Below are 55,652 nucleotides of genomic sequence, written 5' to 3' on the forward strand. Positions count from 1 at the left end.
GGATCGGCCTGTTCCTGTTGATCGGAACCGTCATCCGCGCGAAAGTAAAGTTTTTTCAGACTTTTCTCTTCCCCGCTTCGCTTATCGGCGGCATCCTTGGGTTCTTCGTCCTGAATGCGGGCTGGCTCGGCATCCCCAGTTCCACCGGCTGGAAGACGATCACCCCCGTGGTGTTCAGCACGATCACGTTCCACCTGTTCGCCTTCGGCTTCGTGGGCATCGGGCTTTTGCAGGCCAAGAGCGGCACCAGCGGTAAGGTCGTCGCACGCGGCGCGCTGTGGATCGCGCTCATCTTCGGGCTGCTCTTCTCGGTGCAGGCCATGGCGGGCAAGGCCACGTTCGACGTGTGGAAGATGCTGTTCGGCGGCGACTTCTTCACCGGCAACGGCTATCTGCTCGGCGCCGGCTTTACGCAGGGCCCCGGCCAGACGCAGGCGTACGCCAGCATCTGGGAAACCACCTATCAGATCGCAAACTCCCTGAACGTGGGCTTGGCCTTCGCCGCCGTCGGCTTCCTCGTTGCCGGTATCGTGGGCGTGCCGTTGGCCTTCTACGGCATCAAGAAGGGCTGGATCTCCATCCAAGGCGGCAAGCTCCCCGAATGCTTCCTGCGCGGCCTCATGGATAAGGGCGACAACCCCGCCTGCGCCCATGCCACGACCCACCCCGCCAACATCGACAGCGTCGCTTTCCACCTCGCCATCATGGCCGCCCTGTACGCCCTCGCCTACGCCTTCGGCGTGTGGTGGCTGTGCAGCATGCCCAAGGGCATCAACGGGCTCGGCATCGGCATGATTTTCGCGTGGGGCATGTTCTTCGCCATGATCGCCCGCAAGCTCATGGCTAAGTTCGGCATCATCCACCTCATCGACGGCGAGACGACCCGCCGCCTGACCGGCGCCACCGTGGACTTCATGATCTGCGCCGTATTCATGGGCATCGAAGTCCGCCAGCTTCAGGAAGTGGCCATCCCGTTCGTCATCGCGGTCGTGCTCGGCACCCTCCTTACCCTGTACATCTGCCTGTGGTTCGGCCGCCGTTCCCCCGAATACGGCTTTGAACGCGGCCTGACGCTGTTCGGCTACTGCACCGGCACGGCGGCCTCCGGCCTGCTCCTGCTCCGCATCGTCGACCCCGACTTCGATACGCCGGTTGCCGTTGAAGTGGGCCTCATGAACGTGTTCGCCACCATCCTCTTCAAGCCGATATCATGGTCAATGCCGTTCGTCCCTGTGGAAGGCTTCCCCATGATGTGGATATTCATAGCCGTGACGGTCGTGACCCCCATAGCCATGTACTTCCTTAAGATGATTAAGAAGCCCTCTTTCTAGGGAACTCCGGGTGGCCTGAGGAGGGCCGCCCCTTCCCCGAAGCGGATCGCCTCTCGGCGTTTTCCCATGACGGCGGATAACGGAATTGTCCGGCCTGAACCTCTAACTGGAAGGAAGGAATGTATGAAGCGCATCGTTACCCTGATCCTCGCCGCCGGCTTGATCCTCGGCGTAACCTCCGCTGCACAGGCGGTCGACTTCAAAATATCCGGCTTGATGCAGCACCGTGTGTCGTTCGCCGACCGCAATTTTGAAAAACACAACGGCGACGACAAGCTGCGGGCGGCCAGCCGTGTCCGTACCCAGATCGACGTGATCGCTTCGGAATCCCTCAAGGGCGTGGTATACTTTGAAATCGGCCACCAGAACTGGGGCAAGTCTTCCGATGGCGCATCCCTCGGCACGGACGGCAAGCAGGTCAAGGTTCGCTACAGCTACGTTGACTGGGCGATCCCGCAGACCGACGCCAAGGTGCGCATGGGCCTCCAGAAATATACGCTGCCGAACTTTACCGGCATCGGTTCCCCGATCCTCGACGCCGACGGCGCGGGCATCAACATCACCAACCAGTTCACCGAAAACGTGGCCGCGAGCCTGTTCTGGCTGCGCGCCGAGAACGACAACGACCCTGATATGGCGAAACACGATTCCCACGACGCGATGGACTTCATCGGCATGACCGTGCCGCTGACCTTCGACGGCGTGAAGGTGACCCCGTGGGGCATGGGTGCCTTTATCGGCCATGACAGCTTCAAGGGGGAGAGCCAGTTTGATAGAAGCTTCCCCATGACGCAGGGCATGCTCCCCCTTGCCGGCAAGGGAGCGCTCGCGGACATCGTGGCCTCCAGCGATGAGGATCACGGCAGCGCATGGTACGGCGGCATCGCGGCTGACGTGACGTACTTTGAACCGTTCCATTTCGCGCTTGATGCCGCCTACGGCAGCGTGGATCTGGGGACGAGCAGGCTCGACGGCAGGAACTTCGACGTGAAGCGTTCCGGCTGGTACGCCGCGTTCCTCGCCGAATACAAGCTGGAATCCTGCACCCCCGGCCTGCTGTTCTGGTACTCCTCCGGCGACGACGCCAACCCGTACAACGGTTCCGAGCGCCTGCCCTCCATCGACCCCGACGTGTACGTGACCTCCTACGGCTTCGACGGCACGAACTACGGCGGCGCGGCCCAGACGATGGGCTACGGCATCTCCGGCACATGGGCGGTCATGGCCCGCGTGAAGGACATCTCGTTCATGGAAGACCTCTCCCACGTCCTGCGCGTCGTGTACTATCAGGGCACGAACAATAGGGAAATGGTACGCAGCAAGATGATCTCCAACCCGCAGGACTCCCAGTACAGCATGATCTACCTGACCACGGGCGACAAGGCCGTGGAAGTGAACTTTGATACGGAATACAAGCTGTACGAGAACCTTTCCCTGTTCGTGGAGCTCGGCTACATCCGCCTCGATATGGATGAGGATCTGTGGAGGGGCGTGGGTTACGAGGCGAAGGAAAACAACCTCAAGGGTACCTTCAGCATCATCTACAAGTTCTAGGGAAACGGGGAAGCCCGGTTTTCTGGAAGGGGCCGTACGGACGTCTTGGCAGGCTGACGCCCGGCCCCGCTCCCCAAACGGACATGCCTTGGAGAGGGGCCCCGCCCTGAGGCTGCCCGCTTTCCGGCGGGTTTCCTCCAAAGGCGGTCCGTATAGGGGGAATGCACAGGGGAAGGGGAAACTTTTCTGAAAGGGAGATGGAACGCCCTTATGGAGTTTCCCCTTCCCCCCAAAAAAACTGTCGGCACGGCTTGAGCCGGGTGGAGCTTCCGTTCAGCGTGGATTATTACCCAAAAAGCTGCTGGCACGGCTTGAGCCTCTCCCCTATTCAAAGGTTGCGGCGTTATCGACCCATTCGCAGTTTTTGCGGACAGCAAACGACAAGGGGAAGCGCCTGAAAGGGGCATTCCCCCGCTGCCGGGAGGGTGTTGTCCTAACGCTCTGAACAAGCCCAACGTTGCGGCATTTCCCCTATTGCCGGAGGGCGTCCCGCCCGTGCCGGAAAGCGGCGGAACGGGAACTGCATTTTTTGCTTTCGGCTCTGTCATAATATTGAGAGCCGGAATCGTCCTAAAACGCCGTAAAAAGGCTGTCTGAAACTGTCTGAAACGGCCTTTTGGGGTGGCAGGCCAGCATGGGCCATGCCGGGAAGGTCACGCAGGCAGCCGGATTTTTTGCGTCCAGCGCGTCACGGCGCGGCAGACGTCATCGCCCGAATCGGTATGGCGGATCACATGCAGCAGGCCGTGCGGCGCTTGCGGGAACCCTTCGGGCGCGGTGGCGTCGGTTTCGTCGGGCAGGGGGACGCATTGTGAAGTGAGCGCATCGCCGGGGAAGCATTCGGCGCGGAATGTGACGTCGAGCAGGGACGGGATGAGGCTTTCGCCGGGCGACCACGGCAGGCACTCAAGCAGCCAGCCAAGATATTTTGAGTTGTTGACATGCCCGTTGATGTCGAGGTCGTCGCGCCGCACCAGCACGTCGGCGCTGCCTATCCCCTCGCGCAGCCGTGGGATGGTGCGGGACGGGAAGGGGATGCAGGGGATCGTGTTCACGGGGTAGACGGCGGCGAGCTCTTCGGGCAGGGCTGTCAGGCGGCGGGTGGTGAGATCCAGCACCGTCCACGCGCTCACGGCGGCGACGATCCGTTCGCCGGAAGCGTTGTACACTTCATACCCTCTGTGCCCTAGATGTTCGAGCTTCGCGGGCCACGTGCGGACGTTCACCTTGTCGCCGGGCGAAGGCAGTTCTTTGATGCGGAAGGCCATGCGGGTGAGTATCCACGCCTTCCCTTCCGCGAAAAGCCGCTCATCGCCGAAGCCGAGGGCCGAGGCGTTGTGCCCGGCGGCTTCCTGAAACCAGTTCGCCAGCGCGCCGAGGCGTATTTTGCCGTCGGTTCCCGCTTCGCCGTAGCGGGCCTGAATGCCTAGGGTGTATTCGGGGTAATCCAACATATGCTTCTCCGGGGGAAAATGTACTTCCTGCCTGTAGCACGCCCGCAGCGCTTCCGTCCAGAACACGGCCCGGTGAGGGAGTTAGGTTTTTAATGAATGTTGCATCCCAATTGCATGAAATTCAAAACTCATTTTTGATAAATCATCGAAAAGGCGAATGTCTCGCCCCGGTTTGCCCACAGTTGCGTCCCGGTTATACGGACGCCGGGAACTGTACGGCCGATTCCCCTGTGCCGCGGCCTTTTCCAGCAGGGATTGCCTTCCGTGCCTGCCTGAAATGGATGCCATCCGTTGAGGCGGTTTCTTGCACATACCGCGCGAAAAAATGGTTCCGCATTTGCATACGCAGCATGTGCGGAACCGTTTTTTTATCTTGATGCCGCCCGTACCTTTCCGGCAAGGCAGGCTGCTTTTCTTTGGCGAAGCGATACTATCTCATTATGTTGCCATGTAACGAATATCCTGCATCAAACGGCTTGATGCAGACGGCAAAAAGCGTTTTCCCAATGCCTCAAAAAAGTGAGCATCGGTATGCTGTGTGAATGTGAAACTTTTCCTCTCGGTTCGCGCCGTGATATGCCCCATCAGGCACATCACCGTGAGGGGAATTTTTTTGTTTAGACGGTGTGCTTCACTCGATCCATGACCTCAGCTTGCTTCGCGTCGTTGAAACGCTCCACCGTGCCGACAAGGTACCCGGTGATGCGCCGGATACGCTTGAACTTTACACCCTCGCCTGCCTTCCCGCCTTCAACGCGGAATCCATTCCACATCCTGCCTGAGAAACACCCCACGTGCGTGGGGAAGACTGCGGCCTTCGCATGCCGTATTAAACGGCGTGGGAAACACCCCCACGTGCGTGGGGAAGACACACAAGGAACCGACTTTATCATTTATGCTTCTGAAACACCCCCACGTGCGTGGGGAAGACATACGGCTGCTGATCTGCTTGTAAGAAGCTATAGAAACACCCCCACGTGCGTGGGGAAGACGCCTTTGGGTTGGCATCAGCAGCCGCAATCAAGGAAACACCCCCACGTGCGTGGGGAAGACGAAAAAAAAGTTTCAGAAAAGTTGCGATACCTAGAAACACCCCCACGTGCGTGGGGAAGACCCTTTGTTTAAGGCTTCCACCTCAGTGAAGTTAGAAACACCCCCACGTGCGTGGGGAAGACAAAAAGCGCCTTGGGTCGGATGGAGTTATAGCAGAAACACCCCCACGTGCGTGGGGAAGACCAACGCTGTAAAGAAGACGATCACGAACTGCTTAGAAACACCCCCACGTGCGTGGGGAAGACGGCAAACAAGGACAGGTTTGTCGAAGGTAGGCAGAAACACCCCCACGTGCGTGGGGAAGACGAGTGTGTGATGAGCACGTACAGGGAAGAATCGGAAACACCCCCACGTGCGTGGGGAAGACATCCCAAAGGCTTTGGCATTGCACTGTTTTGTGGAAACACCCCCACGTGCGTGGGGAAGACGGAACCGTCCATTTCCCCTCGTAGCCGTATACAGAAACACCCCCACGTGCGTGGGGAAGACTTGTAGAACCTTGTTCACGGTGTCCTCCCCCTAGAAACACCCCCACGTGCGTGGGGAAGACCGACAGCCGCTGCATGAGTGCCGCAAGAGCCTGGAAACACCCCCACGTGCGTGGGGAAGACGAATGTATAGGCACCGCGGAATGTCGATCCTAGAAACACCCCCACGTGCGTGGGGAAGACAGCACGTCGGCATGAAAAACTACGGCGTCCATGGAAACACCCCCACGTGCGTGGGGAAGACCGCGAACCGCAGAGCGCGGAACTAGGATCGACAGAAACACCCCCACGTGCGTGGGGAAGACTAGGTAAAATTATAGTCAACATAAGGCGCACCTAGAAACACCCCCACGTGCGTGGGGAAGACACTGAGGGATTATTCACTTTTTTTGCTGAGCCGTCAAAACAATATTGAAGTGTCATCTTTTTCAGACACAAGTTGCAGCCCTGACAATTCGATGAGCTGGCGCTTTGGTTCCCCCATGCCGTAGAGCTTGTACCCCGGTGGGTTCGGTAGCCTTTGAAAGATCATGAGGCCACTTTGTTCAGGGCATTTTTCGAGCAAGTAGTTGATCACATGCCGTGCAACGGAATCTTTAATGCCTGAAACGAAGACGTTAGGCCGAGGTTCCACAAACCAGAGTTTCATTCGCCCGCGTACGGCGGGAGGCAAATCATTTGCGATAACGACGAGCACATTTCTCTCCTATCAGGCTCTCAATATCCTCGGCGACTTTTTCCAGCAGCTTCATTTCGATGACACGTTTGCGGAACGCTTCAGATACGGCGTACTTGTTGTAGCGGCCCGCGAGGGAGAGCGTCAGGGAAAAAGCGAGATCAACGCAGAGCTCTCCTTTGTAAAGATCGGCGAGATCATATACAAAGGGCAGGGGGCTTCCGGAGTGGATAAAGCCCAAGTGCGGCGAATAGCCGAGGCTGTGGACACAGGAGCATAAGACGCCATAGAGGGCCGCATTGGTGGACGTCAATATCTGGTTCGTCAGATCGCTCAACTCGAATTTTCCGGGGGTGAAAACACGTCCCTTCCAGCCGACTTTGTATTGCTCGGCTTTTTCGAGGTAGAAATTGCGGACGCGCAACCCTTCCATACCCATCATTTCCTGCAACGTCTTGCCCTCAAGCTCCGCATCGGGAAAGCGTTTGGCGAAGAAAGCCCTGGCGACGGCAAGAGAGGCCCCTTTGTCCGTGGAGAGCCATGCCTGGCGTTGCAGGTTGCGAGTGTTGGAAGTGGGCACGACGCCTGAAGCGTAGAAGAGCAGGCTGTCCTCGCCAACCCAGCAGACGGCGCAGTTGGCGGCGGAGGCTACCTTGATGGCCTCATGGGTTACAGACGTACCGGGGCCAAGAAGCAGGGCGTTGATCGTCGCTACGGGCAACCGTACCCTGTTTCCGTCCGCGTCGATCCATTTGATGCTGCTGTCGTCAATCTCCAGCCGCCCTCTTTCCAGATAGATGAACGGGTACTTGTCCGATACGCGGGGAAGCGTTTCCCGTGTGATCGGGATAAACAAGCGGCGGGGAGCTTTGGGCTCTTCACCTGCAATAGGCTCCTTTTGTTCCGGCATCCTTATCTCCCGTACAAAAGTGCCGCCGGAACTGCTTCCGGCGGCACTTTTTCATTGTTCCAGAATCGTCACTTGCCTGTCTTCATACCGCTTGCGCAGGCCGAAGGCGATGGGGATGTCATTCAGCGTCAGCACATCCCCGCCCTCAACACGCCCGTGGGCCACACGGAAGCGTTCCGCGCGCCTTTTGGCCTGCGCTATTTCCCCGGCGGCTGCCAATGCTTCTTCCTGCGAGCCGAAACGGCCACGGTAAACGATGTCCGTGGGCACGCAGCTTTTGCGCCCAAGGCATATGGGCCATACGGGATTTTGCAGCCCGGCGATGATTTCATCCGCATACGCTTCCGGGACATCCAGGGCGCAGGCGAACGCCATATCCTGAAGGTAATAACGGTAGGTCATTTTCGTTCCCGCACCGACCGGACGTTTCCCGTCCGTTTTCTTGGGGATGAGCAGATCCTGCCACGGATCCGAAGCGTCATAGCCGCTGCCCACCATCTGGAAATCGCGGAGGAGGGGCTGTATGTCCGGTTTGCCGTTTTCGAGCCGTGAATACGCCACTACGGTCTGCGTGTATGCCTTCATCTCGGCAAGCCACGCTTCCTGTTCGCCGCTGCGCCCCGTAGCGCAGCAGACGAGCCCGAGCACGCCGGAGCGGGAAGGAAAGGGAAGCGTATCGCGCCTTCCGAAGCGGGAATCGACCCCCCAAGACTGAAGGGGGGCCTCCAGCCAGAGGAGCAGGGCGGTCATGCCTGCGCCTCATACGGGCGCACGAACGCCGCCACGCCGTTGACGAGATCGTCGATGCTGACGGAGTCGTCCTTGCCGAACGTGAATTCGGCGGCCTTGCCGAACAGCGAGCCGGCCAGCTTCTCCTGCTTGGCGAGTTGGAGTTCAAGGGCCTCAATGCTCGGCTTGAGGAACCCCTGCCCCTTTGCCCTCACCGGCTCGTCAAAGCTGGCCTGCATGCCTTGCCCCCTGCGGATATAGATGCGGGCATAGTCCCACGGGCGCATGCCGGTTTGCGTGGTCTGCCGGGCGGAGGGGACGGCGATGTACAAGGCCTTGATGAAGGCCGACACAGCATCGGCCAATCCCGTATTGCCAAGCGAATCCGCGAGCTGGCCGAGATCGAGGTTGATATAGCGGTAATAGGTGGCCGAGTTGTATTCAAGGCTTCCCATATGGGCGGACCCCGTTTCATCATCGGATTTGAGATCGTCAAGTGCCGTGAAAAATTCGATTTCGTTGTCGACGCGGTGTGTGGAGACGGCGTGGGCAAACGAGGCGGCGGCGTGGACGTTGAGATCGGGGGCCTGCGCCACCATGCGCCCGAACAGGGCGATGTCGAGCCCGTCGACGGCGGGATTGAAATGGGCTTTATGAGCCTTTCTCAACTCCGGGGACAATACGGTCTTTCCCGATTTTTTGACGGCGGCGGACTCAGGTTCAAAGGCCTGTGCCGCGGCGAATTCAGCGATGGCTTCCGCCTCATTTTTCGAGAAGAAATACAGGGTATCTTCAGCCAGCAGAGGGGCGCAGGCCTCACCGAACGCCTTTGCCTGCTCCGGTGTGGCCCCCTTGGTTTCACAGGCTTCCGCGAGCATCCCGGCAACCTGTTTCGTGCGCACGCCGATCTTGACGCCGAGATCCTGAAGGGCCAGCCGCACATGACGCTTCCAGCACTGGGAGCTGACGCGGGCACGGGATACCCCGCCGATCATCGCGCTCTTGGGGGCGCCCACGTCGTCCCGGTTCAGGCAGGAAACAGGAAAAGACTGGAGGATATGGAATTCAACATGGGTTCCTTTGAGTGTATTCATCTTCATTCCTTGAGCTGCTGGTTAAAAGACGATGGGGGCGACCTGAAGCAATCCGCAACCAAAGGCTTTGCCGTGGCCGATGCCCCGGCAGACGCTTTGAGTGAAACGCTCTTTATCAACAACGGTAAGGGTTCCCGTCACCCGCGCTTTTCCCAGGGTGACTTTCTGTTCCCCCTTCCAAAAAACATCAGCATTGATCTCCGCGACCTGAAAAGAGGATTCCTGTACCTCAAAACCCCATGCGGAGGCTTTTTCCAGAAACCAGCGTGCGACCTCTTCGCGGCTGCGCAGGGGCATACGTTTTTTGCTTCGGCTGTCCCGTTTTACGGGATTGATGACGATTTCAAAGCGGTAGGCGGAAAAACCGAAAAAGGCTTCAGGGATTGGCTCGGTTCTGACGAACTCCCCGTATTCGGGCTCACGGGGCTGCCGATCGGACAGGATAAGGAGATGCCTCCCGTATTTGTCCCCGCCCATATCGGCGAACAGGATACCGCTGCCTTTTTCCCGATCGCCCCCGCGCACATCGTCAAAAAGCCCGTAAACGACCCTGTGCAGAGAGTAGGTATCGCTAATCCGCAGGGCTTTGGCGTCATGCGGCGACAGCCTGTAGCGGCTGGCGAACATCATGACGCGTCTCCTTCGGCAGCCTTCGGTTCATTGGGAAGGCTATAGAAATCACGGGCCCAGCGCATTTTGATGCGCTCTTGCCCATTGCTTTCAAAATACAGGAGTTCCTCCAGCAGCGTGGCGAAGCAGAGCGGTTTCGCAGCCTTCGCCGTGATGAGGGAAAGCATCGGGCGCAGGATACGGCATGCCTCCTCGGTCGTTTGGCAGGCGAGGAGGCGGCGCAAACGTATGCTTCCCTGAGCTTCGTCATCGCCGAAGCAACTCCTCAGCGACGCGCCGAGGCCGAATATGCCGTCCTTTTCCGGCTGCCTTCGGCACAAGGCGGCTCCGATAAGGCAGAAAGGCAGGCGCCGCGCGGCGAATTCAATATCTATGTTGAATCCCAGTAAAATGTTCCATACCTGATATTCCAGATCGGGATTGTCGGCCCGTTTCATCCGGGCGACAAACCCCGTATCCTTGATTTTAGGGGCGGCGCTCGCCCGGTCGAGCACAAAGCGGACAAACGCTTTGCTCAGGGAGTTTTCCTTTGTTTCAGCCATAACAGCTCTCTTCACGATGAGGATTGGGTTTTCTGTGAAAACATCCCGAAACCGGGCCGGTGGCGGGCCCATGCTTCAAACTGGCGCGCCGTCCCGTGCGGGCAGGATTCGTCAAAGGCAGTACCGGCGAAAACGGCATACGTCCCCATAAGCTTGGCAAGCCGTTCTTTAAGCTTGGCAAGCCGTTCTTTGCCGTCGCCGTAACAGGCTTGGATCAGTTCTTGGAATGTGGGTTCGACCAGTTGCCAGAACAGGCCGGACGCTTCGGCGGCATGGGCATCGCCCTGTACTTTCAAGTCCGAAAAATACCCCCGTGTGGCCCCATAGACGGCGGTACCCATTCTTTCCAGCTGCCCCATTTGTTTTTTGAAGAGGATAAACCAGTCATCACTGCCGGAGAACAATTGGGCCTCCAGCCATGTTTCGGATTCAATGCAGTCGTCGCCCCCGGATACGTATTGTTCTCCGGCGTTGCTGCTGACTTTGAGCCCGCCGCTCCAGATTCCGAACTGTTTGACATGGCCGTCGCCCAGGCGCTGGATGCCTTGTTTCAGGTTCAGGCACTCAAAACCGCTGTCATGTTCCGATTCCAAAAAAGACAACAGGGCCGTAAGTTGGCGCCAAGGCTTTTTTTCGGGGTTTACCCACAACATTTTGACCTTGGCTTTCGCTTTGTCGGCTGCTGCGGAAGGATCAACCATCCGTTCCTGATAGTCGGGGTGGACGATGCCTTCGGTGTAGTGGAGGCCGTCTTCCCGCAGCAGGCAGAAGCGGGAGAGCGGGACAAGCCGACCCATGAGGCTGGCCTTCAAAGCCCGTGCGGTGGGGCAATCCTCGCCTTCAGGCATTTTTTCCCACGGAGCCGTCCCGATCCCTTCTTCCCATTGCCTAGTGTCGGCTATGATGTCTCGCGTGAGGAGGTTCAGCCAGACGGTTTCAAGAATGGAATCCCCCAGAAGGAACGAATGGAGCAAACCCATATGGCATACGGAAGGGCCGGGCTTTGCGCTCTTGCCTTTCGCGTATCCCTTGCTGAGGACAACGCTGTTGTCCGTCTTCTTCCCGCCGAGGCCAAAACCCATCTGTTCCACGAGCAGCAACGCGCGGGAGGCGTCGGACATGATCGGTTCCAGTTGCAGGTGCGTAAGCAGCGTGGTGTTGCCTGAGGCGACCTGCGGCATGGCTGTCCCGTAGGGCTTGAGTTCGGCCCTGGAGCAGGCGGGCATCTGGAGGAACGGTTTGTCGCCGTACAGCCAGAAGGCATCACGCCATTGTTCGAGATACAGGGTACACCGTTCGCCGAGGCCATCCGGCCCCATTGCGGCCCATTCTTGCGTATCCTGCGGCGTGGCCGCTGCCTGGGCAATGGCGATGAGCAGTTTCAGCACCGCAATCTTTTGCACGGCCGTCCCGCCCAGTGCCCGGCACTCCCTGCCGCCGAACACGCGCAGAAGCCCCGCCTTGCCCATGTCGGCAATGGGAATCCATGCCTCGTCGAGCAGGTTGTATCTGTTTTCCGTCACATTCCCCCCTTTCAGCAAGACGTCGTTTGTTCGTAGCCCCATTCCGGGGTGTAACTCCCGCCGAAATCGTTCCCAACCCCGTCCTCAAGCGTGCCGTCGGCCCTGAGCACGGCGATGTACAGGGAGGGCCGCCCTCCATCCTTGGGCGAAACATACAGGTAGGGCGACAGCCTGTTCAAGAGGTCGGCGGATGGCTTGCGGGCCTTTTCCAACCAGCTTTCAGGCACGCGGACAATGTTTGCCGTCAGCCGGGAAGCAATCCGGGCCCGTTCGCCCCATTCAGGTATCCGTACCGGGAATGCCACTTCCGAGCCGTCGGCAAGCAGGCATTGCCCCCCGCTTATGCCTCGGCTGCGGAGAAGCAGGACGTCGGTTTCGGGCCGCTGCATCGACCGGGTAGCAACCGCCTCTTCCGAAACGGTATTGCCCCATTGCGACGTACTGTCGTAGGCGTGATTCCGCAGCCTCAGTTTGTCTTCCTCCAGCTTCCGCAGTGCAAGCGCCAAAGGGGATCCCGTCTCGTCCCTGTCCGCATAGGTGGCCTCAAGCATTGGCCGGATGTCGTCGGGCAATCGAACGCTGTGGCGTTGCGACCACTGTTCAAGCGTGCGGCACAGGACATATGGACTGTAGACGTATCCCGTGCTGCCGAAGGCCTTCATCGGATTTTGCAGGGCTTTTTCCAGATCGGGAGCGAGTATCCAAGCTTCGCGGCAGGCATCCGCAGGGCGCCGCACCTGGCCCGGCCCCTCGTCATGCCGCCATAAGCGCCCGATGCGCTGGAACAGCATGTCGGTAGGGCAGAGGCGCGTAACCAAAAAATCGGCGTCGATGTCCAGCGACTGTTCCAGCACCTGCGTCCCGACGAGGATACGCCCTTTTTCCCCCCGCGCTTCCGACTTCGCGCCATACAGGGATGTCCACAGCGATTCGTTCCGTTCCCGGTCGGCGGGCGTGAACCGGGAATGCAGCAGGCCGATTTCAACATCCATGCCTGAGGCACGGGCGGCCAGCTCCTTGTATACGGCCTGGGCTTCGGCAACCGTGTTTTCGATCCAGAGAACCTGTTGCCCGCCTTCCGCACGTAAGAGGGATTCTTCTATGGCCTCACCCTGCGCCTTGCCGCAGTGAAGCGTGACGGTTCTTTCTTGTTTCGAGGCATTTTCATTTATGCCGGGAACTTCAGCGAACCGATCCGACTGGGAGTCAACCGCCGTAATCAGAGGGTAATCGGTGCGGACAGGCTGGTGGGTGCCGAGGAATGCGGCCCTGCGGCCCTGCGTCAACGTCGCGCTCAGGATGATGACCGTACAATGCAAGTCCCGGAGCAGGGTGACCAGTTTATCGACGATCGTCCCCGTATAGGTGTCATAGGAATGGATTTCATCAATGATGACGACCTTTCCCGCAAGCCCAAAGGCCCGTACCGCCGAATGCCGGACACGGATCACCGCCATGAGCGCCTGATCGATAGTGCCTACGGCGAAGGGGGCGAGAAGCCCGCGCTTGCCTGATTGGAACCACGGCTTGCCCGGAGCGGCGTCCTCGCCCATTTCTTGTTCGGAGAATGTCTTGAGCCATGCCTTTCCATGCAGGAGGAGGGGCGCTTGGGGGCTGTCCTGAAGGAGAATGCGGGACAGGAACGCGTTGACGCGGTCATGGATTTTGTTGGAGGTCAACTGCGTGGGGAGCGCGAAGTAAATCCCTCCGGCCTTGCCCTGTTCCAACATCCGATAGGCCGCATACAACGCCGCTTCGGTTTTGCCCATCCCCATTGGGGCCTCAAGGATATAGACGCCCGGCCCGGAAACCTGATCAATGAAAGCCTGCTGCACCTCTCTCGGTGAAAAGCCGAAAAGCGCTTCAAAAGAAAGCCCCGTTTGCAGGGAGAGGGGAAGGAAACCCGCGTGGTCTACAGCCTTCCGCACAAGCGGAGCCCAGTCCTTTTGCGGCTCGTCGAACAGTTCCCCGGAGCCAATCCAGTCCGCAACCGTGGTCAGGCCCATCAGGAGCAATGCCTGTGTCTTTGACGATATCTCAGGCCAGCCCCGTTCCCCCGCAATGAGGGCGAGCAGTTCTTCACGCCGCTTTTGCCATGCCTCGCCGCCGTAGTTGGTGCACGAAGCAGGGTAATTTTTTTTAGGGGGCACGCCATGATGCCGGCCCACAATTTGAGGGATAAACGGATCGCCCTGTACTGCTTTGAGTGCGGAGTAACTGATGGCGGCGTGCCCTCCCCAGTCCTGCTCTAATGATGGGTCGGAGTCCTTCAGTTCAGGGAAGGAGCTCAGGGAACCGGCAGCCTGATGGATTTTATGCTGAAACGTGGGGCACACTTTGCCTACATCATGGGCGGAAACGATACGATCCGTCCCTTCTGGATAAAACGGCAATGTGCATTTTGGCAGCTGCTCCAAGAGGAGTGCCGCAACCGCCCCCGTAATAAGGGCATGGTCAAGCACCGTGCGGCCCGCGGCTGTTGCTCCATGTGGATCGCGATACGTTTTGGCAAGGCACTCTGTGAGAGGTAAGGCTGTAAAGTCCTTGGTGGTTGGACGAGAGCGCAGCATCTTTTGTCCTCAATCCTTTGGGATGTCGAAGGATGCCATCAAAAGATTTTCTATAGCAGTTTGATGATAGCTTCTTTTAGATGAATATTCAAGAATGGTTAATATCATGAATTGATTGTGCATATGCCGTAAACAGCCTCTGCCAGTTGGCAGAAAAACGTGTCTGCCCATAAATAGAGAGGGAGGAACACCCCCACGAAGGTGGGGAAAAGAAAACATTGAGCCCTGAGGATATCAAACGGGTCATCGCCGCAGACAGGCGGGGGTACGAAGAAAACCGCCGGACGGAACAGGCCAAAGCCGACCGCATGGCGCTGGTGGAGGCCACGGCAAGGCTCAGGCGGAACGGTACGGTTCCGCACTTCTTCTGTCGACGTTTGCGGCCTGCCTGACGCCGGACATTTCCGGGGAGGATGCCGTGGGCATCATCGGGCAGGTGTATGTGGCGGAAGCCAAGGCCCGCGAAGGGAGCAGGCCCATCCCCACCGTCAAGCCTGCGGAACCGCGCCCCGATCCGTTCATTGAACAGAAGGAGGGCTTTCCCTTCGCCCCGCCCGTGAACGTGGCTTTGTACCCTGATCCTCAGCGTCAAGTACGCGCCGAAGTGGGGATACCGTACAGGAGGGGGCCCTTGCCATGTTCCGCACGACTGGCGTGGCCACAGTTTTCTAGGTTGTGTCGTTGATTAGACGCAATCTGTTGAAATTGTTTAATTATTTTTAAGCCACAAAAGATTGTTTTGAATAATTTAAAACAGTTATATGTAAATGACGACGCAACCTAACCCTCCCGCGCCACTCCCATAGAATATACCCCGGTGCAGTGCCAATCCGACCGCATTACAGCGGATTTTCTTTGGCTCTTTATAGTACGTGGTTGTTTTTTTATCAACGCAATACAGTGAAAATACAGACTATTATCAATTTTTCCCCTCGGCGGACTTCATAGCTGGCCTTTTGTTGGTTATTCCCTTGGAACGTCAAGGAAAAAGGGATCAACCATTTTCTAGGACACAGCCTTTTCTTTTATCCAAGGCTCTGTCACAGTATGCGGTTGTTTCATTTCTAGGCCGTGTCATTATTTTTTACATATAACTATTTGAAATTATGTAAAATAATTTTTGTGGCTTGAAAAAATAGTTAAATAGTTCCAATAGACTATATCTAATTGACGACACGGCCCAACGCGCGGTGAACATACAGCGCTTTTCTCCCGCTTTCCCCTTCGGAATCCATAGCTGGGGCATTTGGCTGGTTATTCCTTTGGAAGTTCAAGGGAAAAAGCATCAGCCATTTTCTATGCTAAAGCCTTATCCAAAGGCAGCCGCATCTGTTACAATGAATTTTTGTAACATATGCGGCATGGTGCAAAAAGAACTGTTAGACAGTATTTTTTTCTTGGCTATAAGATTGTTCAAAAGCGAACGAATGCGGGCGGGAATATCCTGCCGCAAAACGGGGCGCTCCTGCCGGCGGATGCTGTCTCCGTTTTTCAATAACTAAGGATAAATTCCCCTTTTTTCTTCCGTTCGCTGGAGGTATAGCCATGAGTATTGATTTTCGTGTCAGGCCGCCTATCGAGAGTTACCGGACGGCGGAGTTTTACACCAATTTCCAAGATGTTGAGCAGCGTTCGGCCCGCTTTGGGACACAAATATCACAATGTGCCAGAACCTTTTCCCTGGAATCGCTGCTCGAAGAGATGGATGAGGCTGGCGTGGAACAGGCTGTCGTTCCGATCCGTAAAGGTTGCGGCGGAGACAACGAGGATCTCGTCCACCTGCTGGAACGCCATCCTGAGCGGTTCGTTGGATTGGCGGGCATCGCCCCTTTGATGGGGGTTGAGGCCGCGCTGGAGGAAATCGGCAGGTACGTTGCCGACGGGCCCTGTCGTGGCATCGCGCTGGAACCCGCATTCGATCCTGAGCGCTGGCATGTGGATGATGAAAGGGTCTTCCCGATTTACGAACGGTGCAGCCGGGAAGGGATTCCCGTAGCCATGACCTTTGGCGGCATCTTCACGCCGGGGCTTGGCTATTACGCCCCGCTTGAACTTGATCGCGTAGCCGCCGCCTTCCCGGATATGAACATTGCCCTGTGCCACGGCGGTTGGCCCTACGTCACCGAGATCTGCCAGATCGCCTTCAACAGGCGAAACGTCTATCTGGCCCCGGATATGTACATGATAAACGCTCCGGGAAGCGGGGATTTCATCGCGGCGGCGAACGGCATTCTCTATGACCGGATTCTCTTTGCCTCCGCCGCTCCGATCATTTCCATCCGGGATGCCGCACGGCATTACAGGAACTGCGGCATCGATCCGCGCTTCCTGCCCTATATTATGGAAGAGAACGCAAAGCGGTTTCTCGGACTGTAGCGCCTCAACGGTAACCCATCATGTGGAAAAAACGGCCATGCGAATCGAACAACTGATCTGCCTGCTCGAAATATCGCAACAGAAGTCCCTGAATACGGCCAGTAAGCGCTTGCATATGACACAGCAGGCACTCAGCTCCACCATCAAGACAATGGAAAAGGAACTGGATACACGGCTGTTGAACCGGACCAGGCAGGGCTGCACGCTCACGCCGGACGGGGAAAGGGTATTGGCCTACGCTGCGGAAATAGTCCCGAAATACCATGCGCTGTTGCGCGATTTGCGTGGAGGGGGGACGGCCCCGGAACTGATGGGGACGCTGCAAATCTATGTGAACTCGATCTTCTACATCTCGCTGCTGCCGGGCGTCATCAAACGGCTCTGCGAGAAGTGCCCGCAGATCAAGGTCGTGATTCTGGAGCAATCCCCAACGGGCATTTGTGCCCGCCTGAGGGAGCCGCAGGAGAAGGGCGTCCACCGCATCGGCCTGATCAATGTGCCGTATGCGGATGAAGACGGAGGCTCGCTGTGCCCCGGCTTCATCCCCGCCTCCGGGGTTTCGTTCCATCCTCTGGCCGAGGGCAGCTATCACGCTTGCGTAAGCAGGAAATCCCCGCTCGCCGCGAGCCGGGAGCTCTCGCTCAAGACCTTGCTGCAATACCCCATCGTGCTGGGAGCCTCGGACGAAGGGAACGCCACCCCCCTGCATTATCTGTTGAACCGTTATGGAACGCCGGACATCGTGCTTTCCGCGGGCTCGGTGAGCCTCTGGAACCACGCCATCGCCAACGGCATGGGCGTCGGGTTCCTCCATGACATCTTCCTTGAAGGGGAAGGCCCCCGCCAGAGCTATCTGGACGGCCTTTCACTCATCAAGGTCAAGGAACGCATCGTGGCGGTCACGGGCTATCTGCTCGCTGGGGAGCCGAGCGGCATCGTCCGGGAACTGATCCGGCTCCTGCCATCCTCGGCATCCTAACGTGAGCACAGGGCCGCTTCGTCCTGCATTTCCAATGCGAACCATTCGGCATTCACGCCTATAAGGAGATTCTCGTGGAAACTGTCGACAGCCGTAAACGCGCCGTCTACTGGATACATACGTTCGTCTACTTTCTGCTCACCTTCTGTTTCGGATACCTGCCGTTCCACGCACTGACCCCGTTCGGCATGACCATTGTGGGCATTTTCATTGGCCTGCTCTACGGCTGGACCTTTATCGGCTTCGTGTGGCCCAGCATGATGAGCATCTTTGCCCTTGGCTTGTGCGGCTACTTTAAGACCCCGCAGGCCGCCTTCGCCAGCGCCTTCAGCAACCATCTGGTCATCTTCATGCTGCTGGTGCTCGTGTTCACCGCATATTGCGAGAAGAGCGGCATCAACAAGAAATTGTCCTGCTGGTTTCTAAGCCGGAAAGGGCTGGCGGGGAAGCCGTGGTGCTTCACCTTTATGGTTCTGCTGGGAACCTTCGTGGTGAGCTTCCTCGTGGACGGAAACGCGGTCGTGTTTCTCGTATGGAACCTGATGTACAGTGTGTTCGATGAAATCGGCTATAAGAAGGGGGATCGCTATCCGGCCTACCTGCTGGCGGGGGTCGCCATATCGGCCATCCTCTCGTTCGGCTGCAAGCCTTGGGGGAACGTGTGCATTCTGGCCATCGGAGCGTTGGAGGCTTCGTCCGGCGGACAGCACACCGTGGACTATCTGACGTTCATGGCGACCACTATCCCGCTGTGTATCCTTTTTATTGTGGCCTACTTCCTTGTCATGAAGTATGTGTTCAAGCCGGATGTGGGCAAGCTCCGCAATCTGTCCGAAGCCTATCTGGAATCCATGCGCAGCGATCTGAAGCTGAATCCCGCCCAGAAGATCGCCGGGGCCGCGCTGATCGTGTTCATGGGGCTGATGCTCCTCCCCAACCTGATGATGGGCGGCCCCAACGTCCTTGGCATCCTCGGACAGTTCAACTTCCTCGCCGCGATTGCCGTTGTGCTCATCGCCCTTTGCGTAATGCGGCTGGAAGGCAGGCCGCTCCTTGATTTCGATGAGTGCGCCCGCGACGGCATCCACTGGCATGTGTTCTGGATCACCGCGGCGGCCCTGCCGGTTTCGGCGGCGGTGAGCAGCGACGCGGCGGGCATCACCGCGTGGCTCGGCGAAGTCATGAACACCTACTTCAAAGACGCCAACGTCATCGTTTTCCTTGTGTTGTTCTCCATCGTCATCAACCTGCTCACCCAGTTCACCCATAACGTGAGCTTGGTTCTCATCGCCGTGCCTATCGCATGGCAGGTCAGCCAGTCCCTCGGCCTGAACCCAGTGGCGCTCACCGTGCTCGTGATCATCGCCGCGGCCTGCGCCTATGCGACCCCGGCAGCATCCACCGTGGCGGCGGTCCTGTTTTCAAACGTGGACTGGATCGGTGTGCGTACTTCGTTCAAGGCGGGCTTCAGCGCGGTGCTTGCCGGGCTGATCGTTCTGTTCCTGTTTGGGTTCCCCATAATCGCAATGGTCTACGGTTTCCGCCTCTAGGTTGTGGCGTCAATTTGATATGATATATTGAAATTATTTAACCACTTAAGTTATAAAAAGGTTATTTTGAATAATTTCAATTTGTTATATGTAAAATGACGGCACGCCTAGCATATGGAGCGGCGGACGCCGCAAAAGGAGCTTTACCATGAAGATACTTGACGTTCGCACCCGTCCGCCATTCGGAAGTATACGGGACGGGATGTTCAACAATCCCGGACGGGAATTGTTTGAGCCCGAAGCCTTCGCGCCGCGGTTTGGGATGTCTGTCGGCGAATCCGCGCGGCAACGGTCCATGAGCCTGTTCATAGAGGAAATGGACGCGGCAGGGATCACGCTTGGAGCCGTGCTGATCCGAAAGTCCACAGGTATGGACAACAACGATCTTGCCCGGCTGGACGCGGCCTATCCCGGCAGGTTTATCGGGATTGCGGGTATCGATCCTCTTGATGGTGAGGAAGCCCTGCGGGAAACGGAACATTTCGCCCTCAAGGGGGCCTGCCGGGGCATCCTGTTGGAGCCGGGCTTCTGTTCCACGCCGCTCTATGCCAATGATCAGCGGATTTACCCGATCTACGAATTGTGCCAGCAGCACGGCATCCCCGTATTCCTGTCCTTCGGGGGGTATGTCGCCCCAGATCTGACGTACAACAGCCCCTTCATCATCGATCGGCTGGCCTTGGATTTCCCAAGCCTCAAGCTGGTCATCGCCCACGGTGGCTGGCCCTTCGTAACCGAAATCTGCCATGTGGCATTCAACCGGGAAAATGTGTATCTCGCGCCGGATCTGTACACGATGAACGTGCCGGGAAACAGAGACTACCTTGCTGCCGCGAACTATTTCATTCCCGAAAAATTCCTGTTTGGGACTGCCTATCCCTGTGTATCCATGCAGCAAGCTGTCGACTACTATCGAAACTGGGGCCTGAGGCCGGAGGTGCTGCCCAAGGTCATGTACCAGAATGCGGCGGATGTGCTCGGCGTCGAAGCGCCTTCCGAATAGACAAAAAAAGCCGTCATCACCCCTTTGAATACGGCCTGAGAGAACTCCCCGTAGGTAAAAATCCTTGGGCAGCTCAATGCAAAACAGGCCGGCTGGAATTTTATAGTGGAATTCCAGCCGGTCTGTTATGGCTAGAGCGTTTTCACGTTGGAAAATGCTCTTTTCCGACTACGGGAAGCAGGCGGCCGCTGCGAAGGCATAAGTAGTATGTAGTTGCGCTGTTCAATGCCGGAGCGGGCGTATCTTAAACTTTCAAATTGTAACTTCTTAAAGTTCATTTGCTCTAGGTCGTGTCATCGTTTGACATATAATTGTTTGAAACTATTGAAATGATTTTGTAGCTTAAAAATAATTTAATAATTTCAATATATTATATATAATTAACGATACGACTTAGGAAATCATGAGTTGTCTTCTCCACATGCTAACATCATCAACGTGTTCAAACCCAACGGATAGCCCCTTTCTGTTTTTTTCGGAGGCTCCATGCCTGAGAAGGTTTTCCGTGGTTCTGTCATCGTATGCGGTTGTTTCATCCCCACAGCACGGTGAAAATGCAGCTTTTTTTCCAGTTTCCCCCTTAGCGGATTCATGGCTGAGTCATTTTTCTGGTTATTCCTTTGGAACTTCAAGGAAAAAGGCATCAACTATTTTCTAGGTCGTGTCGTCAATTAAATATAATATATTTAAATTATTAAACTATTTTTAATCTGCAAAATATTATTTTAATAATTTAAAATAGTTATATCTCAAAGAACGATATGGCCTAGGACACAGCCATAAAAAATGTATTGAGCATAAAAGCTAGGCTCTGTCAGGGTATACGGTTGTTTTATTTTCACAACATTGTGAAAATAAAGATTTTTTCTCAAGGTTTCCCCTTTAGCGGAATCCATAGCCAAGGCATTTTTCCGGTTATTTCTTCGGGACTTCAAGGAAAAAAGCATCAACCATTTTCTAGGACACAGCCAAAAGCTATTTCCCTTCGGTGAACGTTTCTTCGTTCCAGATTTCAAGCCCCGCCTCACGGGCCATACGGGCAAAGACGCCTTCGCCGGGCACGCGGGTTCCGGTAAAGGTGCCGTCGTAGATTTCCCCGGAGCCGCAGGAAGGCGACCGCGCTTTGAGGATCGCCGCCGTACAGCCGTTTTCCTGTGCCAGCCGCAAGGCTTCCTCCGCCCCACGGGTAAAGGCGTCGGTTACGTCCGTTCCGTCCTTGGCGACGACGCACCCGCCCCTGATTTCCGAGGGGACGCGAGGCGTGGGAAGCCCTCCGAGGGTTTCCGGGCATACCGGCAGGGCCTGCCCCGCGCGGATCAGCCTTTGCACCGCCGGGCAGGGAGAGCAGCCGCCGTCATACCGGCAGGGTTCCCCCGCGAGGCACGCGCTGACCACATACTGTTTAGCCATGCTCGGCTCCATCCTAATGCTCTATTATTCTAGCAGAATTCGCGTATCAGCCCGGCGGCGTGGGGGAATGCCCGCCCCAAAACGTCGGGATCGGCCATTTCAAAATCCGCAAAATCAAATCCCGGAGCCACGGTACAGCCCACCAATGCGAAATCGGAACCTTCCGCCGGGGTTGCGCCGAACCAGCAGCCGCCCGGAACGGTGTATTGGAGGTACTGCCCGTTGAGGACATCCTGCCCCAAAAGGATTTCTTCCGCCGCCCCATCCGGCCTGATTATCGCCAGCCGCAGGGGGGCGCCGAGATAAAAATGCCACATCTCGTCCTGTTTCAGCCGATGCAGATGGGAATATTCCCCCCGGCGCAGGAGGAACAAGATGCCCGTGGAGAAGTTCCGCGCCCCTCCAAAACCGGGCAGGGCATCGGCAGGGATCGATCCTTGGCTGCGGTACGTCTCGGTAAAAAAACCGCCTTCAGGATGCGGGGACATGCCGAAATGATCTGCCAGCTTCTGGGGGGTCATCTTTTCTTCCTTGGCCTGTGGTTTGAAGGGCGGGGCATCATGATGCTCTGGGCCCTGTGTACGCCATACCCGATCCGAAAGGCAACCGCATATCCCGGAGCGTATTGGGCCTGAAATGGTACCTGTTTCGAGAGGCTGCGTCATGGGAAACGGTTGATGCTTTCTTTCTTGAGATAGGAATAACCAATAAAATGCTCAATTATGGAGCCCATCAGCGGAAAAATTGGAGAAAAGGTCTGTATTATTTTCACCATGCTGTGGAGATAAACCAAACATAAATCATGATAGAGCCTTTTGAGAAAGTCCTTCTGGACGACCTTGAAAAGCGGCATCTGCAGTTGTATGACATGGCCCTACTTTCCCTGCGAATCGGTCTCCGGCCCACGGAAATTTTCAAGTTGCGCGGACAGGATGTGGTATATCCTTCAGAAAGGAGGCAAGCGGGTTTTCGTCCGAGTGCCGGAGGACATGGTCAGGATGCTCCAGACGTACAAACGCAAACCTGCGGAACCCATCTTCCAGCAACCCCGCAAGAAAACAGCATTCACCAAGACGCCCGCCTGCTTCCAGACTGCCGTCAGAAAACTCAATCTGGCCCCGAAGGACGGTGATAGTCTGTACGCTGTTACCCTGCATACGATGAGACATACCTTCGCATCCTGGCTGGCTCAGTCCGGCAAGGTCACGCTCATGGAGCTGCAAAAGCTCATGCGTCATAAGAACATCACCATGACGATGAGATACGCTCATCTTTTCCCAGGGCAGGAAAACGAAAAGCTCTCGATTATAGGGGATATGCTGGCGGCCTGAGAAATCCATCATTTTGATTCCGAAGTTTGGATACGTCCAGAGGCAATATACTCTTCCAGAACGGCGCGTTCATAGAAGACGCGCCTGCCAAAACTTGTATATGCCGGGCCAACACTTTCTTGCCGCCAGTATGCGAGAGTTTTTTGATGGATTCCAAACTCTTTTTCCACATCTTTGGGCGCAAGCAATCTTTTATGAGAATTATCAGAGATACTAGCTGATTGTCCACACCCTGCGGCACGGACAGCCTCGGTTATGAGGGGGAGCAGTTCTTCGGGAGTGGAGAGTATAATGGTGTGTCCTTGTAAATCCATAAAGCATGTCCTTTTCAAGCCGCTCTACTATTAAGTTGCTTGTGCAAGCTCCGATTTATATCTCGCGATAAGCTCCAGCATTGATTTACACTCGTTTTGCCAGAGCATTTTTTCCAGATGCCTGCGAACACCGCTACGGCTGATACTCAGTTGTTTAGCAATTTGCTTATAAGTCATACCGTGCATGAAAAGTTCCAATATCTGTCTGCCTCGTGGTGAGAGCTTCATTTTTTGAATCGTAGTTGATTCATACGGTAATTGAACCATGAGCAAGAGTTCGCGTGTGCTATGCACAGCGTACGCTTTTCTAAGGTTGGCAAGATACCATCTTATAGTTCCATACGAAATATGTAATATTTTTCCAATATCTTTTGGGGCGGTTTCCTCGCGCAAGAAGGGCAACAATTTCACATTCAGTTTTGTTAAGTCTGCGCATGAAATTCCTCCATGTGGTATTGATCCCAACAGACAAAAAATCTGTTTATCGCTGGTAGCATGGAGTAAAATCCGTGAGCAGTGGCCTTTTGATAGGAAATGAGATTTGGGAATTGATAGGTACGGTGTGCCATTCATAAAATATGGCGCGATTACACAAATCGTAATCGCGCCATAAATGAATTTCTAACAGAAAATCTTTTGTTTGATATTTATTGTAGAGCACTTTTTATAATATTATTTAACAATTATATGTATCAATCAGCCTCCAGCTAAACAATTTTTTGTATATAGAAGTATTCCCATGTTAGTATTCAGCACTACTCTGATTGGCTGTATCATAGCGTTCTCCAATAATCGGTACTTCTCCTGTCTTTTCCTCAAGTTCTCTAATATCCGCTGCACTGAGACTGAAATCTGCACTCCGTATATCTTCTTCAAGATGTGAAAGTTTTGTTGTTCCAAAGAGAGGTACAACAAAGGGATACTTGGCAAGTATCCATGCAATGGCGATCTGGGCGGATGTCATGCCGCGAGTTTTGCCAAACTCATTGAGAACTTCAAGGAAGCGAGTGTTTGCTCGCAAGGCTTCAGGAGTAAAGCGCGGCCATGCACCACGAATGTCATTTTTAGGATCAAACCTGGTATATTCTGTCAGGCCACCACCGAGAAAGCCTCGTCCTATAGGGCTGTAAGCGACGTAACCGATGCCCAACTCCTGGATTGTTGGGAAGACTTCAGTTTCCGGTTTTCTGAACATTAACGAATAATCACTCTGAATGGCTGTAACAGGGGTGATTGCATGGGCTTTGCGGATGGTGTTGGCGGCAACTTCACTCAAACCAAAATGACGAACCTTTCCCTGCCTGATTAAATCGCCCACAGCTCCGGCAACATCTTCAATAGGCGTCTTTTTGTCCATCCGATGCATGTAATAAATATCTATCACGTCAGTTTTCAGACGCTTCAGCGATGCCTCACAAGCACGTTGGATTCTACTGGGACTGTTATCGCGCACCATACGGCCGGTGCTGAAATCTCCGCTGAATTTAGTGCTGATAACCACTTCCTTACGAAAAGGAGCAACGGCTTCTCCCAACAGTTCTTCATTGATAAAAGGCCCATAGCCTTCAGCCGTATCCAAAAAGGTGACTCCGCGTTCTACGGCTTGGCGAATAAGCCTCAGCATGGCGGGACGCTCCGGAGCAGGGCCACGTCCTGAGTGTATTCCCATACAACCATAGGATAATGCGGAAACTTCCAGTTGATGGTTTCCGGAGCCGAGTATTCGTTTGGTGGTCAGCATCGGCCCTCCTTCTCCTTTGTTATGGGGCTGCGGCTTATCCTGAACTTCTGCCGCTTTTGCGACCAGGGGGAGTGTGCTTAGCGTTGCGCCAGCCCCGGTCAGTGCCGCAGCAAAGAGGAAGTTTCGACGATTCAATGAACGCAACTTGTTGTCATTTCGGGTAATGCCTGAGCTCATGTCATCCTCCATGTCAGTAAGTTTTTCACAGATTGGCTACAGAAAAATTGAGAAAAAGTTTCCCTTGACGGACGAGCTTTGACTTGTTTTGAACCTGGGCAACTGAACGCATGGGAATTACTGGACAGTGTATCCACCATCAACAGGGATAGCCTGTCCAACTATGAAGCTTGAGTTTGGGCTGCAAAGCCAGAGCACGACATCCGCAACTTCCGCCGCTCTGCCAAGCCTCCCTATAGGCTGCAATCGCGCCAGGTCCTCATGCGAGAGTTCACCGGATGCAAACATATTCTGAACCATCGGAGTATCAATCGTGCCGGGGCAGATTGCATTGATGCGGATATTCTGTGCGGCATATTCCAATGCGGCGCTTTTCGTCAGCCCGATAACGCCGTGTTTCGTGGCTTGATAGGCCGCACCGCCAGGAATGCCGACCAATCCGCCTATGGATGAGTTGTTGACAATGACCCCGCTCCCTTGCTTACGCATCTGTAGTAACTCGTATTTCATGCATAGCCAGACGCCGCGTAGATTGATGCTCATAATCCGGTCATATTCGATGCTCGTCAGGTCTGCCACACCTGTCAGAGGAATTTGAATTCCGGCATTGTTGAATGCAGCGTCGATTTTACCGAACGTCTGTATGGTTTCATCAATCATGGAGGCAACCTGGCTTTCCTCGGCAACATCGCAACGTATAGCCACCGTGCGGTATCCGGCAGCATTAAGTCGGTCAGACTCCCGTTTGGCGGTATCGACGTTGATGTCGGCAAGAACCACAGCGGCTCCCGCCCGTGTGAAAGCCTCGGCAGCAGCAAGGCCCATACCCATAGCAGCCCCTGTGACCAAAACGACTTTTCCTGCAAATATCTTATCCATATTGCCATCCTTGCTTGGAATTTGTTTCCTACACGGAGAGTCCCACTAACCGTGCTGGATTTTTTCGTACAAGAATATCAATGAGATGTTGGCTAATTCCGGCATGCTGCATTGCTTGTATACATTGCCGCATTCCATCCAGAGGATTTGGCATGTTCACTTGGCCTAAATCGGTAGTGATAAAGCTACGCTCAGGGACAACAGTTACAAATTTGATAAATTCCATATCACTCATTCTCGCAAAGTTAGGAATGGCAGTACCTGGCCCCCAGAGATTCGTGATATAACTGTATTCAAGAAAGCCACCAAGCTCTACAATGGTTTTGATTTGGTCATGGGTCATTTTCCACCAATTAGTATTGGCATGTGTCACAACAAATTTTTTTACCCCAACTTCCTTAGCTTTCCGTGCCATAACGATACTTTCCTCTGGTGAAGAATGGCCCGTGGCAAAAATGATATTTGCCTCCGCACAAATCTCCATGACACGGATAACCTCCGGCAATACCTTACCGAAATCATCCAATACAGGAATTCCCTTATCTTTTAGCTTTAGAAAACGATGTTGATAGGATGCGTTTGTTGTTGGCATCCAGATGCAGCGGCAAAGTGAACCTGTTGTTTCAACTGCTTTTTGTACGGCAAGAACATTTATTGTATCACCGTGAACTTTATTCAATGTAAGACTGCCAAAACAAGAAAAGTTGGGTATAATTTGTTGAACAAGATATGCACGGTCATGGCAGCTAAAATCAATTGACTTGAACATTACCGACTTGTATCCAGCATCTTTTGCTTGTCGAGCTAAATCGAGTTCGCTTAACAAGCGGGGAGTTGAGTCTGGATCTGCGTGGATGTGGAGGTCACAGACATCTTTGAGTATGGGATCTGTTTTTACTCTAGTTGCGTTAGCGGCATGAGCGTCAAAATTACCCATAACTCTTGAAAGCAATGCCATCCCTCCTGCTACTCCAGCAGCCTTGACAAATTTCCTTCGTGTCATGGATGATTTTATCATGGTCTTACCTTACCGATTTTGTCCGTTTTGGTGTATCCATCTATCAAGAGTGTCTGACAAAGAGCTGCCGCCGGAACCGCGCACGGAAAGCAATTCACCCACGCGCGCTTGGGGTAGTAGCCGGGCTATATCTGTTGCACTTCTACCCGCGCCTCCTCCGCCGTGGCTTGCTACTGGCATAATGAGTTTTCCCGAAAAATCGTTATACTTCAGCATTGTCTTTACCGGCGTAGGGATGGTTCCGCTCCAAATGGGATAGCAAAGATAAATGATGTCATAACGTGAGAGGTTTGGAAGTACAGTTTTCAATTCTCTATCCGCACCACTGTCCCGCTCTTGAATCCATTCTTCGACACAGGAGTGATAGTCATTAGGATAAGGATTCACAGGTTCAAGTTTTAAAATATCACCACCTGTTTTATCTTGAATTTTTTTAGCAATAACTTCACTGTTACCTGACCATGTAAAATAAATAATCATACTTTTACCTCCATTGTCAGCAAATGCATATTTACAAATTGAAAATCCATTTATAAATAGCATTGAGACAATAAAAAACACAAAAAATAACAAATGTGTTCTCTTTATCATGTTATCCACCTGTTGTGTTTCTCTGTTTTTAGTCGATGGAGATGAGTTCATACTGAGGATTGCCCATCTTGAGTTCAGCCATAGCGGTAAGCTGGCGCAAACCGTGGCGACTTTGAATCCGCTCAACGAGGTCATGATTTTCTGTTTCCGGCCTTCCGAAAATCAAATCACAGGAAGCCTGATCGACAGCTAAAATATCGGTGGAGGCACATATGCCAATATCGGGAATAGTGGGTTCTGCCGCTTTTATACCAGAGCAGTCACAGTCTATGGACATGCGGCGCATTACATTAAGAAAGACAATACGATTACCAAAATAGTCGCACGTCGCCTTGGCTGAGTCGGCCATAAGTTCCATGAGTCGTTCTTTGGCGGGCCAGGCGTTCCAATCGCTGGGAGGTTCACCTGAAACGCCATGAACTTGTCGCTTACCTACCTGACCAGATGCGCAACCAATGGCAATATTCTTCATGGAACCGCCAAAACCACCCATAGCATGACCCTTAAAGTGCGTGAGTACGATCATGGAATCATAATTGATAATATGACCACCCATAGCCACTTCTTTGAGATGCAGGCCGCCGCGTACAGGAAGCATCACATCGTCTTCCTCATCCATGATGTCCACGGGGCAGAAATTCCAACCATTGACCCGGAGAGTTTCACGATGTGATTCCGTGGTATATCGATCTCCCCGATACAAGGTGTTGGTTTCCACAATACAACTACCGGGCACCTGAGCTTGGAAGGCTTTCACCATATCACGGGGTAATATATTCGGGCCGTTTTTTTCTCCTGTATGCAACTTGATGGCTACCTTGCCATAGATATGCTCATTAACCTGTTCATAAAGACGTATCAAATGTTCTGCATCAATATGTGACGTAAAATAGACTCTTGCACGTGAGCCAGGAGTTTTTTGGTTGGTAACATTGCGAGAACCCACAAGAGGCGTTATCTGAGTTGTCAAATTTGTGGATGACCGGACATTACTTACAAACATGGGCAGGGATGCAGGAGTTGCTGCAACTGTTGCAGCTACGGCAATCGAACCTTTCAGTAGAGTTCTTCTGGAAAGATGACTTTTTTTCATAACTACCTCTTTCGCTTTATGCCAATAGGAATGTTGTTCCCTGTATGACTTCTCAATAGGAGTTAAGAAATTACAACATCATATCGTTCTCAAGTAAAAAATTGTCATACCAACATATCAGAAAATTATTTACCTATTCTGTAAGATTTACTTATGAGTACAATATAGAAAGTCAAACGGTTGGTAGATAGACACATTTCTCCACACTTATTGCACATTCCTCTACCTAGCGTGTGCAAACAGCAGCGCGGTTCATGTGATGGATGAAGCGTGAAAAATAGTCTTATATCCTTGCTGGTTTTCTCATTTTTCTACCGGAATCGTCAGCGGTGTTTCTCTTTTCAGCGGCCCCTGATGCGGAATGTTCCTGGCGTCCAGTTTTTTTTCATGCAGCCAGGCTTCCAGATGGTCGGCGATCTCAATGTTGTTCAAGTCGGCAAAAGGAAAGTGGGTGTTCCCCTTGATGCCTATATCCGGCAGAGATACAAATCGGGCATCGCCGCCATGACGGTTTACGGCTTCTGCAAACTGCCGCGCCCGGATACTCGCTCCGCGCCAAAAATCAGCATCTGCAACGGGTGACGGTTCCGTAGGGATGAAATCGCCGTAAACGATAAGAATGGGCATTCGGGTCAGTTTTTTGAATTTCTCCAGGGGAACAGCGATGGGTGCCACCGATTGGTTCAATGTCTCGTCTCCTGGCACTGGCCCAGGTATTTCGCCTTCGGGGAAAACAACGTGACCGGGTTCATAGGCAACTACAGCCTTGACCAGTTCTGGGGTGGCCATAGCTGTTTCCCAACCATAAATACCGCTTTTGGAGTGGGTAATCAGGATACCGGGGCCAGTTGCCCTGAACAGTTCAGCAGCGGTCTGTCCCATATTAGTCCGGTATTCAGGCGTCCAAGGTTCTTCGCCGGTATCCGGTGTCTGCTGGCGCAAGAACTGGTCGATGGAGTAGCCATCTTGTGGGAATTGTACGCCGGGATAAAAATTCGGCTTTTCCGGGTACCGCCAGGTGCCTACCCGGAAGGCGTTCCAAGCTCCATACTCGGCGGCAAGCACGGGCGGTATAGAGGTATTTGGCCCTGCCTGAGTACGCCCTGCTCGCCCACGGCGCGGTTGGTCAATAATATATACAGGCCAGTCCCGGCGGGCGAAAATAGCTTGATAGCCTTCACGACCGTCTGGTGTGGATTCGTAGGTTTTGCCGGACTGCCCGATACCGTGCCACATCACCAGAGGGTAGTTTCGTGAGTTTAGAGGGATGTAGTATTGAGCGTAACCGTGGTCGGCATGGAAGGTGCCGCCGTTAGATGATTCCGCAACCGTGCCGCCGAAATAGAGGCTTCCCATAGTTTTCAATGTGATGGGCTTCTGTTCGGGGGCAAAAGCTGCGCTGGCGTCACCTGACCAGGTAATAAGGCATACAGCGAGCAGAAAAACTCCGCAGTTTATTCTGAATGGTTTTCGCATGGTTCCTCCTGGAAGTGTTTTCACTATGACGAATATTAGGATTCCAGGCTCGAACCGAATATACACACTTCTCCAAGTTTATTGCTTATTCCTCTATCCTGGCTATACAAAAAGCGTAGTTTATGCGAAAAAACGCTGTATGGAACACCTCTAAACGAGAAGAGGAGCCATAAACATGCTCGAAAGAACCGATCTGGAAAAAGCCAAACTTGTCCTGAAAGATAAGCTCATGAGGCTGATGCCCAAGCCGGGAGACTTTCCGCTCCCGTTTGGTGGAGTCTGCCTGCACCGCTGGCATACCCCGACCAAGCCCACCCCCACGGTATATCAGCCTGTACTTATTGTACTGGCTCAGGGACGGAAGACGGTCACCTTCGGGGAACATATCTATAGCGTGCAGTCCGGGGATTACTTTGTGGCAGGTGTGGATATACCGATGGCATCGTCCATGCACGACACTTCGCCGGAAAATCCGTACCTCTCGCTGACCATTAACCTTGACGGGAGCCTCATCAATCAGCTTGCGGCGGAAATTCCACCAGATGGTGAAAGCTATAATGCCCATTTTAGCGGTGCTATGCTTGCGGAAATGGATGCTGACCTCATGGATGCCATTGTGCGTTTGGTGGAACTCATAGAACGGCCGGAGCAGGCAAAGGTGCTCGGCCCTATGGTGATACGGGAAATTCATTACCGCCTGCTGACCGGGCCTTTTGGTGGGCAGTTGCGGATAATCAATACTTACGGCACACCGGGCAATCAGATTGCACGGGCCACTGCGTGGCTGCGGGAAAATTACAACAAGCCGTTGCTGGTGGATGAAATGGCACGGCAACTTAACATGGCCGCCTCTACTTTTCACAAACATTTCAAGGAAGTGACCACATTAAGCCCGTTGCAATACCAAAAAAGACTGCGGTTGGCCGAAGCGCAAAGACTCATGCTCACGCTTGGCTATGACGCGGCCCAGGCTGGTTCCGCCGTAGGCTACGAAAGCCAGTCCCAATTCAATCGGGAGTATAAAAGGCTTTATGGCGAACCGCCACGCAAAAATATTGCCAGAATGAAGGAGATATTTGGCGTGGTATAACCGGAGGTTACCCTGCCAGTTTCACACCGAGAGCATAGGCTTTTTCAAGTTCCTGCGGAAAACTCTCCATATGGCGTTTCTGTTTGGCCGGGACATCCCACATATCCGTGTCATATTTGGAATAGTCGTCAAACTGAAGAGTGTCACAGGCCAGAAAAACTTCACAGGGCGCGAAAAGTCTCTCCATTACTGTTTTGGCCCTATTGATGATTGTAATGAATTGTCTAAACTAGGATTGAACAGGTGAAGTCTAAATGGCTTAAAGCATGTATACGATAACTCACAAATGTGTTGACGGGATATAGTATGGTATTTGGGGAAGAGTTAAAGCAATATCATGCAGATGCGCCTAGTATTTCTGTAATTCATGATTATCAGATTACAGATGTATTTACAATAGGGAGTAACATTTCAACACACACGCGATTTCAGGCAGCTTCTATTAGCAAGATGGTTTTTACATTGTCTGTACTTTGTTTGGTTGCACAAAACAAAATATCTTTGGATGATGATGTTGGAAAGTATATTGCTCCCTTATACTTAAAAAATTCTAACGGATTATTAGCAAGAGCAACTGTAAGGCAAATTTTGTCCCATACAGCAGGATTTGGCGTTAGTGGTTTTGATGGATATGGCCGCAATGTTAAATTGCCAACGACAGAGCAAATTATTTTAGGTGAATTTCCCTGCAATTCTCCTAAAATAATACAGGAATATATACCTGGAAAACATTGTATTTATTCTGGGGGTGGATTTATAATACTTCAAAAATGTATTGAAAATATATCTGGTATGCCTTTTGCTGATTTTATGGAGCAAACTGTTTTATATCCACTTGACATGACAGACAGTACTTTTAGACAAAATATAACAGAAAATATTGTTGAAGGATATTTTGTAGCTTGTGACCGAGTTTCAAAAGGCTATAATTTTATGCCAGAACAGGCTGCCGCTGGTTTATGGACAACGGCTTCAGATCTTGCCAGGTTTGGTATCCATCTTCAAAATATTTTGCGAGGAAAAACAGGGCTGGTTCCTCAAATGCTTGTACAGGAAATGATTCGCCCGCAACACAGAGAGATTTTGGATTTGGATAATATTCCTTGCAAAACAGGACTGGGTTGTTATCTGCAATATATTCATGATGCTGTATATTTCGGTCACTCTGGACGTAATTGCGGATTTGAATCACAAATTAATTTCTCTGTTCAAAATGGAAAAGGCTGTTGTATATTAGCTAATTCTGACGATATTTTTCCTTTAATCGAGAAAATACAGGACTATTTTCTTGGTTCCAGGCCGGAAGAATGGATAAAAAATAAAAGCCTGGGTGCGGTAGTCAAAAAGACCACCACGCCTCGGCTTCACTCATGAGGATTGCGTCACGCAATAGAACGCCATTTTCAGAGGGGCAGGGAACGCCCCCGGTTAGAACACGCGGGAATAGCCCGTTATACGAGGCTTTTTTCACCCCTGCTGCCTAACAAGGCCATTCATTAAAAATATATTCATTCCCTTTACAATTTTAACTTGTAGTAGTATTCTTCCTTATCTATTTTTCCTGTAAAGGAAAAGCCAAATCGTAGATATAGTTTTTTTGCAATTTGGTTAGTATCATCAAGCATAAGGTTCACCGTCTGAACGCCTGATGTTTTCAACCAATCAAGAATACTTTTGAATGATTTCTGTCCTAGCCCCTTTCCTTGAAATTTATAATCAATCATAAAACGGCAAATCGTTGCTTCACTGGCTTCTTCTTTGGTACGCCGATACATAAAAAATCCAATGAGTGTGTCATCGTCATAAATGGCCTTCGGGTGCATTTCAGGATAATATTTTGCTTCTGCCAGAGAAACAGCGTTACAGCACAAATATTCCTCCATAACTGTACCAATACCATTTTTATTCGTTGTTAATTCGCATACATCAAAAACATTTTGTCCATCAATCTCTCTTATACTAATCACATTTATACCTTCTAAGTTGAATGGTTATTGGCTGTTTCCATTCGTGTGCAATAAGCTCTTGTTGTAGCCCATGCCGACCTCCTTTTGATTTGCTAGTGATCGCAGTTGCCAAGCCTCAAGCTCTCTCTAAGCAATCAAAAGGATTTTACTACCTATAAAAATATATAATATTTTTCGCTTAACCCAAAAGGGGATGGGAACTTTTTTCATTCCCTTTTGGTGAAGAGGTCAACCGAGGACAGTCGGATTTCCGACCCGTTCAGCCGACGAACTTGGTGTAAGTCTGCGGTAGAGATGCGCCTACCCTTATTTATCGAGCGATGGGATCATTGGATTGCCTTTACCTTGCGGGCTTTCGTTAGTCTGAATATGTTGAGCGAAGCCTTTTTCGGGAAAGAAAAAATTTTGAAGTAAAGGTACTACATCGGGTCTGACGTTGCGTTTTCCTGCCGTGGCGACCAGCATTGATACCATATAGGTAAACCGATAACAAGAATGTCCGCCTCGTGAACTTTATTCAACATAGCCCGCAAGTCATCCCTGAGGATACATCGCCCGTAGGACACCCACCATGTGCTTACAGGCAAAGCAAATGGCACAAACCTGTATACCGCAGTTCCCGCAAGTGGAGATCAGTTCAGTTTTTGTTCTTTTGGACTGCTGAGTATCTGATACTATCTGTTCTAAGAGTTTGCCAGTATTGTTATGTTTTTGTGGGCTTCCAATTATTGCAAGAAGTTTTATAATGAATCTTTAGTTTTGAGTTTTATACTATGATATGTAGCCATCAATTTTTTTGTGTCTATGCCTATTTTCTATCTTTGTTGTCACTTTCTCTACTAACAAAGTGTACTTGTTTTTCTTTCTTGTTACTCAAAAATTTACCCGATAACAAGAGAGTATTATTTTCCTACTGTCTGAATAGGGAAATTTTTTATAAATTATCCCCCTGAGAGGTACAGAAAAACTACTGAGCAACTTGGTTGGAGGAGTTTTTTTCGTGTTGCCTTCGGGTGAACTTTTGGGGGACTGGAGCCTTTCTTTTTCCGGTGCAAGAAATTTTTTTGTAAGATACGCAGGAATAATGATGCCCGTATTTTTTAATAGCATACTTAGTTCCTTTGGCGTGTAGCCCTTTTTAAAGGCTTTACGGAAATCTTTTTCCAGTATTTCAGCCGCTTCTTTTCGTGTTTTTTTATCATTTTTGACAGGTAGATCGTTGAATAGTCTTTGAGCTTGCCTGATTTGTTCCGGTGGTATTGTCCCGCCTTTTTTCATGGTGTCTCCTCCTTGTTGAAAGTTTTGCCGTACTATAGGTGAAATTTTTATATTCCTACAATTTGACCACTGCACGAGGCGGGTTCTTCGTGGCAGGATGGTAGTTGTAATACACAACTACTATCCTGCCAGAAGGCTGACGCCCTCTGGATTCCCGGAATGCTTGGCGCTTCGTTTCTCGCATTCCAAAGGCAAAAGGCATGAGAGGCAAAAAAGGCACGAAAGAAGGCGGCAGGTATGCCGCCAACATCCTGCTCTCTCTCTCTCTCTCTCTCTCTCTCTCTCTCTCTCTCTCTCCGAGTGGTCGCCGAGGAAAAAACGCGCCTCACGGAGTAGGCGGAAATCATCGGATTGTCTCTGTCGGAATACATGCGGCGGCGTTTTTTCGGAGGCAGGATTGCCGCCCATACGGATTTGAACACCATCGCGGAATTGAGGCGTATCGGTGGGTTGCTCAAACATAATTTCGAGACGCTTCGGCAGGCAAATTCTCCTCATAGCATTCTGGAATAGCAGAAAGACGCCTTGCGGAAATTTGTCTGGGGCATTCAGAAAATCTCGTTGCACTTTCATGATCATCAAGAAAATAAAGAATACGAAAACTGAAAAGCCCAAGGTCTGGCAGATAGGCGATCTGGTGGATTACATCCGCTTCCCCCACAACAAAAGCCGCAGGAAAAAATCGAATATGCGGGCGGGAGAAACTTTTTGTCCTCCACGCATGTGGGGCAAAAAATGGAAATGATCGCACTGGCAAGGGAGTCGGCGCACAGCAAAATGCCGGTGCAGCACTGGATATTTTCCTAGCAGGAAGGGGGAACAGCCCACACGGGAACAGGTGGAGGAAGTGGTGAATATCTTCCTCGAAAAAATGGGACTGGACGGACATCAGACCGTGTATGGCCTGCACTATGACACGGACAATTATCACTTGCATATCGCGGTCAATCGGATGAACCCGGAAAGGGGGAAAGTCGTGCTTCCGTTCAACGGACTGGACATCCGGGAAGCGCACAAAATCGTGGCGTTCATTGAACACAAATAGGGATGGGGCAGCGAAGAAAACTCTATGTACGCGGTATTGGAAGATGGCGAATTGGTGCGAAGAAGAACCGCCCGCGAGATAAAGCCAAGGCAGGCCGCGCTGGATTTTGAACACGCCATCGGCGAAAAATCTGCCCAGCGTATTGCACAGGAACGCGGATATAACATCATAAAAAACGTGCGGTCGTGGGCTGAACCACATAAGAAATTGGCGGGAGTCGGTTTACGTTTCGAGAAAAAAGGCTTCGAAGCTGTCATCTTTGTGGGGGACATTGCCGTGAAAGCCTCGTCCGTGGATCGGGCGTTCAGCATGGGCAGGTTCTGCAAAAAATGGGGCGACTTTGAAGAAGGAAGCTACTCGGATGCCCTAGAGAAAATTACCCCTGAGCCGGTGAGTTCCGTCAATCTCAAAGAATGGAAAGCCTATCAGAAAGAGTTCGCCGGAGCGCCGAAAAAAGCCGGAACAGGGGAGAATGTCGGGCTTGTCCGCATGAAGGAACGGCACAGGTTTGAGCGAAAAAGGGTGCTTTCTCATCTGGCGAAATATGGCCTGCCTGTTCTGAATATCGCCCGGCATTGCTTGATGGCGCAGCTGAAAGCGGAGCAGTTTTCCCTGCGTTCAGGTCGAAAAAGAGCGCGTGGTGGCAAGCCGCGTTTTGAAAACTGGCTGCGGGCGCGAGGCTTGGAGAAAGAGGCGGCACGCTGGTGGTATCGGATGGCACGGGAAGAAAAAAGACACACCCCGCCGCCTGCCAACAGGCCGGAAAAGGGAGCGGAAGCAGCCATGCGGGAAATCACAGACTTCAGGAAATATACCGTTGCCGTGAACGCGGATCGCTATCGCGTAACCTGCATAAAAATGGATGAGGACGGCAGTAAGAAGACTTTCATTCTGGACAAGAAAGGCGGCATGACAAGAGGCTTTTCCTCGGAAGAACTGGAAGTTCACATGTCGGAAATGCTGCGTTTCTAGAAGCGGGGTGAAAATATCTACTACACGTCGTTATCGGATGACCGGCATCACATCCTTATCGACGACATCCCCCGCGAGAGTTTTCAGAAGTTACAGGAGGACGGCTTCCGACCCGCCGTGGTTTTGGAAAGTTCGCCGGGCAATTACCAATGCCTGTTGACCATTCCCAAGCTGGGCACGGAGTTTGACCGGGACGTGGGCAACCGCATCACGGAACGCCTGAATCGGGAGTACGGCGACAAAAAACTGTGCGGCTGCATCCATCCGCATCGTGCGCCCGGCTTCGAGAATCGCAAGCCGAAACATCGGCGGGAAGACGGCTCATTCACGCAAGTGAAGCTCCTGTTTGCGGAGCGTCGGGAATACTGTAAGGCATTGGCCCTGTCCAGAAGGATTGACCGCGAGTACGCGGAGACCGCCAAGAGGCGTCAGGCCGAACAGCGGACGTTACAGACGTCGGATTTCCGCCCCGGCGATCCGGCAGCGGCCTATTATACCCATCTGGAAAATATCCGTCGCCATTTGACCATTGAGGACTATTCCCGCGTGGACGCCATGATTGCCTTACGGATGAGTTCCAACGGTCACAGTCGGGAGAGTGTGGAAGAAACCATCCGTGTTTGCGCCCCGACCATCCGGGACTCCCCGACTGGGCGTAACTGGCAGCGGTATGCCGAGCGCACGGTGAATTACGCCTTCGGCCCGGCAGGAGACAGGGACTTGGAACGGAATGCACGGTATCAGGAACTGTGGAGAAGAGCTGAGAGTAGGGAAGGGTAAGGAACGTCCCAAGGTGAGGATGCAATCGGTGGAAAGGAAAAGTGTCGTGGGGCACAGAAAATATTGTGTGGAATCTTGATAGGGAAGCGGGGGGAGCGGAGTCCCTTTGTGTATCTTATTCAAGACCACTTTATCGTGATTAGCGGTGTTGACAAAAGTTTTTTTTACGTATTAACTGATTTATAGTAACAAAAGAGGCAGCATGAAATTTGAGTGGGATGAGCCAAAAATAGGCTTAATAAGGTAAGCATGGCATTAGTTTTGAGGTCGCCACCCGCGTATTTGCTGATCCTCGAAGGATAGAGCGATATGACGAGGGACACAGCGATGTAGAAGACCACTGGATGACCATCGGTATGGTATACCCTGCCATTTTAGTGGTCATATATACAGAGCGTCAGAATAGAGAATGTTTCCGTCTTATTTCAGTGAGGCAAGCCAATGAGAAAGAACAACTAGCATATTACCAAGTTTGAACTGGACATTAGCAATCCGCCTCCACTCACCGCTGAACAGCAGGCAGAGCTTGAGGTTCTATCCGCCAGGCCAAACAGCGCAATAGATTATTCGGATATTTTCCCTGTAGAGGATGTCAGTCGTTTCTATCGTCTGATTAAGGAAATGACGACCATCCGTCTTGATACAGATGTACTGGCGTGGTTACGCTCTCAAGGAAAAGGGTGTCAAACAAAAATCAACACAATCCTGCGTCGTGAAATACTTGCAGCGAAGGAGCACGGGCGGGTATAGTGTTTTTAGTAATGCTTCATAGCTAAATGGCCCGCATACGCAGGCCACTTTTTTAGCGTGTAGTTGTTCTAGAAGTTAGTCTAGAAGTGAGTTACCTACTGTGAAGCATCTTGGTAATTCACAATAAGTCCTTACTGGGACAATTCCGTAATTTTTTGAGCAACAGCCCTATAAAAAGAGACTGCATCGGGATTCGCAAATAAAAGACCGGAAAAATCAGTTGGCATATTATTAGAGGTCTGAAACTTTAGAGTCCTCCTTCCACTAGCATGATAATCTACAATTGTCTGATTTCAATCTTAAGAGTATCCTTGTTTTTTTTAAACACTCCGGACAGAGCATTGCACCCCTTTCCTGAAAGGGAACGGTGTCAACAGAAGTTGTAACAACCTGACAGATATGTCCACAAGCATATTGAACCATACCTCCGCCTGTTGCATAAGCCATTTCAGACATAACTTCTCCATTTATAAAATTTTTATTGTGGTATCCTAATTATAGAATAGTTTATTATTTCGCAATATCAACGGGAATGGAAACAAATCGTTCCGTTTTGCTTTTCATGCCGACATCCCCTCCACCATATCCGCCTCCCGCGAGCAGATGTCAGCATTCAAAAGGAACGTGCCATCCTTTTCCATGCCTTTTTCAGGCTTGGGAAACCGCAGACCGGAAACAGCCAGAGAAGAGCCCAGCGTGAAATCCACCTGCCAGTCTGGTTCGCTGGCGGATGTGGCTGCCAGATGCAACTTTTGGATGGACATACCTTCCTCAAGTACCTGAGCCACAACATTCAGGCTGCTCTGCACGGCCACAGCGGATTTTTCCTCAGTTTGTTCGGAAGCGGATAGACTGGCGGAACCCATCGGTGCAGGGTGTAGCCTTCACACGGATAGCCTTCCCCGCGCAGGATGGCAGCAAAGAGCCTCGGCATGTCGCCCGCAAGTGTGATAGGCACGGCATCTATACTGAACGTGGTCTTGAACAACTCCAGCACCGGCTGCACCGCCTTGGTCGAAGCCGACCCAACAAGCAGGCGTCCTTTTTCCGTATCCCATAGGCAATCAATGACGGACGGCACAAATTCCGCCCTGGCGGTCAGTTTGGCGGTGATGGCCTCTTTCAGTTCTTTCCTGCGCTTGCTTCCAACCTTCTTGCCGGAGGTGATTTCCTCCCGAACGGCTTCGGCAAGCTGGAACCGGATAACGGCCCCGGATGCCTTACGCATGTCCAGCCGGAAGGAAAAGCCGGAATAGCGGCCATCTACTGAAGCCGGTTCAAAGCCGTCCGTATCCAGCGGATCGCCAAGCGCCACCCAGCCGAGACGTCTGCCGTCAGCATCAATGTCAGGTGTAAAGGCATGAGTCCTCAAGGCGTCCAAGGTAAAATTGACGGTAGAGTTGACCTTGCAGATGGTTATGGCTGTAGTTGAAGACATGAAAACGGACATAATAACCCCTTATGTTTTGACGATGTTAGAGAGTGAAGTGACTCGCGCCGTTCATCTCATGCGCGGACTTGAAATCACAAAGTCATGTACGCCGCCGGAGGGTGAGGCCGTCAGAGCGGCGGCTTTGGCCTGCGGAGCCGTGAGTTGCCTGTACGCCTCCACATGCTCCAGGACTTCCGCAAGGGTATCAAAGGTGGCGTTAACAGTACGCGCTCCACTGATGATATGGTTTTTCTCGTACTGAACACGCAGGCCGATTTTGTCGTTGACCGTCTGGAAGGCTCCTCCGTCCCCCGCGCCCAAAGTCAGTACATGCTCGTTTTTACCATAAAAATTTGCACCACTGGAGGAGAAGTCCCTGCCCACAAGCCGGTCATGGTAGAATTGGGAGGCGTCGGAACTTGGGGAAATTCTCTTGGCAGGTTGTACAGCCGCTGTTTCGGCGGGAGGAGTTTCCTTGAGTCCGTGTCGCGCAGCATCGTCACGGGCGGCTATTAGACCTGCTTCCTGTGACGCGAACAGCCGCAACTTCACCCCTAAGCGGCACGGTTGTCGTGCTGTGCCATTTTCCGTCATCGTACAGGCTTTGCCCCAGGGAGCCGACGGCGCTGTTGAAATAGGTGCGGCGCACAACATAGCCACTCAGTGTATGCCCGTTGTGCTGGTTGGTGACGAGGTATTCCGTCCGGCCTTCGCCGTATTTGATCTTGTGACACTGTTCTTCCGGCGGCGCGGTGAGAGAGGGGGCGGCAATGTTGTCTTCCGTGCCGCGTTCTTCCCTCAGCGGCTTTTCCTCTGCTACCGGTTGTTCATCGCTCAGAGATGTTTTGGGCGTCCAGGTGGAGACGTAGCTTGCATCATCCTGCATTCGTTGCAGCTCCCGGATGACGGAGTTATGATTTTCCCGCACCAGCGCCAACTCTTCCTGCTGAGGAAACTCCTGTCCAAGAGCAGATTTGACGGTTTCCAGTTCAGCTTTTTCCTGCCGGGCGTTCTCGCGTTACGTGGTGATGGATTCGTCCAGCCCTTTGGCCAGGAAGTTGTCAATGCGCTGAAACAGGCCGGACAGACTGAGATTCTCTTCAAAATCATAGAACAGATTTCCCGGCCTGAACTCCCTTTCTTCCGCTCCCAGAAGGGAAAGCTGAAAGCCGTCTTTGCCGCCGGCGCGTCTTGAGCGTTCGACAAAGACCTCAAAACCGCGATAGGAGCCGAACAGAAATTTTGCGCTGGAATCACGGGTAACTTCCTTTATTCCGTCGAGCAGCCAATCTCGTATTTTATCGCTGTCCCTGGCCGTGAAGGTTTTGCCGTCAACCGTCAGCTCCACCAGAATTTTTTCTTTTCCCTTTTCTGTGATGGTACGGGTATGGGAATCCCTGCGGCGTATGTTTTCCGCATACAAAGTTTCCTCTTTGGCAAGTCTGGAGTCTGTGGGCTTGAGCCATTTCAGACGGTCGCGCAGACGATGCTGGCCGCGCTGATGTTGTGAGTACAGAGCTTCCAACTTACGAAGGTCGGCGGCAAGCTGTACCTGCATGAGAATAAGCGGATTGCCGGAGGCCGCGGCCTTCATTTCGGCGGCGTTGGCGGCTTCCGAGGCTACATCATCAATGACGCGCTGAAGCAGATCGCCCTTGCGGAACTCTTCTATTGCTGCTGACTTGTACTCAATAGTCTGCCACATCCGAACTTTTTATGAGCAGTATAATATATTGAAATAAATTATAAAAATTTTATATTTTATTCTTGATACCCTGTGAAATACCCTCATTTTTGAAAGATTCAAAAAAATTTTTCTGGACGGTATAGAATTTTTCTCCGTAAAAGAAAAAATCCGGTATTGCGTTTTGCAAGTACCGGATTCAAATATACTAATAACAGCTAGGTACTATTACGCGCTAACGCCGCCATCCACAACATAGTCTGAGCCTGTTACAAAACTTGCTTCGTCAGAAGCTAAAAAGGCAACTACAGAAGCGACTTCATCTGGAGTTCCATATCTGCCCATAGGGACAAGCTCTTGAATCATGTCCTTATGTTTTTGAGCCTCTGCTTCTGATAAATCCGTTTTATCGTAAATCGGAGTTTTGATGGGGCCAACTCCAACAGAGTTGGCCCTCACGCCGTCTTTTGCCCACTCTTTGGCCCATGTTCTCGTCAATGCGTGAACAGCGGCCTTGGATGCAGCATAAATAGACATATTGGTTACAGGTTTTGTAATCATAGTTGAGGAAATATTAATGACATTCCCCTTTGCTTGCTTCAACATTTGATAGCTGGAGACTGTTAAATCAACCAGTGCTCTCACATTGATATGAAATGTTGAATCTAATTGATTCAGAGGAGCTTCAATAATCGGGCAAACAGGAGCCATTCCAGCGTTGTTGACCAACACATCAAGTTTTCCAAAAGTTTCTTTGATTTTAGAAACTACTTTTTTTACATTGTCTTCCTTTGTGATATCCGCCGTAATATATGTGATTTTTGAACTCATGCCAGCAGTTTCTTTGAGAGAACTTTCTGTCCTTCCCAAAATGAGCACATTTGCTCCTTCGTCAGCAAATCTTTTTGCAATGGCTTGGCCTATGCCGCTCCCTGCACCTGTTACCAGTACAGTTTTATTTTCAAATCTTTTTTGCATGTTTTTTCCTTTATGAAATAAATGCAATGTCCTTCTTAAGTTGGGTTAGCCCGATTGGGCTAACCCGCAAAGGACTGGTTTCACCTTACGTTTTCTGCCCATTTTTTCAGTTCAGACACGGTAACCCCCGCAGGAAATCTTTTTCCTTCTTTCAGAATGGCACCGGGGCACGACGGTTTCAGATGGGCGTTGGTGTCTCCCATGCCGCTACTGCCGGAGGTGGCGAAAGGAATAATGGTTTTGCCGGTCAAATCATACTGCTCCAGAAACGTATTGATGATAGTGGGCGCGACATACCACCAGATGGGGAAGCCGAGAAAAATGGTCGTGTAAGCGTCCATGTTTTCCACCTTGCCCTTGATGGCGGGGCGAGAAGCCTTGTCCTTCATCTCCAGGCTGCTTCGGCTACGGCTGTCATGCCAGTTCAAGTCCGCGTCCGTATATGCCTGGCAGGGGATGATTTCGTGGAGTTCTCCCCCGGTAGCCTGGGCCAGTTCGCTGGCAACCTTGGCCGTCACGCCGCTGGCGGAAAAATAGGCAATCAATATATTGTTCATCTTTTTTCTCCCGAATTACAGATAACTGACGGTTTCGGACAATTCCTTGCGTTTATTATGGGTGGGGAGAGGAGTGGTGCCGGGGGCCGCATAACCCAAATCCAGCATCATCAAAACTTCTTCGTTTTCGGGCAGGCCCAATTCCCTGGCCATGTCTTCCGGGTTGAAAAAGTTGATCCAGCAGCTGTCCACGCCTTCATTGGCTGCGGCCAGCATCATGTGGGCAGCTACAATGGAGGCATCCTCCACACCGGAATTCCGTTTTCCGCCGGGATAGGTAAAGACATTCCCTGCGTCAAAAGCCACCACAATAACGGTCGGCGCACCATACCGGCAGGGGGTAACCTTGTCGATTTTGGCAAGACCGGCTTCAGACTGGACAACATAAATCCGTTGTTCCTGAAGGTTCTTGGCAGTCGGGGCCATACGGCCCGCTTCCAAAATGGCGTTCAGTTGTGCCGTTCCCACCTGGCGACCATCAAACTTTTTGCAAGAGTAACGATTTTTGATGACTTCAGAAAAATCCATGTCTTTCCTCCTGATATTGCTTGCCGGAAGTGTAAAAGGATTGTTTTTAAAACTCGAATTGGGCACTTGCAAATGAAGAGCGGTCAAAGTACATATCCCCTGTTTTGTTAATATAGTCCATATGGTAGGGATGTGCCATATAAACGTCGAAATCCTCTTTGGAGGCGAAGTCAACTGTCATAACGATTTGGTTTTTTGAACCGACCCATCCTGTGCTGAATCCTATTCGCAACTCGACGATTCCAGGAATTTTTTCTTTCATCGCCTGCATGTCTGCAAGTTCTTTTTGTTTGGTTTCGTTATCAATACCCTCTTTGAAGGTTCCCATGAAAATATGCCGAATCATCCGCATCACCTCTTAGACTGTGCAGTTTGGCTTACATATTATGCCAATGAGTGTCCCAGCGTATAGGCTTCATGGGCATACGGGCTTTCCTGAATCAGTGCGGGGGTTCCACACCCTTTTGCCATAATTGTTCCCATATCCTGAAGGCCGAGGTATTTTGCCAACCCTGCATAGAGAGCTTGCAAATAAGACATGACTTCATCATCTGTCCTCCATGCGGTCGCAAGCAGCAGGCTCTTCTTTCCGGACAGCTTTTTATAAAAGCAATGAAGCCTGTCTATGACCAGCTTCAACTGTGCCGACATTTCATAGAAATAAACGGGGGTTACATAGACGACCATGTCGGCGTCGGTAAGAGCCTCTTCGATTTTCCCTATATCGTCGGGCACTATGCAATGCCCTGAATTTTTTCCGCGATCACACCCAAGACAGGGGGCAATGTTCATTCCCGCCACATCAAGCTGGCAGATCGAATGTCCGGCTTCTTCAGCGCCTTTGGTGAAAAAGCCAGCTAATGTATTTGACGCACCATCTTTATGCGGGCTTGATTTCAGGATAACGATCTTCATACGGTATGTCCCGTCAATCATGGACTTTATATTTTTCCAGCAACATTTCTCCGACGCCGGGAGCTTCAGGGTCGTGAACGCCTTTGCCCTTATCCAGTCCGCGCATCTGCTCCATTTCCTCTTCGGTCAATGCAAAATCAAAAATGTCGATATTTCCGGCGATTCTGGAAGGGGTGGCAGATTTCGGCAGAATGACGACTCCTTCCTGCATTTCAAAGCGCAGGATAATCTGCCCGGCGTTCTTGTGATATTTTTCCGCCAGGGATGTGACGAGTGGATGGGCAAGCAGTCTTTCATCACCATGACCAAGAGGATACCATGCTTCCAGGGTAACGTTATCTTCGGCAAGGAGGGCGCGTAATTCCCTTTGCTGAAAGAAAGGATTGTACTCCACCTGGTTGATGGAAGGCTTGGTTGCGAATTGCGGGACAAATTTTTTCCAAAGGTTGGGTGTCATGTTGCTGACGCCTATGGATTTCAGTTTTCCTTCCTTTTGGGCTTCTTCCAGCGCCTTCCATGCGCCCGGCACATCTCCGTAGGGCTGATGAAGCAGATACAGGTCGATAAAGTCCAGGTTCAGTTTTTTGAGGGAAGCATCAATTCCTCGTCTGGCGGCTTCATAGCCGTAATCCTGAAGCCAGAGCTTGCTGGTCACAAAAATTTCTTCCCTGGGGATGCCGCTATCCTGGATGGCCTTGCCTACTTCGGCTTCGTTAAAATAGGCGGCAGCCGTATCAATATGGCGATAGCCGACTCGCAACGCTTCTTTGACCGCATTATAGGTAGAACCATCATTGGGAATCATATAGACGCCAAAACCAATGGCAGGAATGGCGTTGCCGTCATTCAGCAAGATGTTCTTCATCGTTGAGTGCTCCTGTATAGTATGTTTTGACAGTGTGTTGCAGAAAAATCATGCGTGGGAAAAGGGTTATTGAGCTTTTTCCCACTGTCCGAACACGTCGAGATCAATTCCATCAAGCAGCGTGTCAATCGTGTTGATGTCGTCATGGCTCAGAGAAATGTCGGCTGCCCCGGCATTTTCCGTAATGCGCACACTTTTGGATGTTCCGGGAATGGGTACAATCCACGGCTTTTTACAGAGCATCCATGCAAGGGATATTTGTGCCGGCGTGGCATTTTTTTCCTGTGCCATGACATGAATGCCGTCGAGCAGCGCCCTGCTTTTTTCCATGTTGTCTTTGGTGTATTGCGGCATGCGGCTGCGAAAATCCAAGTCCCTGTCATATTGCTCGGTTCCTGTCTGTACAGCCGATAAAAAGCCGTTTGCCAAAGGAGAGTACGCCACCAGGCCGATATTGCGTTCCTCCAGCAGCGGGAACATGGCCTCATGCCAGCGGGCCATCATGGAGTAGCGCATTTGCACAGCCGCCACCTTGCACTCGGCATCCGCCCGCCGGATGTACTCCGACGACGCATTGGAAATTCCCCAATACCGTATTTTCCCTTCCCGGATAAAAGCATTCATGGTTTGAGCCACAGCCTCCGGTTCCACGGCAGGGTCTTGTTTGTGCTGGTAGTAGAGGTCGATGGTTTCCACCCCCATCCGTTTCAGGCTGTTTTCCAGCGAGCGGCGAAGAGAGGCAGGGGAGGCGTCAGGGATAGTCTGGTGCTCATTTCCCCAACGGATACCGCCTTTGGTTGCGATGAGGACGTTATCTCGGATGGGCCGAAGGGCTTCCCCTACCAGCTCTTCATTGACGGCGGGAGAGCCGTCCGCATACTGTCCCACATAAACTTCCGCCGTATCAAAAAAAGTATATCCTTTTTCAAAGGCTTCATGGATGCGCCGAATGGCAGTGTCCTTTTCCAGCGCCACGCCGTATGCATGGGAAAGCCCCATGCAGCCGAAGCCTATTGAGGAAACAGTCAGTTCATTTCCCAGCTTGCGAGCTTTCATTACAGTTCTCCTTTTTCAAACTACCAGTATGCACGATACACGCGGGGTTATGCTTTCAGCCACTGTGCCAAAGAGTGCAACTGTTCAAGATACGCGCCTTTCTCCAAAATCTGCCCGGGCGCGGGGATTCCATCGAACACCAGGGCTTTCGTTTCCTCGGCCCCTATTTGGGAAAACCCCTTTACCGTCCATGCGGCATAATTTTCGATGACATCTTTGGGACTCCCCCAGCAGGAACAGACAAGCGCCGCTTTTTTGCCATATTTGGAAGTATTGCTCAGAGCTTTCTTGCCCACATGGAAGAACGGATAAAAGCGTTCAATAAACAGTTTGGCCTGGGAGCTTATCTGGTGGTTGTAAATGGGCGTGGCAAGCGCAAGGGCGTCACAGGCGTCAATAAGAGGAAGAAGCAGGGTGATGTCGTCATCTTGTACGCATAGTTGCGATTCCCTGCCTTGACAGGCCGCACATGCCTTGCAGGGGAAACACCGCTTTTCCCTCATGGTGAAGACCGTCACGTCACAGCCCGCCAGATCGGAAGCCAGGGTAGAGGTAACGATGTCCGAATTCCCTCCCCTGCGGGGGGTTGCACAGACAAGCAGGATTTTTTTCATGTTCTTGCCCCTCAGTCATGAACCTTGTGTTTGTTCAAAAACTGTACCGTCTCTACATTCAGATGATCGATGATTTCCGTTTTCCCGGTATCAAGAGTTTTCAGTTTTTCCATGTCAGTTTCATCCAACTCAAAATCCCAGATGCTCATATTTTCAAGCATCCTGTTTTGGTGAACAGTTTTGGGGATGACGATGACATTTCTTTGAATGGAAAAGCGGAGAGCGACTTGTGCCACTGTCTTGTGGTGTTTATCCGCGATGCTCTTCAACGTCATATTGTTCCATATGTCATGGCCTCCTTCGGCCAATGGAGCCCATACCATGACAGCAACGCCAAGTTTATTCATGACCTCAATATCATATTGACGTTGATAAAATGGGTGGCACTCAATCTGATTGACGGCGGGAGCCGTTTCAAAATTCGCACAAAGGTCAGCCAGGCGATCAGCATAGAAATTGGAAACACCGATAGATTTTATGATACCAGTATGGAAATATTCCTGTAATGCCCGCCATGAACCATAATAATCAGATAGCTGTTGATGCAGCAACATCAAATCAATATATTCCACATCAAGATTTTGCAGTGCTGTTTCTACCGCTCTTTTGGTTTTTTCGTAGCCGAAGTCCTGCACCCAAATTTTTGATGTGATAAAAATTTCTTCACGGGGAATGCCGCTCTTTTTTATAGCGGCGCCGACAGCTTCCTCATTATGGTATGCCGCAGCGGTATCAATCAGCCGATACCCAAGAGCCAATGCTTCAGAAACGACCTGTTCGCAGAGGGATACGTTTTCTATTTGAAAAACTCCTAATCCGAGCTGCGGTATTTCCATGCCGTTGTTCAGTATAATCTTATTCATAATACCCCCTTGTTTTTGCGCCTGTTTTGGTGAAAGCAGCTTTTTGCATATTTCCCCGTGCGTTGATAGATAATGTTCCATTCGTTTTTTCATGTTCGCGGCACGGGGCCGAGGTAAGCTCGGACTGTCCTGTTTCGGGAAGAGGGAGGATGCGTCAGAGAATAGCCATACGCCGTCAAAGGGGGTAGATATATTCCTCCATACTTTCTGCCTAATCCTCTACGCCAGATGACTTAAACGACTATTTGTGGCATGAAAGAAGGGCCGGACAGGGAGCGGTAATGTTGTTGGATTTTCTACCGATAACGCTCAAAATATATTGATAAGAAAGGTTTTTTTATGGCTGAAACGTCGCGTGTGGATATGAAGAAAAGCTGGGAATTACTGACCTCTGCCATATTTCGCAGCACAGCATCTAGGCAGGGAACGACGGACGCAGCTGTCAGGGGATTGGCTTTCCATCGTTATGCCAGCGCGGGTACTCCCATGCCGCGTTTTTTGAAACCGGTCATTATCGTGGTCGCGCAGGGAAGAAAGCTGGTGCGCATTGGTAAAAATGAATATAACTATGGAGAAAATATCTGTTTTGTAACCGGAGTAAATATGCCTGTCGCAAGCTGTGTCATGGAGGCAAGTGAAGAGAAACCTTACTTGGCAATGTCTCTTTATCTGGATACGGAACTGCTGTCCGCATTAGCTGTCAAAACTCCCTCCTCTTCCGGCTACGCAAATGACATCTCTTGCGGTGCAATGATACAGGAGATGGAACCAGACTTGGTAGACGCTTTTCTGCGGTTGGCGGAACTATCGAATAAGCATGATGATATTCCAGTTATGGGGGATATTCTTCTTCGAGAAATTCATTACCGTTTACTTAGAAGTCCAATCGGCAATCTCCTACGCACATTCAACACTCTTGGCTCACAAGGGAATCAAGTCACCAAGGCCATAAATTGGCTCCAGAAAAATTACAAAACACCGTTGCGCATAGAAGAGCTTGCCGAGCGTTCCAATATGGCCCCCTCAACATTTCATAAATATTTCAAGAGTGTTACTACTCTTAGTCCGCTGCAATATCAAAAACGTCTTCGCCTTGACGAAGCTCAACGTCTTATGATGTCTGGGCAATGTGATGTTACTCAGGCGGCTTTCAGTGTAGGATATGAAAGTGTAACTCAATTTATTAGGGAGTATAAAAGGTTGTTTGGTAATCCTCCAAGGCGAAATATAATTTATTTAAAAAATACGAACCAACCGAATAAACTGAGTGCGATATAAATATTATAATAGTTTTATACTTGTTATTTAAATCTAAAATTGGGAGCAGTTTGCCTTGATTTGCTTTTCTTAGTTGGTTCAGCTTCTTTGCAGAAATTATTGATTTGTTCCTGCGTGGGGTTGATGTTGGCAATATCAATATCTCCCGCCGTACCAAAGGCATACCAGACCACCCTGCGTCAGTAGTCTATCCTTTCGTCACGGTTTTGTCTGTGGGGGCGGGCGGGGGTGTTGGTCGAACGGCACCATAGGCGCAAGCCGCAAGTCCGGCGTGGCCGCGAAGTATTGCGGCTTCGGCTGGTTCAGGAGCAGGATGGCGGCAACATCCAGACTGGCGCACAAGGCCACGGTCAGAGCGAGAGCCAGTTTCATGGCCCGGCGGAACTGCGCCCTGTACCAGTTCAGTCCCCCAATGACGGCGGCGGCATCCGGGGCGGGCGACGAGGCATGAGCTTCCTTCATGCTTTGAGCCTGTTCCTGAGACTCCGGGGCGTCTTTTTGTTTTTTGAAAATATTCATGCCTCATCGCCTCACGCTTACAGGCCCAATTCGCCCATGCCGGAAGTCTGGTCAGAGCCGAAAAGAGTGGCAGAACCGGAACCGAGGAGTTCTCCCAGGCCGAGTGCCAGAGCGCCGATAACCACCTTGGTCAGTCCGCCCGCGTAGGTGCTTTGTCCCTGATTTTTCGTGGCCTTATACATATGAATAAATTTTCAACCAATAATATATTGATATATTTTATGAAAAAATAAATTTTCCAAAAAATACCCCAAAAGAAAAAGGATATTGCCGGGCGTTATTGTGCTTCTCTGGACAGTGCTTTCAGGACAGCAGGCATAAAAAATCCGGCGCTCACGGATACCGCAAGCGCCGGATTTTGGTTTTTACCGTTTGGGTTTTTTAAGCCTCCCGTTCTCCGACTGTACTACCAACGTCCATCAAAGTCCCGCCTTACCTTGCTTTCTCCCCCCCTTCTGGCATATTGTTTGTATGTGTTCGTAACACCTTTGCCTTAGGCGGGCCCGCCGCCGACACCCGCGGGGTTGTTCTTGCTTCGGCAAGTGCAACCGTCTCTCTGTGTACGCTGCCGGGAGTGCGGGTGATATAATACCTTCGGGGAATATCTGCGCTGATTCTAGGCGGTTACGATCTCACGGCAATTTGCTTTTTCGGCATTTGCCAACCCAGTGCGTCGGAGAGCGCCATGGCTGAAGCCCTTGCACCTACAGAGTCAAGCCTCTGGCGATATTGATGAGGGCCAACCCCCGTTCACCCCCTGTCATTTTTGGAGAGACTATGCAAAAACACTTTCAGGAACTTGTTCGGGCCCTGTCCGAAAAAGCTAATACTGCCATCAGTGTTGGCGATGATGGCAGGATTTTTTGCGACTGCGGCGAATTTCCTCTGCTCATTGAATATCTTGAAGGCCCGGAACAGGTATTTATGGCCGCTTCCGTAGGTGCTGTGCCCACGCAGGGGCGTGAACTTTTTTATCAGAAGCTGTTGCAGGGGCAGTACCTGTTCCATCAGACCTGCGGGGCTACCTTGGCGCTGGATGTTGAACTTACATTCGTTACATTACAGATAGTTAAAGATATGCAGACCCTCACGGTGCAAAACTTCCCCACCTTGGTGGCAAATTTTTTGCATACCGCAGAATACTGGCATGCGCGGTGTGCGGAAGCATCGGATTTGCCAGGGATGGAGAAACAGGGGGGTACGGCGGAAAACAAGGATCGCGCGTACATATTTTCTGCGGATGCCATCAGGGTCTGAAGGCAAGATCGGTTCCGCACACGCCCGCGCTGAACACTGAACCGCGTAACGCGACAGGGAAACAATATGGTCACAGATCTCCATATCAACAGCTTCGTGCAGGCGGCGCAGCACGCCCATTCCGCAGACAGCACCGTGAAACTTGCCGGAACCACCCTGAAAGATGTGGGCGGTTTCGGCAGCTTTTTCACCCTGGCCTCCACGCATCGGGCAACCATGAGCGCCTTTCTGGACTCTATCAAGCAAAGTTACGGCGACACGGCTTTCCAGATGGCCTCGGATCGGCTGCAGGGGCCCATGGAGCAAGGCAAACCGCTTACTGCCGGCATGATCATGCAGGTGGAGGCCGAGGCCAGGCGCATTACTACACTTGCGATCGGCAACTTTATTTCCGGCTTTTCACCAGACGGCACACGGACGGAGCATAATTTGGATAAAGCCATTGACAAATATATTGAGGCGAGGGGCGAAAATGCTTTCCCCCTCGGCAGCGACATGGATTCCTTGCGCTATAAAATCAAGGCCGCTGTTGCGGAGGATCTGCTTTCCGGCCGTCTTGCCCTTAGCAGTGAGGAGAAAATGTTCAACGCCGTGAAATATGGCCAGGTGGGAGGCATAGAACACATACTTTCTAGGGATACCAGTCCTGTTGCGCCGGAAGGACTCCTGTCCCGCACTCCGGGCAATCTGGAAGACAAATGCCGCCTCTGCGCTCTGGCAGCGCCGGACTCCGGGGATTATAGTTCCATTGTCTTCGCCAGTTTGTATCTTGGCAGGATGCGCGAACTTCAAAACGACGGCCCGCTGACCCGCTCGACCATCTGGCAGGCCTGTTTCAGCGGCGAGGCTCTTCCGCCAGCGGCGGACAATCCACGCGATTTCGCTGCCGCTTTCAGCGCCAGGCTGAAAAAACTAGAGGCGGCCCTGTGCGAGGGGGTGCATGACTGGGGTGGCGTCGCCAGGGGGAATTGCGTAAACCGTGTGCTTCACCAGCTGCCGTATGAAATACTACAAGCGGCTCACCATGAAGGTAGGAATATAGACGACACGATACGCCTGGAAAACCTGGGTGATATTACCCTCGCTAAAATGGGCAGTCAGGTGCATTTAAGAATGTTCACCGAATGCGCCGGCTTGCAGAAGATGTTCAATGGCGGCCCGGTCACCTTCACGTTTCACCAGGCCGACGGCCCCGACACCACACTGAGCATGGTAATGGGAGAAAACATGATTACCGGAGCTTGGACCGACTTGCAGAGTGTCATGGGCGGCGAGAACCCGAAAGGCGATAAAGCCCTAGGCGAGCGTGCCCGTGGTTTTGTGCGTGATTTCGACGCACAGGTGAACCAACTGGCACCCGGCATCTCAGAGGCGCAACGGCGAACCCTGAGCGCAACCTTGAGCCAGAACTCCAACTTTCTGCTGCGCCGCTTGGAGCAGGCCGCGGGGCATCCGCTGGATGGCAATAACGCCAGATATGCTTTTGACATAAGCCGCACGGACAGCGGTGATATCCTTGTGCGCCACTCTACCAGGACGCGACCGGAAGGCGGCGGAGAGGGTGGCTATGCGGAGCGCTCCCATCTCACTCTCACCATCCATCCGGACGGATCCATCAACGACACTGCGCCAGTGTTCGTCCCAGCGCCGACTGTCGGATAACAAACAAATATCCACAGTTCCCAGCCTCCAGGCTCATTAAAAGCACAACTACCCGCGTAGCCTGGTGGTTGCCTGTTGAGGAAGCGCAGCTTCCTCAACAGGCTAAAACCCTTAATCAGCAATTCCGCCTGGCCTGCGCCGGACGGAATTTTTTTATATACTTTTCAGCTGACGCTAGTTCATCACTAAGAAAAGTTGATTTATTGAATGGAATATAGGTTCTATTGTGCATAATAGCACCATAAACGTATGCGAGATGATTTTTATTGAAAATATTTTTTAAGGCTGTGTTATAGAAAATGGTTGATGTTTTTTTTTCTTGAAATTCCAAATGGATAAACGGAAAAATGCCTTGGCCGTGGATCCCGCCAAGGGGAAAATAGGAGAAAAAGGCTGTATTTTCAAGGCACTGTGGAGATGAAACAACCACAAACTATAACAGAGCCTTTTTTAATAATATTATCAATAAAAAGTATGAGTTTTGAATAAAATACTAATAGTTGGCATTGAAAAAAAGATAAAACAGGCTTGGTAGTATGTGTCGCTGTCGCTTTTTGATACAGTACAGATCGAAACCACCTCTGAGTGAGGCCGTCAATCCTCCGCACGGAGCTTTCTGCTTTTCAGCCAAGCCGCAATGCGCTTCCCTACATTCTCCTGAAGGTTTCTGTAGAAGAACTGGTAGTCATAGATATGGTAGACACCGTCTTCAAAGAGTACACCGGGATACTGTTTTTCCGAAATGTCGGGGAGCTTGAGCGTGCCGCGCCGGGGGTCGATGCGGGCTCCCGTCAGCGCGGGGATCTCGCGTTTGACGGTCCCGGTGTAATCAGTGAAACACGCGCCCTTGTTGAGCCTTTTGTCGCCCAGGGTGCAGTCCGCCTTCCAGGTTAGTGGGTTGATGCCGTATGTCTTCCGGCCTGCGGGCACGAACAGGGAAGAGGAGATATGCTCGGATTCGGAGTTGAAGGAGACGATGACGCCAGTATCCTCCTCGCCCTTGGCCATTTTCAAATGCGGGAAACGCCAGACATCTTCCGGTGTGACGCGCCAGCCGATGATGTAGGCGGCCACCAGCCTGTCCTGATACGATGGCTCGTCAAAAAATTCCATAAGCAGGCGCAGGGCCAGTTCCGCCCCTTGGGAAAAACCGGCCAGGACAAGGGGCCGGTCAGGGAAGTCCCGCGCATGGCTCATAAAGGCGGCGCGTATATCGGCATAGGCAATGTTCATGTATCTCTGCCGTCTGTGTTCCTCAAGGCCATAGACAGCCAGAGTCGCCTGGCGGTAGTATGGTGAAAAGACGCGGCAGTGATCGGCATAGATTCCAATCTGCATCCTCAATGCTCCGACAGTGCTTCCGCGATAATCCGCATCGTCTGGAGCCGCATTCATTGCGCCGTCCTTGCCCAGATGCACGGTGGGGGCGATGATGAAAAGATCAACGGGCTTGTCCTCGCCCGCCATGAAGAACGCCCAGTTCTCCCGGCGTCCATAGTCGGGAATGCCTTCCGTGCAGCCCGCCTCGCCAGTGATGCCCCTGCCGCCGCATGCACACAGTAGGGCGGCTAGCAGGACGGCAAGAAAAAGACGGGAAAAAAGAATGTTCCGTACTGCATGATTTGTCATGGCTGTGTCATAGAAAACGGTTGATGCTTAATTTCCTTGAAATTCCAAAGAAATAACCAATAAAATCCCCAAATCACAAAGCCCACCAGCGGAAAATTTTGAGAAAAAGCATATATTTTCAGTATATTGCCGAAACGAAAACAACCATGTACTCTGACAGAGCCTTTGTCATAATTGTACGCCCCCGGTCACCATTTTTTCCGCCTACGGCAGACGGGAGTGGATGTCAAGCAGCACCCGGCGTCATTGATTTGTTGCCGGGCTTGCGGCGGAGAGCCTGAAAGTACAGCATATGCCCATCTTTTGCCGAGGCTGGATTTTCCCGGCAGGGGCAAATGGCAGACGGGGGTGTCATCGCAGCCGGAAAACGGGCCGTTTTTGCCTGTTTATCCGTTCCTGTTCCATATCTTCCGCCTCCCTGTTGAACTTCTGAATCTGTTCCTGCGTGGGGTTGATGTTGGCGATATCAATATCTCCCGCCGTTCCAAAGGCGTACCAGATCACCCTGCGCCCGTAGTCTATCCTTTCGTCACGGTTCTGTCCGTAGGGGCGGGGGTGTGTCTATACAATTCGTTGGCAACTTCCTGCATTGTGTATCCTGCACAACGTATATACAGGGCAATGGCCGCATCCAGCCGTGACTCGTCCATCTTTTCAGGAAGGCTCTGTTATAGTTTATGGTTGTTTCATCTCCACAGTGCGATGAAAATACAGCCTTTTTTCCGGTTTTCCCCTTGGCGGGATCCACGGCTGAGGCATTTTTCCGGTTATCCCTTTGGGGTTTCAAGGAAAAAAGCATCAACCATTTTCTATAACACAGCCTTCAGGAAAACGCTTTTTGACCATTTCCCAATAAGCTGTATACGGGGAAGCCAGCCTACTCTGGGGAATTCCCGTTGTCTGGCCTTCACGCCGGGGCAATCCGTTTGCGGAAACGCCAGATATGCGCAAGATACGGGGTACGCTTACCAAGCCAGTGCTTGAAACGCGGAAGTCGTTCCTGTTTTTCTGGTTGAGGCTGACTGTCCCGCAACGCCGCTTTTTCCTCCTGTCCCTGTGCCTTTAGAAAATGTTGGCGATATTCAGCAGGGAAAGCCCGTGCCGGGCAAGGCGGGCAGCGGCTGTTTTCCGGCGTTCCCTCTGCTGCCGTTCCAGTTTTTCCCGTTCCTTCTCCCACCTTTCTCTGGCGTTTTTCTTTTCCTTTTCCTGTCTCCTTCGTTCCTTTTGATACTCCCGCCACTCCTCCCGGCAGATATGACTGACAGGCTCTGGAGCGGGCTTGTGGAATGCCCGGACCGCTCGGAGTAGTAGCCGGGCTTGAAGTCTCCGAGCCTTTTACACAGCCTGGACATACTGAAATTCCTGTCCACGCTGGATGCCTTGACCGCCGTATCTCCCACGAAAATGACAGCGCCGGAACCTGACGGGTTTTGGCTCTCAA

At 52.0% G+C, this 55,652-nt stretch carries 61 protein-coding genes, 1 pseudogene and 1 CRISPR repeat array (1 of these 63 running past the window's edge); of the genes and pseudogenes, 22 read left to right on the forward strand and 40 right to left on the reverse strand.

The genetic code is table 11. The annotated features are described in order from the left end of the window. Both AC6I1V_RS14480 and AC6I1V_RS14485 read left to right on the forward strand, forming a co-directional pair. On the forward strand, positions 1 to 1,331 hold the 3' portion of the coding sequence (locus AC6I1V_RS14480) for a sodium/glutamate symporter (protein WP_497737121.1). The gene continues 40 nt to the left of window position 1, outside the view; only the last 1,331 of its 1,371 coding nucleotides appear in the window; its start codon lies off the left edge, out of view; the stop codon is at positions 1,329 to 1,331. Between the two features lie 123 nt (positions 1,332 to 1,454). Continuing rightward, a complete protein-coding gene (locus AC6I1V_RS14485; protein ID WP_497737122.1) occupies positions 1,455 to 2,885 on the forward strand; it encodes an outer membrane homotrimeric porin in 1,431 nt (476 codons plus the stop codon). A gap of 653 nt (positions 2,886 to 3,538) precedes the next feature. On the opposite strand, the gene AC6I1V_RS14490 is transcribed toward AC6I1V_RS14485, so the two are convergent. From AC6I1V_RS14490 to cas3, 10 genes are all read right to left on the reverse strand, one after another. Beyond that, positions 3,539 to 4,339, reverse strand: a complete 801-nt coding sequence (locus tag AC6I1V_RS14490; RefSeq protein WP_486854283.1) for an acyl-[acyl-carrier-protein] thioesterase — start codon at positions 4,337 to 4,339, stop codon at positions 3,539 to 3,541. A 617-nt stretch (positions 4,340 to 4,956) separates the two neighbouring features. Beyond that, positions 4,957 to 5,112: an anaerobic ribonucleoside-triphosphate reductase gene (nrdD, locus tag AC6I1V_RS14495; protein WP_486854284.1), complete on the reverse strand. Its 156-nt coding sequence runs from the start codon at positions 5,110 to 5,112 to the stop codon at positions 4,957 to 4,959. A gap of 8 nt (positions 5,113 to 5,120) precedes the next feature. Then, positions 5,121 to 6,247: a CRISPR direct-repeat array (repeat unit 28 nt; unit sequence GAAACACCCCCACGTGCGTGGGGAAGAC). Between the two features lie 33 nt (positions 6,248 to 6,280). Beyond that, entirely contained in the window at positions 6,281 to 6,577 is a 297-nt protein-coding gene (gene cas2e, locus AC6I1V_RS14500) for a type I-E CRISPR-associated endoribonuclease Cas2e (protein WP_486854285.1), read from the reverse strand. Next, positions 6,555 to 7,466 carry a type I-E CRISPR-associated endonuclease Cas1e gene (gene cas1e / locus AC6I1V_RS14505; RefSeq protein WP_486854286.1) on the reverse strand — a complete coding sequence of 304 codons (912 nt, stop codon included), beginning with the start codon at positions 7,464 to 7,466 and terminating at the stop codon, positions 6,555 to 6,557. Before cas1e ends, cas2e begins: the two co-directional genes overlap by 23 nt. A 51-nt stretch (positions 7,467 to 7,517) precedes the next feature. Then, positions 7,518 to 8,216, reverse strand: coding sequence for a type I-E CRISPR-associated protein Cas5/CasD (gene cas5e / locus AC6I1V_RS14510; protein ID WP_486854287.1), 699 nt, complete (start codon positions 8,214 to 8,216; stop codon positions 7,518 to 7,520). Continuing rightward, entirely contained in the window at positions 8,213 to 9,289 is a 1,077-nt protein-coding gene (gene cas7e / locus AC6I1V_RS14515; protein ID WP_479858467.1) for a type I-E CRISPR-associated protein Cas7/Cse4/CasC, read from the reverse strand. Before cas7e ends, cas5e begins: the two co-directional genes overlap by 4 nt. 21 nt (positions 9,290 to 9,310) lie before the next feature. After that, a complete protein-coding gene (gene cas6e, locus AC6I1V_RS14520; RefSeq protein ID WP_486854288.1) occupies positions 9,311 to 9,919 on the reverse strand; it encodes a type I-E CRISPR-associated protein Cas6/Cse3/CasE in 609 nt (202 codons plus the stop codon). After that, a complete protein-coding gene (gene casB, locus AC6I1V_RS14525) occupies positions 9,916 to 10,461 on the reverse strand; it encodes a type I-E CRISPR-associated protein Cse2/CasB (RefSeq protein WP_486854289.1) in 546 nt (181 codons plus the stop codon). Before casB ends, cas6e begins: the two co-directional genes overlap by 4 nt. A gap of 11 nt (positions 10,462 to 10,472) precedes the next feature. Further along, positions 10,473 to 11,984 carry a type I-E CRISPR-associated protein Cse1/CasA gene (gene casA / locus AC6I1V_RS14530; protein WP_486854290.1) on the reverse strand — a complete coding sequence of 504 codons (1,512 nt, stop codon included), beginning with the start codon at positions 11,982 to 11,984 and terminating at the stop codon, positions 10,473 to 10,475. Between the two features lie 11 nt (positions 11,985 to 11,995). Next, positions 11,996 to 14,554 (reverse strand): CRISPR-associated helicase Cas3', encoded by a 2,559-nt coding sequence (gene cas3, locus AC6I1V_RS14535; RefSeq protein ID WP_486854291.1) that lies wholly within the window; start codon positions 14,552 to 14,554, stop codon positions 11,996 to 11,998. A 218-nt stretch (positions 14,555 to 14,772) separates the two neighbouring features. On the opposite strand from cas3, the gene AC6I1V_RS14540 reads away from it, so the two are divergent. The 6 genes from AC6I1V_RS14540 (at position 14,773) to AC6I1V_RS14565 (ending at position 20,462) form a co-directional block, all read left to right on the forward strand. Further along, positions 14,773 to 14,946: a hypothetical protein gene (locus AC6I1V_RS14540; protein ID WP_486854292.1), complete on the forward strand. Its 174-nt coding sequence runs from the start codon at positions 14,773 to 14,775 to the stop codon at positions 14,944 to 14,946. 26 nt (positions 14,947 to 14,972) lie between these two features. Beyond that, a complete protein-coding gene (locus AC6I1V_RS14545) occupies positions 14,973 to 15,239 on the forward strand; it encodes a hypothetical protein (protein ID WP_486854293.1) in 267 nt (88 codons plus the stop codon). 860 nt (positions 15,240 to 16,099) lie between these two features. After that, the gene (locus AC6I1V_RS14550) at positions 16,100 to 16,930 is read left to right on the forward strand and encodes an amidohydrolase family protein (RefSeq protein WP_486854294.1); all 831 of its coding nucleotides are present in this window, start codon (positions 16,100 to 16,102) and stop codon (positions 16,928 to 16,930) included. 37 nt (positions 16,931 to 16,967) lie between these two features. Next, the gene (locus AC6I1V_RS14555) at positions 16,968 to 17,909 is read left to right on the forward strand and encodes a LysR family transcriptional regulator (protein ID WP_482332995.1); all 942 of its coding nucleotides are present in this window, start codon (positions 16,968 to 16,970) and stop codon (positions 17,907 to 17,909) included. Positions 17,910 to 17,983: 74 nt separating this feature from the next. Next, complete coding sequence (locus AC6I1V_RS14560; protein ID WP_486854295.1) at positions 17,984 to 19,459, forward strand: SLC13 family permease; 1,476 nt, start codon at positions 17,984 to 17,986, stop codon at positions 19,457 to 19,459. A 148-nt stretch (positions 19,460 to 19,607) separates the two neighbouring features. After that, on the forward strand, positions 19,608 to 20,462 hold the full coding sequence (locus tag AC6I1V_RS14565; RefSeq protein WP_479858455.1) for an amidohydrolase family protein: 855 nt from the start codon (positions 19,608 to 19,610) through the stop codon (positions 20,460 to 20,462). Between the two features lie 975 nt (positions 20,463 to 21,437). On the opposite strand, the gene AC6I1V_RS14570 is transcribed toward AC6I1V_RS14565, so the two are convergent. Together AC6I1V_RS14570 and AC6I1V_RS14575 are read right to left on the reverse strand one after the other, a co-directional pair. Next, complete coding sequence (locus AC6I1V_RS14570; protein ID WP_497737123.1) at positions 21,438 to 21,872, reverse strand: 2-thiouracil desulfurase family protein; 435 nt, start codon at positions 21,870 to 21,872, stop codon at positions 21,438 to 21,440. 29 nt (positions 21,873 to 21,901) lie between these two features. After that, a complete protein-coding gene (locus AC6I1V_RS14575; protein WP_308771365.1) occupies positions 21,902 to 22,393 on the reverse strand; it encodes a cupin domain-containing protein in 492 nt (163 codons plus the stop codon). 411 nt (positions 22,394 to 22,804) lie between these two features. On the opposite strand from AC6I1V_RS14575, the gene AC6I1V_RS14580 reads away from it, so the two are divergent. Beyond that, a complete protein-coding gene (locus AC6I1V_RS14580) occupies positions 22,805 to 23,203 on the forward strand; it encodes a tyrosine-type recombinase/integrase (protein ID WP_497737124.1) in 399 nt (132 codons plus the stop codon). A gap of 8 nt (positions 23,204 to 23,211) precedes the next feature. Here the strand turns inward: AC6I1V_RS14580 and AC6I1V_RS14585 are convergent, their stop codons facing one another. The 8 genes from AC6I1V_RS14585 to AC6I1V_RS14620 form a co-directional block, all read right to left on the reverse strand. Continuing rightward, a complete protein-coding gene (locus AC6I1V_RS14585; protein WP_497737125.1) occupies positions 23,212 to 23,517 on the reverse strand; it encodes a helix-turn-helix transcriptional regulator in 306 nt (101 codons plus the stop codon). 30 nt (positions 23,518 to 23,547) lie between these two features. Continuing rightward, positions 23,548 to 23,928, reverse strand: a complete 381-nt coding sequence (locus AC6I1V_RS14590) for a helix-turn-helix transcriptional regulator (protein ID WP_497737126.1) — start codon at positions 23,926 to 23,928, stop codon at positions 23,548 to 23,550. A 331-nt stretch (positions 23,929 to 24,259) separates the two neighbouring features. Next, positions 24,260 to 25,435 (reverse strand): aldo/keto reductase, encoded by a 1,176-nt coding sequence (locus AC6I1V_RS14595; RefSeq protein ID WP_497737127.1) that lies wholly within the window; start codon positions 25,433 to 25,435, stop codon positions 24,260 to 24,262. A 117-nt stretch (positions 25,436 to 25,552) separates the two neighbouring features. Next, complete coding sequence (locus AC6I1V_RS14600) at positions 25,553 to 26,314, reverse strand: glucose 1-dehydrogenase (protein ID WP_497737128.1); 762 nt, start codon at positions 26,312 to 26,314, stop codon at positions 25,553 to 25,555. 28 nt (positions 26,315 to 26,342) lie between these two features. Further along, positions 26,343 to 27,332 carry a DUF6282 family protein gene (locus AC6I1V_RS14605; protein ID WP_497737129.1) on the reverse strand — a complete coding sequence of 330 codons (990 nt, stop codon included), beginning with the start codon at positions 27,330 to 27,332 and terminating at the stop codon, positions 26,343 to 26,345. 9 nt (positions 27,333 to 27,341) lie between these two features. Beyond that, positions 27,342 to 27,923, reverse strand: coding sequence for a flavodoxin (locus tag AC6I1V_RS14610; protein ID WP_497737130.1), 582 nt, complete (start codon positions 27,921 to 27,923; stop codon positions 27,342 to 27,344). A gap of 28 nt (positions 27,924 to 27,951) precedes the next feature. Continuing rightward, positions 27,952 to 29,016, reverse strand: coding sequence for a DUF362 domain-containing protein (locus AC6I1V_RS14615; RefSeq protein ID WP_497737131.1), 1,065 nt, complete (start codon positions 29,014 to 29,016; stop codon positions 27,952 to 27,954). A 303-nt stretch (positions 29,017 to 29,319) separates the two neighbouring features. Then, on the reverse strand, positions 29,320 to 30,492 hold the full coding sequence (locus tag AC6I1V_RS14620; RefSeq protein ID WP_497737132.1) for an alpha/beta hydrolase: 1,173 nt from the start codon (positions 30,490 to 30,492) through the stop codon (positions 29,320 to 29,322). Positions 30,493 to 30,667: 175 nt separating this feature from the next. On the opposite strand from AC6I1V_RS14620, the gene AC6I1V_RS14625 reads away from it, so the two are divergent. Together AC6I1V_RS14625 and AC6I1V_RS14630 are read left to right on the forward strand one after the other, a co-directional pair. After that, on the forward strand, positions 30,668 to 31,582 hold the full coding sequence (locus AC6I1V_RS14625) for an AraC family transcriptional regulator (protein ID WP_497737133.1): 915 nt from the start codon (positions 30,668 to 30,670) through the stop codon (positions 31,580 to 31,582). 306 nt (positions 31,583 to 31,888) lie between these two features. Continuing rightward, positions 31,889 to 32,956 (forward strand): serine hydrolase domain-containing protein, encoded by a 1,068-nt coding sequence (locus tag AC6I1V_RS14630; protein ID WP_497737134.1) that lies wholly within the window; start codon positions 31,889 to 31,891, stop codon positions 32,954 to 32,956. Between the two features lie 143 nt (positions 32,957 to 33,099). Here AC6I1V_RS14630 and AC6I1V_RS14635 read toward each other — a convergent pair whose 3' ends face one another. Both AC6I1V_RS14635 and AC6I1V_RS14640 read right to left on the reverse strand, forming a co-directional pair. After that, complete coding sequence (locus AC6I1V_RS14635; RefSeq protein WP_497737135.1) at positions 33,100 to 33,549, reverse strand: GNAT family N-acetyltransferase; 450 nt, start codon at positions 33,547 to 33,549, stop codon at positions 33,100 to 33,102. Positions 33,550 to 34,422: 873 nt separating this feature from the next. Then, positions 34,423 to 34,827 carry a hypothetical protein gene (locus AC6I1V_RS14640; protein ID WP_497737136.1) on the reverse strand — a complete coding sequence of 135 codons (405 nt, stop codon included), beginning with the start codon at positions 34,825 to 34,827 and terminating at the stop codon, positions 34,423 to 34,425. Between the two features lie 345 nt (positions 34,828 to 35,172). On the opposite strand from AC6I1V_RS14640, the gene AC6I1V_RS14645 reads away from it, so the two are divergent. The 7 genes and pseudogenes from AC6I1V_RS14645 (at position 35,173) to AC6I1V_RS14675 (ending at position 38,374) form a co-directional block, all read left to right on the forward strand. Further along, positions 35,173 to 35,340 (forward strand): plasmid mobilization protein, encoded by a 168-nt coding sequence (locus AC6I1V_RS14645; RefSeq protein WP_497737331.1) that lies wholly within the window; start codon positions 35,173 to 35,175, stop codon positions 35,338 to 35,340. 58 nt (positions 35,341 to 35,398) lie between these two features. After that, a complete protein-coding gene (locus AC6I1V_RS14650; RefSeq protein WP_497737137.1) occupies positions 35,399 to 35,572 on the forward strand; it encodes a hypothetical protein in 174 nt (57 codons plus the stop codon). A gap of 75 nt (positions 35,573 to 35,647) precedes the next feature. Then, positions 35,648 to 35,872 (forward strand): annotated as a pseudogene (locus AC6I1V_RS14655) (relaxase/mobilization nuclease domain-containing protein); the annotation flags it as partial. A 24-nt stretch (positions 35,873 to 35,896) separates the two neighbouring features. Then, positions 35,897 to 36,844: a hypothetical protein gene (locus AC6I1V_RS14660; protein ID WP_497737138.1), complete on the forward strand. Its 948-nt coding sequence runs from the start codon at positions 35,897 to 35,899 to the stop codon at positions 36,842 to 36,844. A 15-nt stretch (positions 36,845 to 36,859) separates the two neighbouring features. Next, the gene (locus AC6I1V_RS14665) at positions 36,860 to 37,624 is read left to right on the forward strand and encodes a DNA-primase RepB domain-containing protein (RefSeq protein ID WP_497737332.1); all 765 of its coding nucleotides are present in this window, start codon (positions 36,860 to 36,862) and stop codon (positions 37,622 to 37,624) included. Positions 37,625 to 37,878: 254 nt separating this feature from the next. Then, on the forward strand, positions 37,879 to 38,100 hold the full coding sequence (locus AC6I1V_RS14670; RefSeq protein WP_497737333.1) for a BrnT family toxin: 222 nt from the start codon (positions 37,879 to 37,881) through the stop codon (positions 38,098 to 38,100). Positions 38,101 to 38,107: 7 nt separating this feature from the next. Next, a complete protein-coding gene (locus AC6I1V_RS14675) occupies positions 38,108 to 38,374 on the forward strand; it encodes a BrnA antitoxin family protein (RefSeq protein WP_497737334.1) in 267 nt (88 codons plus the stop codon). Positions 38,375 to 38,934: 560 nt separating this feature from the next. Here the strand turns inward: AC6I1V_RS14675 and AC6I1V_RS14680 are convergent. Together AC6I1V_RS14680 and rdgC are read right to left on the reverse strand one after the other, a co-directional pair. Beyond that, positions 38,935 to 39,138, reverse strand: a complete 204-nt coding sequence (locus AC6I1V_RS14680; RefSeq protein WP_497737139.1) for a hypothetical protein — start codon at positions 39,136 to 39,138, stop codon at positions 38,935 to 38,937. Positions 39,139 to 39,167: 29 nt separating this feature from the next. Continuing rightward, positions 39,168 to 39,824 carry a recombination-associated protein RdgC gene (rdgC, locus tag AC6I1V_RS14685; protein ID WP_497737140.1) on the reverse strand — a complete coding sequence of 219 codons (657 nt, stop codon included), beginning with the start codon at positions 39,822 to 39,824 and terminating at the stop codon, positions 39,168 to 39,170. Positions 39,825 to 39,968: 144 nt separating this feature from the next. Between rdgC and AC6I1V_RS14690 the strand changes: the two genes are divergently transcribed. Beyond that, positions 39,969 to 40,322, forward strand: a complete 354-nt coding sequence (locus AC6I1V_RS14690; RefSeq protein ID WP_497737141.1) for a hypothetical protein — start codon at positions 39,969 to 39,971, stop codon at positions 40,320 to 40,322. Here AC6I1V_RS14690 and AC6I1V_RS14695 read toward each other — a convergent pair. From AC6I1V_RS14695 to AC6I1V_RS14745, 11 genes are all read right to left on the reverse strand, one after another. Continuing rightward, positions 40,306 to 40,692, reverse strand: coding sequence for a hypothetical protein (locus tag AC6I1V_RS14695; protein ID WP_497737142.1), 387 nt, complete (start codon positions 40,690 to 40,692; stop codon positions 40,306 to 40,308). The two genes, AC6I1V_RS14690 and AC6I1V_RS14695, sit on opposite strands and share 17 nt — an antisense overlap. A gap of 132 nt (positions 40,693 to 40,824) precedes the next feature. Next, positions 40,825 to 41,511, reverse strand: a complete 687-nt coding sequence (locus AC6I1V_RS14700) for a hypothetical protein (RefSeq protein ID WP_497737143.1) — start codon at positions 41,509 to 41,511, stop codon at positions 40,825 to 40,827. A 207-nt stretch (positions 41,512 to 41,718) separates the two neighbouring features. After that, positions 41,719 to 42,468 carry an SDR family NAD(P)-dependent oxidoreductase gene (locus AC6I1V_RS14705; RefSeq protein ID WP_497737144.1) on the reverse strand — a complete coding sequence of 250 codons (750 nt, stop codon included), beginning with the start codon at positions 42,466 to 42,468 and terminating at the stop codon, positions 41,719 to 41,721. A gap of 80 nt (positions 42,469 to 42,548) precedes the next feature. After that, on the reverse strand, positions 42,549 to 43,025 hold the full coding sequence (locus tag AC6I1V_RS14710) for a flavodoxin (RefSeq protein WP_497737145.1): 477 nt from the start codon (positions 43,023 to 43,025) through the stop codon (positions 42,549 to 42,551). Between the two features lie 15 nt (positions 43,026 to 43,040). Then, the gene (locus tag AC6I1V_RS14715; protein ID WP_497737146.1) at positions 43,041 to 43,553 is read right to left on the reverse strand and encodes a nitroreductase family protein; all 513 of its coding nucleotides are present in this window, start codon (positions 43,551 to 43,553) and stop codon (positions 43,041 to 43,043) included. A 46-nt stretch (positions 43,554 to 43,599) separates the two neighbouring features. Beyond that, positions 43,600 to 43,899, reverse strand: coding sequence for a Dabb family protein (locus AC6I1V_RS14720; RefSeq protein WP_482333787.1), 300 nt, complete (start codon positions 43,897 to 43,899; stop codon positions 43,600 to 43,602). Between the two features lie 38 nt (positions 43,900 to 43,937). Continuing rightward, positions 43,938 to 44,468 carry a flavodoxin family protein gene (locus AC6I1V_RS14725; RefSeq protein WP_302554401.1) on the reverse strand — a complete coding sequence of 177 codons (531 nt, stop codon included), beginning with the start codon at positions 44,466 to 44,468 and terminating at the stop codon, positions 43,938 to 43,940. 13 nt (positions 44,469 to 44,481) lie between these two features. Further along, a complete protein-coding gene (locus AC6I1V_RS14730) occupies positions 44,482 to 45,333 on the reverse strand; it encodes an aldo/keto reductase (RefSeq protein WP_497737147.1) in 852 nt (283 codons plus the stop codon). Between the two features lie 66 nt (positions 45,334 to 45,399). Continuing rightward, on the reverse strand, positions 45,400 to 46,389 hold the full coding sequence (locus AC6I1V_RS14735) for an aldo/keto reductase (protein ID WP_497737148.1): 990 nt from the start codon (positions 46,387 to 46,389) through the stop codon (positions 45,400 to 45,402). Positions 46,390 to 46,436: 47 nt separating this feature from the next. Beyond that, entirely contained in the window at positions 46,437 to 47,003 is a 567-nt protein-coding gene (locus tag AC6I1V_RS14740; protein WP_497737149.1) for a flavodoxin family protein, read from the reverse strand. Between the two features lie 11 nt (positions 47,004 to 47,014). Then, positions 47,015 to 47,947: an aldo/keto reductase gene (locus AC6I1V_RS14745; RefSeq protein WP_497737150.1), complete on the reverse strand. Its 933-nt coding sequence runs from the start codon at positions 47,945 to 47,947 to the stop codon at positions 47,015 to 47,017. A 258-nt stretch (positions 47,948 to 48,205) separates the two neighbouring features. Here AC6I1V_RS14745 and AC6I1V_RS14750 point away from each other — a divergent pair, with 258 nt between their 5' ends. Then, positions 48,206 to 49,144, forward strand: a complete 939-nt coding sequence (locus AC6I1V_RS14750) for an AraC family transcriptional regulator (RefSeq protein WP_497737151.1) — start codon at positions 48,206 to 48,208, stop codon at positions 49,142 to 49,144. Between the two features lie 198 nt (positions 49,145 to 49,342). Here AC6I1V_RS14750 and AC6I1V_RS14755 read toward each other — a convergent pair whose 3' ends face one another. Together AC6I1V_RS14755 and AC6I1V_RS14760 are read right to left on the reverse strand one after the other, a co-directional pair. After that, positions 49,343 to 49,663 carry a hypothetical protein gene (locus tag AC6I1V_RS14755; protein WP_497737152.1) on the reverse strand — a complete coding sequence of 107 codons (321 nt, stop codon included), beginning with the start codon at positions 49,661 to 49,663 and terminating at the stop codon, positions 49,343 to 49,345. A 17-nt stretch (positions 49,664 to 49,680) separates the two neighbouring features. Then, positions 49,681 to 49,845 (reverse strand): hypothetical protein, encoded by a 165-nt coding sequence (locus AC6I1V_RS14760; protein ID WP_300909611.1) that lies wholly within the window; start codon positions 49,843 to 49,845, stop codon positions 49,681 to 49,683. 595 nt (positions 49,846 to 50,440) lie between these two features. On the opposite strand from AC6I1V_RS14760, the gene AC6I1V_RS14765 reads away from it, so the two are divergent. Further along, positions 50,441 to 50,920 (forward strand): type III secretion system chaperone, encoded by a 480-nt coding sequence (locus AC6I1V_RS14765; RefSeq protein ID WP_302551647.1) that lies wholly within the window; start codon positions 50,441 to 50,443, stop codon positions 50,918 to 50,920. A gap of 66 nt (positions 50,921 to 50,986) precedes the next feature. Further along, positions 50,987 to 52,582: a hypothetical protein gene (locus AC6I1V_RS14770; protein ID WP_497737153.1), complete on the forward strand. Its 1,596-nt coding sequence runs from the start codon at positions 50,987 to 50,989 to the stop codon at positions 52,580 to 52,582. A gap of 594 nt (positions 52,583 to 53,176) precedes the next feature. Here the strand turns inward: AC6I1V_RS14770 and AC6I1V_RS14775 are convergent. From AC6I1V_RS14775 to AC6I1V_RS14785, 3 genes are all read right to left on the reverse strand, one after another. Next, a complete protein-coding gene (locus AC6I1V_RS14775; RefSeq protein ID WP_497737154.1) occupies positions 53,177 to 54,211 on the reverse strand; it encodes a DUF3089 domain-containing protein in 1,035 nt (344 codons plus the stop codon). A gap of 518 nt (positions 54,212 to 54,729) precedes the next feature. Then, complete coding sequence (locus tag AC6I1V_RS14780) at positions 54,730 to 54,861, reverse strand: hypothetical protein (RefSeq protein ID WP_497737155.1); 132 nt, start codon at positions 54,859 to 54,861, stop codon at positions 54,730 to 54,732. A 257-nt stretch (positions 54,862 to 55,118) separates the two neighbouring features. Further along, positions 55,119 to 55,451, reverse strand: a complete 333-nt coding sequence (locus AC6I1V_RS14785) for a hypothetical protein (protein WP_497737339.1) — start codon at positions 55,449 to 55,451, stop codon at positions 55,119 to 55,121. Positions 55,452 to 55,652 lie beyond the last annotated feature (201 nt).

Source organism: Bilophila sp. T19-St14, assembly GCF_059728385.1.

Bases quoted from the DNA above. Each gene is read 5' to 3' on its own strand.
- AC6I1V_RS14485 (WP_497737122.1), top strand. From the start codon at position 1,455: ATGAAGCGCATCGTTACCCTGATCCTCGCCGCCGGCTTGATCCTCGGC.
- AC6I1V_RS14490 (WP_486854283.1), bottom strand. From the start codon at position 4,339: ATGTTGGATTACCCCGAATACACCCTAGGCATTCAGGCCCGCTACGGC.
- nrdD (WP_486854284.1), bottom strand. From the start codon at position 5,112: ATGTGGAATGGATTCCGCGTTGAAGGCGGGAAGGCAGGCGAGGGTGTA.
- cas1e (WP_486854286.1), bottom strand. From the start codon at position 7,466: ATGCCGGAACAAAAGGAGCCTATTGCAGGTGAAGAGCCCAAAGCTCCC.
- cas5e (WP_486854287.1), bottom strand. From the start codon at position 8,216: ATGACCGCCCTGCTCCTCTGGCTGGAGGCCCCCCTTCAGTCTTGGGGG.
- cas7e (WP_479858467.1), bottom strand. From the start codon at position 9,289: ATGAATACACTCAAAGGAACCCATGTTGAATTCCATATCCTCCAGTCT.
- cas6e (WP_486854288.1), bottom strand. From the start codon at position 9,919: ATGATGTTCGCCAGCCGCTACAGGCTGTCGCCGCATGACGCCAAAGCC.
- casB (WP_486854289.1), bottom strand. From the start codon at position 10,461: ATGGCTGAAACAAAGGAAAACTCCCTGAGCAAAGCGTTTGTCCGCTTT.
- cas3 (WP_486854291.1), bottom strand. From the start codon at position 14,554: ATGCTGCGCTCTCGTCCAACCACCAAGGACTTTACAGCCTTACCTCTC.
- AC6I1V_RS14550 (WP_486854294.1), top strand. From the start codon at position 16,100: ATGAGTATTGATTTTCGTGTCAGGCCGCCTATCGAGAGTTACCGGACG.
- AC6I1V_RS14555 (WP_482332995.1), top strand. From the start codon at position 16,968: ATGCGAATCGAACAACTGATCTGCCTGCTCGAAATATCGCAACAGAAG.
- AC6I1V_RS14565 (WP_479858455.1), top strand. From the start codon at position 19,608: ATGAAGATACTTGACGTTCGCACCCGTCCGCCATTCGGAAGTATACGG.
- AC6I1V_RS14570 (WP_497737123.1), bottom strand. From the start codon at position 21,872: ATGGCTAAACAGTATGTGGTCAGCGCGTGCCTCGCGGGGGAACCCTGC.
- AC6I1V_RS14575 (WP_308771365.1), bottom strand. From the start codon at position 22,393: ATGACCCCCCAGAAGCTGGCAGATCATTTCGGCATGTCCCCGCATCCT.
- AC6I1V_RS14580 (WP_497737124.1), top strand. From the start codon at position 22,805: ATGTGGTATATCCTTCAGAAAGGAGGCAAGCGGGTTTTCGTCCGAGTG.
- AC6I1V_RS14585 (WP_497737125.1), bottom strand. From the start codon at position 23,517: ATGGATTTACAAGGACACACCATTATACTCTCCACTCCCGAAGAACTG.
- AC6I1V_RS14595 (WP_497737127.1), bottom strand. From the start codon at position 25,435: ATGAGCTCAGGCATTACCCGAAATGACAACAAGTTGCGTTCATTGAAT.
- AC6I1V_RS14600 (WP_497737128.1), bottom strand. From the start codon at position 26,314: ATGGATAAGATATTTGCAGGAAAAGTCGTTTTGGTCACAGGGGCTGCT.
- AC6I1V_RS14605 (WP_497737129.1), bottom strand. From the start codon at position 27,332: ATGATAAAATCATCCATGACACGAAGGAAATTTGTCAAGGCTGCTGGA.
- AC6I1V_RS14610 (WP_497737130.1), bottom strand. From the start codon at position 27,923: ATGATAAAGAGAACACATTTGTTATTTTTTGTGTTTTTTATTGTCTCA.
- AC6I1V_RS14615 (WP_497737131.1), bottom strand. From the start codon at position 29,016: ATGAAAAAAAGTCATCTTTCCAGAAGAACTCTACTGAAAGGTTCGATT.
- AC6I1V_RS14620 (WP_497737132.1), bottom strand. From the start codon at position 30,492: ATGCGAAAACCATTCAGAATAAACTGCGGAGTTTTTCTGCTCGCTGTA.
- AC6I1V_RS14625 (WP_497737133.1), top strand. From the start codon at position 30,668: ATGCTCGAAAGAACCGATCTGGAAAAAGCCAAACTTGTCCTGAAAGAT.
- AC6I1V_RS14630 (WP_497737134.1), top strand. From the start codon at position 31,889: ATGGTATTTGGGGAAGAGTTAAAGCAATATCATGCAGATGCGCCTAGT.
- AC6I1V_RS14640 (WP_497737136.1), bottom strand. From the start codon at position 34,827: ATGAAAAAAGGCGGGACAATACCACCGGAACAAATCAGGCAAGCTCAA.
- AC6I1V_RS14650 (WP_497737137.1), top strand. From the start codon at position 35,399: ATGATCATCAAGAAAATAAAGAATACGAAAACTGAAAAGCCCAAGGTC.
- AC6I1V_RS14660 (WP_497737138.1), top strand. From the start codon at position 35,897: ATGTACGCGGTATTGGAAGATGGCGAATTGGTGCGAAGAAGAACCGCC.
- AC6I1V_RS14680 (WP_497737139.1), bottom strand. From the start codon at position 39,138: ATGTCCATCCAAAAGTTGCATCTGGCAGCCACATCCGCCAGCGAACCA.
- rdgC (WP_497737140.1), bottom strand. From the start codon at position 39,824: ATGTCCGTTTTCATGTCTTCAACTACAGCCATAACCATCTGCAAGGTC.
- AC6I1V_RS14695 (WP_497737142.1), bottom strand. From the start codon at position 40,692: ATGCAGGATGATGCAAGCTACGTCTCCACCTGGACGCCCAAAACATCT.
- AC6I1V_RS14700 (WP_497737143.1), bottom strand. From the start codon at position 41,511: ATGTGGCAGACTATTGAGTACAAGTCAGCAGCAATAGAAGAGTTCCGC.
- AC6I1V_RS14705 (WP_497737144.1), bottom strand. From the start codon at position 42,468: ATGCAAAAAAGATTTGAAAATAAAACTGTACTGGTAACAGGTGCAGGG.
- AC6I1V_RS14710 (WP_497737145.1), bottom strand. From the start codon at position 43,025: ATGAACAATATATTGATTGCCTATTTTTCCGCCAGCGGCGTGACGGCC.
- AC6I1V_RS14715 (WP_497737146.1), bottom strand. From the start codon at position 43,553: ATGGATTTTTCTGAAGTCATCAAAAATCGTTACTCTTGCAAAAAGTTT.
- AC6I1V_RS14720 (WP_482333787.1), bottom strand. From the start codon at position 43,899: ATGATTCGGCATATTTTCATGGGAACCTTCAAAGAGGGTATTGATAAC.
- AC6I1V_RS14725 (WP_302554401.1), bottom strand. From the start codon at position 44,468: ATGAAGATCGTTATCCTGAAATCAAGCCCGCATAAAGATGGTGCGTCA.
- AC6I1V_RS14730 (WP_497737147.1), bottom strand. From the start codon at position 45,333: ATGAAGAACATCTTGCTGAATGACGGCAACGCCATTCCTGCCATTGGT.
- AC6I1V_RS14735 (WP_497737148.1), bottom strand. From the start codon at position 46,389: ATGAAAGCTCGCAAGCTGGGAAATGAACTGACTGTTTCCTCAATAGGC.
- AC6I1V_RS14740 (WP_497737149.1), bottom strand. From the start codon at position 47,003: ATGAAAAAAATCCTGCTTGTCTGTGCAACCCCCCGCAGGGGAGGGAAT.
- AC6I1V_RS14745 (WP_497737150.1), bottom strand. From the start codon at position 47,947: ATGGAACATTATCTATCAACGCACGGGGAAATATGCAAAAAGCTGCTT.
- AC6I1V_RS14750 (WP_497737151.1), top strand. From the start codon at position 48,206: ATGGCTGAAACGTCGCGTGTGGATATGAAGAAAAGCTGGGAATTACTG.
- AC6I1V_RS14755 (WP_497737152.1), bottom strand. From the start codon at position 49,663: ATGAATATTTTCAAAAAACAAAAAGACGCCCCGGAGTCTCAGGAACAG.
- AC6I1V_RS14760 (WP_300909611.1), bottom strand. From the start codon at position 49,845: ATGTATAAGGCCACGAAAAATCAGGGACAAAGCACCTACGCGGGCGGA.
- AC6I1V_RS14765 (WP_302551647.1), top strand. From the start codon at position 50,441: ATGCAAAAACACTTTCAGGAACTTGTTCGGGCCCTGTCCGAAAAAGCT.
- AC6I1V_RS14770 (WP_497737153.1), top strand. From the start codon at position 50,987: ATGGTCACAGATCTCCATATCAACAGCTTCGTGCAGGCGGCGCAGCAC.
- AC6I1V_RS14775 (WP_497737154.1), bottom strand. From the start codon at position 54,211: ATGACAAATCATGCAGTACGGAACATTCTTTTTTCCCGTCTTTTTCTT.
- AC6I1V_RS14780 (WP_497737155.1), bottom strand. From the start codon at position 54,861: ATGGACGAGTCACGGCTGGATGCGGCCATTGCCCTGTATATACGTTGT.